57 protein-coding genes, 1 tRNA gene and 2 pseudogenes (1 of these 60 running past the window's edge) are annotated in these 54,392 nt (G+C 63.7%); 28 read left to right on the forward strand and 32 right to left on the reverse strand.

Annotation, left to right across the window (positions count from 1 at the left end; genetic code table 11):
* Window positions 1-101: 101 nt before the first annotated feature.
* Window positions 102-656, forward strand: a pseudogene (locus tag IVA74_RS01725) (TenA family protein); the annotation flags it as partial.
* 500 nt (window positions 657-1,156) lie between these two features.
* Here the strand turns inward: IVA74_RS01725 and IVA74_RS01730 are convergent.
* From IVA74_RS01730 to IVA74_RS01750, 5 genes are all read right to left on the reverse strand, one after another.
* Window positions 1,157-1,756, reverse strand: coding sequence for a mobile mystery protein B (locus IVA74_RS01730; RefSeq protein WP_247339282.1), 600 nt, complete (start codon window positions 1,754-1,756; stop codon window positions 1,157-1,159).
* Window positions 1,753-2,220, reverse strand: coding sequence for a mobile mystery protein A (locus tag IVA74_RS01735; RefSeq protein ID WP_247339284.1), 468 nt, complete (start codon window positions 2,218-2,220; stop codon window positions 1,753-1,755). The genes IVA74_RS01730 and IVA74_RS01735 overlap by 4 nt, the downstream gene beginning before the upstream one ends.
* Window positions 2,221-2,427: 207 nt before the next feature.
* Entirely contained in the window at window positions 2,428-3,366 is a 939-nt protein-coding gene (locus IVA74_RS01740) for an AEC family transporter (protein WP_247339286.1), read from the reverse strand.
* Between the two features lie 6 nt (window positions 3,367-3,372).
* Entirely contained in the window at window positions 3,373-4,296 is a 924-nt protein-coding gene (locus tag IVA74_RS01745) for a CoA ester lyase (protein ID WP_247339287.1), read from the reverse strand.
* 2 nt (window positions 4,297-4,298) lie between these two features.
* The gene (locus IVA74_RS01750; RefSeq protein ID WP_247339289.1) at window positions 4,299-5,465 is read right to left on the reverse strand and encodes a CaiB/BaiF CoA-transferase family protein; all 1,167 of its coding nucleotides are present in this window, start codon (window positions 5,463-5,465) and stop codon (window positions 4,299-4,301) included.
* A 304-nt stretch (window positions 5,466-5,769) separates the two neighbouring features.
* Between IVA74_RS01750 and IVA74_RS01755 the strand changes: the two genes are divergently transcribed.
* Both IVA74_RS01755 and IVA74_RS01760 read left to right on the forward strand, forming a co-directional pair.
* On the forward strand, window positions 5,770-6,144 hold the full coding sequence (locus IVA74_RS01755) for a hypothetical protein (RefSeq protein WP_247339290.1): 375 nt from the start codon (window positions 5,770-5,772) through the stop codon (window positions 6,142-6,144).
* A gap of 457 nt (window positions 6,145-6,601) precedes the next feature.
* Window positions 6,602-7,279, forward strand: coding sequence for a ParA family protein (locus IVA74_RS01760; protein ID WP_007596685.1), 678 nt, complete (start codon window positions 6,602-6,604; stop codon window positions 7,277-7,279).
* Between the two features lie 76 nt (window positions 7,280-7,355).
* Here the strand turns inward: IVA74_RS01760 and IVA74_RS01765 are convergent, their stop codons facing one another.
* From IVA74_RS01765 to trxB, 5 genes are all read right to left on the reverse strand, one after another.
* Window positions 7,356-7,535, reverse strand: coding sequence for a hypothetical protein (locus IVA74_RS01765; RefSeq protein WP_027565323.1), 180 nt, complete (start codon window positions 7,533-7,535; stop codon window positions 7,356-7,358).
* 98 nt (window positions 7,536-7,633) lie between these two features.
* Complete coding sequence (locus tag IVA74_RS01770) at window positions 7,634-7,780, reverse strand: hypothetical protein (protein WP_247339292.1); 147 nt, start codon at window positions 7,778-7,780, stop codon at window positions 7,634-7,636.
* Between the two features lie 175 nt (window positions 7,781-7,955).
* Window positions 7,956-8,864 carry a 4-hydroxy-tetrahydrodipicolinate synthase gene (locus IVA74_RS01775; protein ID WP_247339293.1) on the reverse strand — a complete coding sequence of 303 codons (909 nt, stop codon included), beginning with the start codon at window positions 8,862-8,864 and terminating at the stop codon, window positions 7,956-7,958.
* A 463-nt stretch (window positions 8,865-9,327) separates the two neighbouring features.
* Window positions 9,328-10,251 (reverse strand): LysR family transcriptional regulator, encoded by a 924-nt coding sequence (locus IVA74_RS01780; protein ID WP_247320655.1) that lies wholly within the window; start codon window positions 10,249-10,251, stop codon window positions 9,328-9,330.
* A gap of 5 nt (window positions 10,252-10,256) precedes the next feature.
* On the reverse strand, window positions 10,257-11,222 hold the full coding sequence (trxB, locus tag IVA74_RS01785) for a thioredoxin-disulfide reductase (protein WP_247339294.1): 966 nt from the start codon (window positions 11,220-11,222) through the stop codon (window positions 10,257-10,259).
* 265 nt (window positions 11,223-11,487) lie between these two features.
* Here trxB and IVA74_RS01790 point away from each other — a divergent pair, with 265 nt between their 5' ends.
* Window positions 11,488-11,967, forward strand: a complete 480-nt coding sequence (locus IVA74_RS01790) for an Lrp/AsnC family transcriptional regulator (RefSeq protein WP_247339296.1) — start codon at window positions 11,488-11,490, stop codon at window positions 11,965-11,967.
* Window positions 11,968-12,134: 167 nt separating this feature from the next.
* On the opposite strand, the gene greA is transcribed toward IVA74_RS01790, so the two are convergent.
* The 3 genes from greA to IVA74_RS01805 form a co-directional block, all read right to left on the reverse strand.
* Window positions 12,135-12,608: a transcription elongation factor GreA gene (gene greA, locus IVA74_RS01795; protein ID WP_247339301.1), complete on the reverse strand. Its 474-nt coding sequence runs from the start codon at window positions 12,606-12,608 to the stop codon at window positions 12,135-12,137.
* 212 nt (window positions 12,609-12,820) lie between these two features.
* Window positions 12,821-16,285, reverse strand: coding sequence for a carbamoyl-phosphate synthase large subunit (gene carB / locus IVA74_RS01800; protein WP_247339302.1), 3,465 nt, complete (start codon window positions 16,283-16,285; stop codon window positions 12,821-12,823).
* 143 nt (window positions 16,286-16,428) lie between these two features.
* Entirely contained in the window at window positions 16,429-17,598 is a 1,170-nt protein-coding gene (locus tag IVA74_RS01805; RefSeq protein WP_247339305.1) for an MFS transporter, read from the reverse strand.
* A 111-nt stretch (window positions 17,599-17,709) separates the two neighbouring features.
* Here IVA74_RS01805 and IVA74_RS01810 point away from each other — a divergent pair, with 111 nt between their 5' ends.
* The gene (locus IVA74_RS01810) at window positions 17,710-18,081 is read left to right on the forward strand and encodes a helix-turn-helix transcriptional regulator (protein WP_247339307.1); all 372 of its coding nucleotides are present in this window, start codon (window positions 17,710-17,712) and stop codon (window positions 18,079-18,081) included.
* Window positions 18,082-18,311: 230 nt separating this feature from the next.
* Here IVA74_RS01810 and IVA74_RS01815 read toward each other — a convergent pair whose 3' ends face one another.
* Window positions 18,312-19,013: a class I SAM-dependent methyltransferase gene (locus IVA74_RS01815; RefSeq protein WP_247339309.1), complete on the reverse strand. Its 702-nt coding sequence runs from the start codon at window positions 19,011-19,013 to the stop codon at window positions 18,312-18,314.
* Between the two features lie 113 nt (window positions 19,014-19,126).
* Between IVA74_RS01815 and IVA74_RS01820 the strand changes: the two genes are divergently transcribed.
* Window positions 19,127-19,651, forward strand: a complete 525-nt coding sequence (locus tag IVA74_RS01820; protein WP_247339310.1) for a DNA starvation/stationary phase protection protein — start codon at window positions 19,127-19,129, stop codon at window positions 19,649-19,651.
* Window positions 19,652-19,775: 124 nt separating this feature from the next.
* On the opposite strand, the gene IVA74_RS01825 is transcribed toward IVA74_RS01820, so the two are convergent.
* Together IVA74_RS01825 and carA are read right to left on the reverse strand one after the other, a co-directional pair.
* Complete coding sequence (locus IVA74_RS01825; protein ID WP_247339312.1) at window positions 19,776-20,297, reverse strand: cupin domain-containing protein; 522 nt, start codon at window positions 20,295-20,297, stop codon at window positions 19,776-19,778.
* A 122-nt stretch (window positions 20,298-20,419) separates the two neighbouring features.
* Entirely contained in the window at window positions 20,420-21,610 is a 1,191-nt protein-coding gene (carA, locus tag IVA74_RS01830) for a glutamine-hydrolyzing carbamoyl-phosphate synthase small subunit (RefSeq protein WP_247339313.1), read from the reverse strand.
* A 147-nt stretch (window positions 21,611-21,757) separates the two neighbouring features.
* Between carA and IVA74_RS01835 the strand changes: the two genes are divergently transcribed.
* The 4 genes from IVA74_RS01835 (at window position 21,758) to IVA74_RS01850 (ending at window position 25,799) form a co-directional block, all read left to right on the forward strand.
* Complete coding sequence (locus tag IVA74_RS01835; RefSeq protein ID WP_247339314.1) at window positions 21,758-22,486, forward strand: alpha/beta hydrolase; 729 nt, start codon at window positions 21,758-21,760, stop codon at window positions 22,484-22,486.
* A 33-nt stretch (window positions 22,487-22,519) separates the two neighbouring features.
* Entirely contained in the window at window positions 22,520-22,975 is a 456-nt protein-coding gene (locus tag IVA74_RS01840; protein WP_247339316.1) for a GatB/YqeY domain-containing protein, read from the forward strand.
* 63 nt (window positions 22,976-23,038) lie between these two features.
* Complete coding sequence (locus tag IVA74_RS01845; RefSeq protein ID WP_247339318.1) at window positions 23,039-24,178, forward strand: epoxide hydrolase family protein; 1,140 nt, start codon at window positions 23,039-23,041, stop codon at window positions 24,176-24,178.
* 10 nt (window positions 24,179-24,188) lie between these two features.
* Window positions 24,189-25,799, forward strand: coding sequence for an acyl-CoA synthetase (locus IVA74_RS01850; RefSeq protein ID WP_247339320.1), 1,611 nt, complete (start codon window positions 24,189-24,191; stop codon window positions 25,797-25,799).
* Between the two features lie 14 nt (window positions 25,800-25,813).
* Here IVA74_RS01850 and IVA74_RS40895 read toward each other — a convergent pair whose 3' ends face one another.
* Window positions 25,814-25,942 carry a hypothetical protein gene (locus IVA74_RS40895; RefSeq protein WP_256467614.1) on the reverse strand — a complete coding sequence of 43 codons (129 nt, stop codon included), beginning with the start codon at window positions 25,940-25,942 and terminating at the stop codon, window positions 25,814-25,816.
* Between IVA74_RS40895 and IVA74_RS01855 the strand changes: the two are divergent.
* Window positions 25,917-26,139, forward strand: a pseudogene (locus tag IVA74_RS01855) (hypothetical protein); the annotation flags it as partial. The gene IVA74_RS40895 and the pseudogene IVA74_RS01855 sit on opposite strands and share 26 nt — an antisense overlap.
* Window positions 26,140-26,193: 54 nt before the next feature.
* Here the strand turns inward: IVA74_RS01855 and IVA74_RS01860 are convergent.
* The gene (locus IVA74_RS01860; protein ID WP_247339321.1) at window positions 26,194-27,000 is read right to left on the reverse strand and encodes a transglutaminase family protein; all 807 of its coding nucleotides are present in this window, start codon (window positions 26,998-27,000) and stop codon (window positions 26,194-26,196) included.
* Window positions 27,001-27,282: 282 nt separating this feature from the next.
* Between IVA74_RS01860 and IVA74_RS41090 the strand changes: the two genes are divergently transcribed.
* Window positions 27,283-27,579 (forward strand): hypothetical protein, encoded by a 297-nt coding sequence (locus IVA74_RS41090; RefSeq protein ID WP_346730916.1) that lies wholly within the window; start codon window positions 27,283-27,285, stop codon window positions 27,577-27,579.
* Window positions 27,580-27,597: 18 nt separating this feature from the next.
* Here the strand turns inward: IVA74_RS41090 and IVA74_RS01870 are convergent, their stop codons facing one another.
* From IVA74_RS01870 to IVA74_RS01880, 3 genes are read right to left on the reverse strand one after another with little or no spacing between them, the layout of a single operon-like run.
* A complete protein-coding gene (locus tag IVA74_RS01870; RefSeq protein WP_247339322.1) occupies window positions 27,598-28,110 on the reverse strand; it encodes an SRPBCC family protein in 513 nt (170 codons plus the stop codon).
* Complete coding sequence (locus IVA74_RS01875) at window positions 28,107-28,577, reverse strand: SRPBCC family protein (RefSeq protein ID WP_247339323.1); 471 nt, start codon at window positions 28,575-28,577, stop codon at window positions 28,107-28,109. The genes IVA74_RS01870 and IVA74_RS01875 overlap by 4 nt, the downstream gene beginning before the upstream one ends.
* Entirely contained in the window at window positions 28,570-28,884 is a 315-nt protein-coding gene (locus IVA74_RS01880; protein WP_247339426.1) for a helix-turn-helix domain-containing protein, read from the reverse strand. Before IVA74_RS01880 ends, IVA74_RS01875 begins: the two co-directional genes overlap by 8 nt.
* Before the next feature lie 137 nt (window positions 28,885-29,021).
* On the opposite strand from IVA74_RS01880, the gene IVA74_RS01885 reads away from it, so the two are divergent.
* Genes IVA74_RS01885 through IVA74_RS01895 form a run of 3 tightly spaced genes read left to right on the forward strand, consistent with a single transcriptional unit; the run spans window position 29,022 to window position 31,678 of the window.
* Window positions 29,022-30,467, forward strand: a complete 1,446-nt coding sequence (locus IVA74_RS01885) for a hypothetical protein (protein ID WP_247339324.1) — start codon at window positions 29,022-29,024, stop codon at window positions 30,465-30,467.
* A gap of 29 nt (window positions 30,468-30,496) precedes the next feature.
* Window positions 30,497-31,012: a hypothetical protein gene (locus tag IVA74_RS01890; protein WP_346730917.1), complete on the forward strand. Its 516-nt coding sequence runs from the start codon at window positions 30,497-30,499 to the stop codon at window positions 31,010-31,012.
* A 48-nt stretch (window positions 31,013-31,060) separates the two neighbouring features.
* The gene (locus tag IVA74_RS01895; protein WP_247339329.1) at window positions 31,061-31,678 is read left to right on the forward strand and encodes a LysE family translocator; all 618 of its coding nucleotides are present in this window, start codon (window positions 31,061-31,063) and stop codon (window positions 31,676-31,678) included.
* An 81-nt stretch (window positions 31,679-31,759) separates the two neighbouring features.
* Here IVA74_RS01895 and IVA74_RS01900 read toward each other — a convergent pair whose 3' ends face one another.
* On the reverse strand, window positions 31,760-32,566 hold the full coding sequence (locus IVA74_RS01900; protein WP_247339331.1) for an N-formylglutamate amidohydrolase: 807 nt from the start codon (window positions 32,564-32,566) through the stop codon (window positions 31,760-31,762).
* 92 nt (window positions 32,567-32,658) lie between these two features.
* Here IVA74_RS01900 and IVA74_RS01905 point away from each other — a divergent pair, with 92 nt between their 5' ends.
* Together IVA74_RS01905 and IVA74_RS01910 are read left to right on the forward strand one after the other, a co-directional pair.
* Window positions 32,659-33,570, forward strand: coding sequence for a transglutaminase family protein (locus IVA74_RS01905; protein ID WP_247339334.1), 912 nt, complete (start codon window positions 32,659-32,661; stop codon window positions 33,568-33,570).
* 45 nt (window positions 33,571-33,615) lie between these two features.
* Entirely contained in the window at window positions 33,616-34,014 is a 399-nt protein-coding gene (locus IVA74_RS01910) for a gamma-glutamylcyclotransferase family protein (RefSeq protein WP_247339335.1), read from the forward strand.
* On the opposite strand, the gene IVA74_RS01915 is transcribed toward IVA74_RS01910, so the two are convergent.
* The 3 genes from IVA74_RS01915 to IVA74_RS01925 all read right to left on the reverse strand — a co-directional run bounded on the left by IVA74_RS01915 (window position 34,011) and on the right by IVA74_RS01925 (window position 35,241).
* Window positions 34,011-34,574 (reverse strand): chlorite dismutase family protein, encoded by a 564-nt coding sequence (locus IVA74_RS01915; protein WP_247339338.1) that lies wholly within the window; start codon window positions 34,572-34,574, stop codon window positions 34,011-34,013. The genes IVA74_RS01910 and IVA74_RS01915 overlap by 4 nt on opposite strands.
* Window positions 34,575-34,658: 84 nt before the next feature.
* Window positions 34,659-34,958 carry a BrnA antitoxin family protein gene (locus IVA74_RS01920; protein ID WP_247339428.1) on the reverse strand — a complete coding sequence of 100 codons (300 nt, stop codon included), beginning with the start codon at window positions 34,956-34,958 and terminating at the stop codon, window positions 34,659-34,661.
* Window positions 34,915-35,241, reverse strand: a complete 327-nt coding sequence (locus IVA74_RS01925; RefSeq protein WP_247339340.1) for a BrnT family toxin — start codon at window positions 35,239-35,241, stop codon at window positions 34,915-34,917. The genes IVA74_RS01920 and IVA74_RS01925 overlap by 44 nt, the downstream gene beginning before the upstream one ends.
* Before the next feature lie 332 nt (window positions 35,242-35,573).
* Between IVA74_RS01925 and dnaG the strand changes: the two genes are divergently transcribed.
* Together dnaG and rpoD are read left to right on the forward strand one after the other, a co-directional pair.
* Window positions 35,574-37,616, forward strand: a complete 2,043-nt coding sequence (dnaG, locus tag IVA74_RS01930; RefSeq protein WP_247339342.1) for a DNA primase — start codon at window positions 35,574-35,576, stop codon at window positions 37,614-37,616.
* A 378-nt stretch (window positions 37,617-37,994) separates the two neighbouring features.
* Complete coding sequence (rpoD, locus tag IVA74_RS01935; protein ID WP_247339343.1) at window positions 37,995-40,145, forward strand: RNA polymerase sigma factor RpoD; 2,151 nt, start codon at window positions 37,995-37,997, stop codon at window positions 40,143-40,145.
* Between the two features lie 107 nt (window positions 40,146-40,252).
* Here the strand turns inward: rpoD and IVA74_RS01940 are convergent, their stop codons facing one another.
* Window positions 40,253-40,489, reverse strand: coding sequence for a hypothetical protein (locus IVA74_RS01940; protein ID WP_007596614.1), 237 nt, complete (start codon window positions 40,487-40,489; stop codon window positions 40,253-40,255).
* Between the two features lie 584 nt (window positions 40,490-41,073).
* Between IVA74_RS01940 and IVA74_RS01945 the strand changes: the two genes are divergently transcribed.
* Window positions 41,074-41,880: a lytic murein transglycosylase gene (locus IVA74_RS01945; protein ID WP_247339347.1), complete on the forward strand. Its 807-nt coding sequence runs from the start codon at window positions 41,074-41,076 to the stop codon at window positions 41,878-41,880.
* 63 nt (window positions 41,881-41,943) lie between these two features.
* On the opposite strand, the gene IVA74_RS01950 is transcribed toward IVA74_RS01945, so the two are convergent.
* Window positions 41,944-42,774, reverse strand: coding sequence for an SDR family oxidoreductase (locus tag IVA74_RS01950; RefSeq protein ID WP_247339348.1), 831 nt, complete (start codon window positions 42,772-42,774; stop codon window positions 41,944-41,946).
* Between the two features lie 131 nt (window positions 42,775-42,905).
* Between IVA74_RS01950 and IVA74_RS01955 the strand changes: the two genes are divergently transcribed.
* The 4 genes from IVA74_RS01955 (at window position 42,906) to IVA74_RS01970 (ending at window position 46,423) form a co-directional block, all read left to right on the forward strand.
* A complete protein-coding gene (locus IVA74_RS01955; RefSeq protein ID WP_247339349.1) occupies window positions 42,906-43,280 on the forward strand; it encodes a response regulator in 375 nt (124 codons plus the stop codon).
* A 55-nt stretch (window positions 43,281-43,335) separates the two neighbouring features.
* The gene (locus tag IVA74_RS01960; protein WP_247339350.1) at window positions 43,336-43,947 is read left to right on the forward strand and encodes a LysE family translocator; all 612 of its coding nucleotides are present in this window, start codon (window positions 43,336-43,338) and stop codon (window positions 43,945-43,947) included.
* A 588-nt stretch (window positions 43,948-44,535) separates the two neighbouring features.
* Complete coding sequence (locus IVA74_RS01965) at window positions 44,536-45,747, forward strand: GGDEF domain-containing protein (protein WP_247339351.1); 1,212 nt, start codon at window positions 44,536-44,538, stop codon at window positions 45,745-45,747.
* Between the two features lie 37 nt (window positions 45,748-45,784).
* The gene (locus IVA74_RS01970) at window positions 45,785-46,423 is read left to right on the forward strand and encodes a peptidoglycan recognition family protein (protein ID WP_247339352.1); all 639 of its coding nucleotides are present in this window, start codon (window positions 45,785-45,787) and stop codon (window positions 46,421-46,423) included.
* Window positions 46,424-46,427: 4 nt separating this feature from the next.
* Here IVA74_RS01970 and IVA74_RS01975 read toward each other — a convergent pair whose 3' ends face one another.
* The 3 genes from IVA74_RS01975 to IVA74_RS01985 form a co-directional block, all read right to left on the reverse strand.
* On the reverse strand, window positions 46,428-46,769 hold the full coding sequence (locus IVA74_RS01975; protein WP_247339353.1) for a hypothetical protein: 342 nt from the start codon (window positions 46,767-46,769) through the stop codon (window positions 46,428-46,430).
* A gap of 188 nt (window positions 46,770-46,957) precedes the next feature.
* The gene (gene rpoH, locus IVA74_RS01980; protein ID WP_247339355.1) at window positions 46,958-47,857 is read right to left on the reverse strand and encodes an RNA polymerase sigma factor RpoH; all 900 of its coding nucleotides are present in this window, start codon (window positions 47,855-47,857) and stop codon (window positions 46,958-46,960) included.
* Between the two features lie 219 nt (window positions 47,858-48,076).
* Window positions 48,077-49,084: an RluA family pseudouridine synthase gene (locus IVA74_RS01985; protein WP_247339356.1), complete on the reverse strand. Its 1,008-nt coding sequence runs from the start codon at window positions 49,082-49,084 to the stop codon at window positions 48,077-48,079.
* Here IVA74_RS01985 and IVA74_RS01990 point away from each other — a divergent pair.
* Both IVA74_RS01990 and IVA74_RS01995 read left to right on the forward strand, forming a co-directional pair.
* Entirely contained in the window at window positions 49,083-49,427 is a 345-nt protein-coding gene (locus tag IVA74_RS01990) for a hypothetical protein (RefSeq protein ID WP_247339358.1), read from the forward strand. The genes IVA74_RS01985 and IVA74_RS01990 overlap by 2 nt on opposite strands.
* Before the next feature lie 57 nt (window positions 49,428-49,484).
* Window positions 49,485-49,559, forward strand: a tRNA-Glu gene (locus IVA74_RS01995).
* Between the two features lie 94 nt (window positions 49,560-49,653).
* Here IVA74_RS01995 and IVA74_RS02000 read toward each other — a convergent pair.
* Window positions 49,654-50,679, reverse strand: a complete 1,026-nt coding sequence (locus IVA74_RS02000) for an alpha/beta fold hydrolase (protein ID WP_247339359.1) — start codon at window positions 50,677-50,679, stop codon at window positions 49,654-49,656.
* A 251-nt stretch (window positions 50,680-50,930) separates the two neighbouring features.
* Window positions 50,931-51,632: an SEC-C metal-binding domain-containing protein gene (locus tag IVA74_RS02005; RefSeq protein ID WP_247339360.1), complete on the reverse strand. Its 702-nt coding sequence runs from the start codon at window positions 51,630-51,632 to the stop codon at window positions 50,931-50,933.
* A 774-nt stretch (window positions 51,633-52,406) separates the two neighbouring features.
* Between IVA74_RS02005 and IVA74_RS02010 the strand changes: the two genes are divergently transcribed.
* Together IVA74_RS02010 and IVA74_RS02015 are read left to right on the forward strand one after the other, a co-directional pair.
* Window positions 52,407-53,897, forward strand: coding sequence for an amidohydrolase family protein (locus IVA74_RS02010; RefSeq protein ID WP_247339361.1), 1,491 nt, complete (start codon window positions 52,407-52,409; stop codon window positions 53,895-53,897).
* Window positions 53,898-53,900: 3 nt separating this feature from the next.
* Window positions 53,901-54,392, forward strand: the 5' portion of a protein-coding gene (locus tag IVA74_RS02015; RefSeq protein ID WP_247339362.1) for a GTP-binding protein. 480 nt of this gene lie beyond the right edge of the window; only the first 492 of its 972 coding nucleotides appear in the window; the start codon lies at window positions 53,901-53,903; the stop codon falls past the right edge of the window.

Consider the following 54,392-nt stretch of genomic DNA (forward strand, 5'->3'; position numbering starts at 1 on the left):
GATAATCTGTTCTTCCGTAAACCTGGCTCGCTTCATCTGTCCGTCCTTCAGAAGGCCGGACTCTAACTTCAACCGGAGGAAATCGGCAGGGGCAGGTCAACCTCGTTCAGGACTACCTGTTCCTCATCGAGTTTGCTCGCGCCTACGCGCTCGCGGTCTACAAGTCGCCCAGACTTGCCGACATGCGTGAAGCAGCGGCCGGCCTTTCGGCCATCCTTGATGTCGAGATGAACCTGCATGTGAAGCTCTGTGCCGATTGGGGTCTGTCCCCGACCGACCTTGAACAGGCGCCTCCGGCGGCCGAGATGCTGGCCTATACACGCTACGTGCTCGACGCGGGAATGCGCGGCGACCTGCTGGCTCTCAAGGTGGCGCTTGCCCCCTGCGTGATCGGGTACGCGGAGATCGCAACGCGGCTCGCCTCGCGTCCCGATGCGGATGCTGCGACGAACGCCTACCGCGTTTGGATCGCCGAGTACGCCGGCGTGCCGTACCAGGAGGTCGCTGGCAAAGCGCGGGCGCATATGGAGCATCTCGCCGATCTCTACGCCACACCGGCCCGCGAGGCAGAACTGATTGCGATCTTCAAGGAAGCCACCCGCCTCGAGGCAGACTTCTGGGAGATGGCCTGGCGCGCGGGCCAGCGTGTTCAATAGCCCTTTGGGCAGTCATCAGGCTCATCACCTGAAGGTTATACAATGACGATGACAGTGCTGCTCGATCTGTCGGGCCGAGCTTCCGTCACGATTCCTGAAAGCCTAGCCGAAACCACGTCTGTCGGCTGTCCCCGCTAGACCGCATTCATCATTTCGCGCAGTCTTTTCGCACAGCAACATGTCAGCGGAGGTCCTCCGTGGAACATCGCGGCGTCAGCTTCTCGATCGCTAGAATGCGCTATTTGTCCGGTTGGCAATGGACCGTCGGAAAGGGCCGAACCGTGTCGGTCGGTGTCTGCGCGACGAGGGGGGATGCGATCCGCCAGACCCGGACTTTCATTGACGCGATTGTGGACTGGGCTGCCTAAGCGGATCACTCACCGCCCGACCGGTAACGTCACCGTCGCCAGCAGCGCCACCGCCCCGGACACCGGGTTGACCAGCCGCTGGCATTGAACTGCACAAAGCACGATGAGGATTCATCCCAATCACATCGCGCTTTAGAGATCACCTCGCGGACCAACGAACTTCATCAAAGGACCAATGTCATCCTGGTCGGCAGCCTTGAGAGCCGCGATGTAAGCGGTACGCCGCTCATTCATCTTTTGAAGATCATGTCCGCCTGCCCAATCGATTGGTTTTGCCTTGTAGACGCGGTTCAGAACAGCATCCGCCATGATACGGGCGTGCCTGCCGTTACCATTCGGAAACGGATGAATCTTTGCGAGACGATGGTGCAATCGAATTGCAGCTTCGGAAGGCGAGTAGGTTTTGTTGTCAGCCCAAAACTGGGCGTCATCCATGAGGGTTCGAAGCGCTACAGGGATATGGATGGGATCGATGCCGATGTTTTTCCCCGTCTTTCGGAACGTTCCCGCCCAGTCCCAGACGTCGCCGAACAAGCGTTTGTGCAAAATGATGGCGAAGTCGTCGGTCAGAACGTGAGCTCTCTGGCGACCAAGCCAACGCAAGCCGGACTCGATGTTGGCCTGTTCCAATTGATCGAGTTCGCCTTGCGTTGTGATGTGTTTATGCTTCAGCCCGCCAAGCTCGTTTGGGTCGAGCGGCGTCGCTCCCTCGGGATACCAGAGATCGATCATTGATCGCTCCAGAAATTCGAAGGCATTTCCAGCGCGATCTCACGGGTGAGACGTTCGACTTCCTGAGCAATTTTGTCGTCCGGCAGTTTCTGGTTTTCGAGGGCCATGTGCTTGCTGGCCGTGCCGACGATTGCCATGGCCTTTTTTCGAGCCTGAGCCGTAATGAGATCCTCGACCTGTCCTGAGGCCGGAATGATCGCGTAGACGAAGCGGCACCCCATCGCCTCTGCTGTGGCTTGCATTGATTTCAGGGTGATGCCGCCCGTGAGTTCCGCACGTTCTGCCGTGGTGACGCGTGCGCGGGTGACGCCCATTTTCTTTGCGACGTCGGCCCCCGACATACCCAGCGCGCTGCGGACCGTGCGCAGCCAGCCTTCCGGCGGTGCTTTCAGACTGGCAGCGCTTGCGGCGGCCGTGTCGACGATGTTGCGGTACTGCTGCTGAACGATGGTTTTGACGCTCATTTGGCAAGTCATCCGTATACATAGAGGTTCATTTCGAATACTTATATGTATTCAAATAGGAGAACTCCGAATAGTTATATATATCCAAAATGTAAACTTATGAATACATATAAGTATTCGATTGGTGATGATTTTCCGACCCCAGAAGGAGGCCTATTTTCCGGGTATCCCGGCTGAAGTCGCCAGGAGGGCCTCGTAAGTGCTACCTCACCCCGCCACCACCCACACCACCACCGGCAACGTCACCGCCGCCAGCAGCGTCCCCAGCGCCACCGCGCCCGACACCGGGTTCACCAGCCGCTGATACTGGACTGCAAAAATATACGCGTTGGCGCCGGTCGGCATCGCCGCGAACAGCACGACCACGCCGGCCGCGAGCGGCGGCAGGTCGAGCAGCTTTGCGAATACGAACGCGGCGGCCGGCATCGCCAGCAGCTTGAGTGCGCTCATGGCGAGAATGCCGAGCTTCTCGCCCTTGACCTCGAACCGGAACAGATTGATGCCGAGCGCGATCAGCGCGGCCGGCGATCCCGCCTGCGCCAGCAGCTCGACGGTCCTGTCCACGACGGGATGAAGACCGAGGCCGGTCAAGCGCCAGAGCAGGCCGAGGCCGATCGCGAGCATGATCGGGTTGCGGGAGAGATCCAGCAGCACCGGCACGATCAGCGACGCGGCCGAGGCGGTCTGCTTGCGGTCGACCAGCTCCATCTGCAGCGTGCCGCAGAGCCAGAGCAGCGGCGTGTTCACCGACAGGATCAGCGCCATCGGGCCCGCGGCCTCGTTACCCAGCGCTGAGAGCGTCAGGGGAATGCCGAGCATCACGATGTTGCCGTAGACCGAGCCGATCGCGAACACGACCCCGTCCTCGCGATCCTCGCGCCGCTTCCGCAGCAGCGCCGAGAGCGCCAGCGCCGCGATCCAGGTGAGCGCGAGCGCGCCGTAATAGGCGCCCCACATCCGCCACGGGCTGACGCCGGAAAATTCCGACACCACGATGGTGCGGAACAGCAGCGCGGGGATGGCGATGCTGAAGGCGAATTCGGAGATGCCCTTGTGCGCGGTCTCGGAGACGAAGCGAAACAGCACCGCGGCATAGCCGGCCGCGATCAGCGCAAACACCGGCGCGACGATCAACATCGTGGCCATGCGGCGCTACGACCCCATCTCGATGATCCTGCGCGCCATCCGCACATTGGCATAGTCGATCATCTTGCCGTCGAGTGTCACCGCTCCCTGGCCCTGCGCCTCGGCCTGCTCCATGGCCTCGACGACCCGCCGCGCGTGCGCCAGTTCGGTGTCGGACGGGACGAACGCCCGCAGCGTCGGTTCGATCTGGTCGGGATGGATCACCTGCTTGCCGTCAAAACCCATCGCCGCGGCCTTGAGCGCGCTGCTTTCAGTCAATCTGGCATCCCGGAACGCGCCGCACGGACCGTCGATGGCGCGCAGGCCGAACGCGCGCGAGGCCACCAGCAGGCGCATCATCGGATAGGCGAACAGATCGAGCGGGGCGGAGGCATAGCCGCTCTGGGCGGAGCCTACGTGCCGGTAGCCGTCCGGCGACGCGCCGATTTCCGAGGAGCGGGCGCCGATCGAGGCGGCGAAATCCCCGACACCGAGATGAAGGGCGGCGACGCTTTGGTGCGAAGCGGCGAGCGCGTCGACATTGACGACACCCAGCGCGGTCTCGATCAGCAGTTCAAGCGTCACAGGCGAAGGGCGACCGGGCGCTGCCGTGCGCAGCTGATCGGCAATGGCGGCGATGTCGCTCGCGCGCTCCGCCTTCGGCACGATCACCGAATTCAGCCTGGGGAGCGCAGCGAGCTCGCGGATTTCCTGCGCGATGAAGGCGCTGTCGACGGCGTTGATCCTGACAGCGACGATCTTGTTGCCCCAATCCAGGGAGGACAGCGACCGCGCAGCTTCCTCCAGCGCCGCACTCTTCTCGGACGGCGGCACGGCGTCCTCGAGGTCCATGAACACCGCATCCGCGGCCGAGGCAGCTGCCTTGGCGACGAGACGGGAGCGATGCGCGGGAACGGCCAGATAGACCCGCGTCGGCCGCTGAGGGGCCATCGTCATGTCTCCTTTGCGAGACCGAGTTCGCTGAGGATGGATTGGTTGTGCTGCCCGAGGCCAGGCACCGGATCCATCCGGGGCGACAGACCTGGAATGGTGAGAGCCGGCAGGAAGCTCATCACCGGTCCGCACGGTGAGCCAACCGTTTGCACCCGGGAGCGGGAGCGGAGCTGCTCGTGCTCCAGGAAAGCCTCGACCGAATTCAGGTGCGCGTTGGCGATCGAGGCCTCGTCGAGCAGCCGCAGCACCTCTTCACTGGTCATCGCTGCAAAACGCTGCTCGATATGTGTTTGCAGATCGTCCCTGTTCTGCATGCGCAGCGGATTGGTGCGGAAGCGGGGGTGGTCGGCAAATGCCGCATCGCCAAGGACAATGGCGCACAGCGATCGCCATTCCCGGTCGTTTTGGATGCCGAAGAAGATCGTGTTGCCGTCTCCGACGCGGAAAGGGCCATACGGCGCTATCGTTGCATGCTTTGCCCCGGTTCGCGGCAGAGGCCGGCCCGCACTCTGGGTGTAGAAGGCGGGATAGCTCATCCAGTCCGTGATGGAATCGAACAGCGAGGCCTGGAAGGCGGTGCCCTTGCCGGTCCGCTCGCGGCGATACAGCGCCATCAGCACGCCGTTGAGGATGTACATGCCGGTGGCGATGTCGACCACCGAAAGTCCGACCTTCGCAGGCTCCGCCTCGGTGCCGTTGATGGCGAGGACGCCGGCCTCGCACTGGACCAGGAGATCGTAAGCCTTCTTGTTGCTGTAGGGTCCGCCCGCACCATAGCCCGAAACGTCGCAGGCGATGATCCGGGGAAATTTCCGCACGAGCGATGCGGCATCGAGGCCCAGCCGCTCCGCCGCGCCGGGCGCCAGGTTCTGAATGAAGACGTCGGCCTGCGGCAGCAAGGCGTCGAGCACCTTCTGGCCGTCCGGACTTTTGATGTCGATGGCGAGGCTCTCCTTCGACCTGTTGGTCCAGACGAACTGGCTCGACATCCCGTTCATCACGTGATCGTAGTCGCGGCAGAAATCGCCGTCGCCCGGCCGCTCGATCTTGATGACCCGCGCGCCCCAGTCCGCAAGATGCCGGCTGGCCAGAGGAGCCGCAATCGCCTGCTCGAGCGAGACGACCGTCACGCCCGACAGCGGCAGGTCCGCCTCATTTCGCTCCATGCAATCCGCTCCCGCTTTCGACCAGCGCAGGAGCAAGCCGACCACCCCACGCACATGCTGTGATGATGACATGATGCCCCTGTTTTGCCCGACAAGTCAAACTGCATTTCGCTAAATCCTAAGATTTGAAATGCCAGCAATCGCCGTGACTTGGCTACTGTGCATGGGGTTGTTTTCGCGTTTTTGTTCGCGAGGCCATCCTGTTGCCGAGACCGCACACGTCCCGGCTTTCGCATCTCCGCTCGGTTGCCAACGAACGCCCATTCACCCACTATTCCGTCCGACTCGACATTTTGGGGGATCAATGCCGGCGTTCCGCTTTAAGACATCCATGATGAAATACATGGCTGCGGCGATCTCGGGGATCGCCCTGGCCGTCCTGATCCACCCGGGTGCAGGCTTTGCCTACTCCCAGGAGGAGCAGCAGGCCTGCACGCCGGATGCGATGCGGCTGTGCGGCGACTTCGTTCCGAACGTCGACGCCATCACCGCCTGCATGATCCAGAAGAAGTCGCAGCTCTCGCCGCAGTGCCGGGCGTTCTTCCGGCCTGGACGGGAGCCCGGCATGGCGGCCGCGCCCCGCGCCGGCAAGCCGACCAGCATCGCGCCCAAAGCCGCGAAGAAGACCACCAAGCCGGCGCCGAAGGTGGCCAAGAAGAAGAAATCCAGCGAAAGCTGAGGGCGCGGCACCGCGTTCCCTTTTTGAAACGCGATCATGCCCGGGCAAAGCGCTCACTGCGTTTGAAGTCCCGGGCATTTGCGTTTCCGGTCCCTCGTTCGACGGCCTTGAGTCAAAATGGCCGGGTCATCAGCCCCACACCAGCCATCGGACTCCTTTTGTTCGCCTCCGCTTGCGGACGCTTGCGGCCACGCGGGATGTAAACGAGTCGCGAAATGGTTGCGCGGCGAGGTTGCATTCCGCATTTTCCCGCCCGCCTGCTCAAAAAACGTACGATTGCTGGGGTGAAGGGCGGTCCGCTGCAGTTGGTCGCTGTCCGTCGCACGCAGCAGTGTGACTCAAAAGCCAACGTGCTTTGTTATTTCATGGCTCCAGCATAACTTACGATAAATTTTTCTTTCCCGAATCACCGCGGTGATTCATTTTCGCTGCCTGGGGTCAATCTGGAGGCAGAGGTATGAACGTTATTGTTTTTGCATCGCGTAAAGGTGGCTCGGGCAAGAGTACCCTGGCCGCGCATCTCGCCGCGCAGATCAAGGCGACCAAGCCGATCCTGCTCGTCGATGCGGATCCGCAAGGCTCGCTCACGCTGTGGCACAAGCTGCGTGGCACCAACGAGCCGCCGATCAAGTCCGCGGTGAACTCGGTCAGCGGCATCGTCTCCGCTGCCAAGCGCGACGGTTATGAATGGGTGTTGATCGACACGCCGCCGAACCTGTCGGCCGTCGTCGACGACGCCATCCGCAATGCCACCATGGTCGTGATTCCCGCCCGTCCCGGCGTGTTCGACGTCAACGCGGTGCAGGAAACGATCCAGATGTGCCGTGCGGCCCGCAAGCCCTACGCGGTCGTGCTCAACGGTGCGCCGGCGCGCCGCGACGAGTCCGAAAGCCCGATCGTCACCATCGCCCGCGAGGCGCTGGCAAAATTCCGGGCCCCGGTGTGGGGCGGCCAGATCACCAACCGTTCGGATTTGCTGATGGCGCTGAGCCACGGCGAAGGCGCGCGGGAATATCAGGCCGAGAGCCGTGCGGCTCAGGAAATCGCAAGGCTGTGGGCGGCGATCGAACGTTCGGTGAAGGCTATTCGCGGCACGGCGTCGGCTTCCGGCGCAATGCACAAGCAGGCGGCGTAATTTCCATAAATCATTCCCCGGACGAAAAACGCGCGGATCTCCGCGCGTTTTGCGTTTCCGGAGATCACTATGAAAGCTAGGCCACCATCAGCATGTAGAATACGATCACCGGCGACAGGGTGAGGATCACCGACCAGATGCCGGCGGCCCAGAGAATGTCCTCGGTGGTAAAACCCTGCTGTCCCGCGTCGTAATGCGACGCCACTTCGTTATGACTATTCACAAACGCCCCCGCGATTTCTTCGCTTATGGGCATGAACGATAGGCGGGATGCTTTAAGATTCCGGGTCGCAATCTCGCGCGCATTCGAACACAAGTCTAACCCACGGATTAACCATCCGGACGTGCTCCGTGTCAGGCGAGCCAGACCCGAAACACCAGCACCGGCATCAGGCCGAGCATCACCGCCCAGAAGCCGAACGACGACACCACCAGAATTCCGCGCAACAGATCGGCGGACGCGAATATATCTGCCGCCGGCGGGCGGATGCGTTGCCCCATGGTTATTCCCCCTTTTGAAGACTGTGAATGAAAACGATAGGCGCGTTTGCGTAAACGAGCCGTGGATGCGCCATGCGGCAGCAGCGAAGGCCGTTGGCGCGTGGTTAACCACGGTGCGTCTTCCCTTCTCCCGCAAGGGAGAAGGGCGAGCGTGCGTGGATCGAAAGAGGAAGCTCTACGCCGCGACTTGCATCCGTCGCTCGATCTCGCGGTCGAGCTGGGCGGCGAGTTCGCTGCCGACTTCGACCATCGGCAGGCGCACTTCGGGGCTGTCGACGAGGCCCGTGCGCCACAGCCAATACTTTGCCGGCGCGGGACTGGGTTCAGTGAACAACAGGCGCGTCAGTTCCGCGACCTCCTGCCAGCGCGCCAGCGCCGCATCGTGGTTGCCGCGCTTCAGCTCGGCATACACAGCCGCAAACGTCGCGGTCTCGAGATGGGCTGACAGCACGATGCCGCCGTCGGCGCCGTCGCGGAGTGCCTCGAAATAGTTCGCGTCCTCGCCGGTCAGCACGCGAAAGTTCTTGGGACGGTCGCGCAGCAGCGCGATGGATTGCTCGCGGCTCGCGCCGCAATCCTTCAGGCCGATGATGTTCGGATGCTCGGCAAGCCGCAGCAGCGTCTGGTTGGTGATGTTGACCGAGGTGCGATAGGGGATGTTGTAGAGCGCGAGCGGCCAGGCGGCGTGATCGGCGAGCGCCTCGAAATGCGCCAGCACGCCGCGTTGCGACGGCCGCACATAATAGGGGCTCGCGATCAGATAGCCGTCGATCGGCCAGTCCGCGGTTTCATCGAGGCGGTCCTTCAGCCGCGCCGTGTCAGCGCCTGATAGTCCGAGGCAGATCGGAAGCCTGCTGGGGCCGGTGGTCATCTCGTCGCGCACGATGGCGACGAGGCGTTCAAGCTCGGCGTCGCGCAGCGTCATGCCTTCGCCGGAGGTCGCCCCCAGGATGAAGCCGTCAACGGCCTGTCCGCTGTAATGCCGTGTCAGCCGCCGCAGCGACCTTTCGTCGAGAGCGCCGTCGCGAAACGGCGTCACCAGCGGCAGCCACAGCCCGTGCAAATGTTCCTGTAGTCCGGTCATGTTCCATCTCCTTCTCGGGAAAAAACCTGAGACGAGGGCACATGAAAAAACCCCGTCCAGGCGGCGGGGTTTTCGGGGTTTGGCGCGCGATGACGAAGCTTGTTTAGCGCGCGCAAAAATCCGAGGTCCCCCGATAGGGGCCTTTTTTCGAGACGGCTGCCTCGAACGAAATTGCGCACGACTTCGTGATCATTTGCAAATGATGCGGGGTGCGCATGGAACTGTCAACACTCGCGGAACGCGAAAGCCGTAGAGGTCAAAAAAAAGCCGGGCTCGAACGAGCCCGGCTTAAGGTATTGGCCACGTGAGGCCGACACAATCACCTTCCAAGAGGGATTACTGAACTCCCGCGCCACTGGAGGAGGGGGACAAATGCGCAACGCGAAGGCTCAGCGTGCAAACAGTATGAGCTTGACGAGCGGCCTGCAGCAACAGCCGAGGCCGCATGTCAGTCATGCGGAAATTAGGACGGCCAGCGCTGCGCCTTGCTCACCACGAAGTCGCGGAACACCTGCACACGCGCGACCGTCTTCAGCTCTTCCGGATAGACAAAATACGTATCGAGCTGGATCGAATCCGATTCGCCGAACAGCTGCACGAGGCGGCTCTGTTCTTCGATCAGATAGTCCGGCAGCGCCGCGATGCCGAGGCCTTGCTGACAGGCGCGGACGAGGCCGAGGATGTTGTTGACCCTGAAATAGGCTTCGCGCGGACCCGAGCCGTTGCGTCCCGCTTCGACCAGCCAGTTGCGGTTCTGAAGATGCGGCGCGAAGGTGCCGTCGGAGAGCGTGATGATGCGGTGGGAATCGAGCTCCTCCAGCGTGCGCGGCGTGCCGAAGCGCTTGATGTAATCAGGCGAGCAATAGGCGTGGAAGCCCATCGCGAAAAGCTTGCGCTGAATGAGGTCCGGCTGCGTCGGCTTGCGGGTGCGGATCGCGACGTCGGCCTCGCGCATCGAGAGGTCGAGCTCTTCGTCGGTGACGATCAGCGAGATCCGGATTTCCGGATAGAGCGCAGTGAATTCGCCGAGCCGCGGGATCAGCCAGTTGATGCCGACGCCGGGCGTGGTGGTGATCTTGAGATCACCGCTCGGCCGCTCGCGGCTGTCGGTCAGTTTGGCGCGCGCCGCCTGCAGCTGCATGAACACGTCATGCGCGGTGCGGAACAGGAGGTCGCCCTGTTCGGTGAGGATCAGGCCGCGGGCGTGGCGGTGGAACAGCGAGACCGAGAGCTCCTGCTCGAGCGCCGAGACCTGGCGTGACACCGCCGATTGCGACAGGCCGAGCTGCTCGCCGGCATGGGTGAAGCTTCCCGCTTCCGCCGCCGCGTGAAACACCTTCAGCTTGTCCCAGTCCATATCCGTGAATCCGTCGCGTGTTCGTGCCATGATCTTTATTCCGCTGCCGCGCGCTCGCTGGCGCGCAGGGCCAAGAAACGTTCGGCTTCGAGAGCCGCCATGCAGCCGAGGCCGGCCGCTGTGACCGCTTGACGATAAGTCTCGTCGGCGACGTCGCCGGCGGCGAACAGGCCGGGCACCGAGGTGGCGGTCGAGTTCGGGGCGACCTCGACATAGCCCGATGGCTTGAGCTTGACCTGGTCTTTCACCAGCTCGGTCGCCGGCGCATGCCCGATAGCGATGAAGACACCGTCGGCCTTGTGCTCGGTGAGCGCGCCGGACTTGACGTTCTTGAGACGGACATGAGTGACCTTGCCCGGATTGCCTTCGCCGCAGATCTCGTCGATGGCGTTGTCCCAGACCACCTTGATCTTGGGATGCTTGAACAGGCGGTCCTGCAGGATGCGCTCGGCGCGGAAATGGTCGCGGCGGTGAACCACAGTCACCTGCGAGGCGAAATTGGTCAGGAACAGCGCTTCCTCGACGGCGGTGTTGCCGCCGCCGACCACGACCACTTCCTTGCCGCGGTAGAAGAAGCCGTCGCAGGTGGCGCAGGCCGAGACGCCAAAGCCCTTGAAGTTTTCTTCGGAGGAGATGCCGAGCCAGCGCGCCTGGGCGCCGGTGGCCAGGATCACGGTCTCGGCGAGATAGACGTCGCCGCTATCGCAGGTGAGGCGGAACGGCCGCTGCGTGGTGTCGAGCTTGATCACCAGATCGGTTTTGATCTGGGTGCCCACATGCAGCGCCTGCTTCTCCATCTGCTCCATCAGCCAGGGGCCCTGGATCACGTCGGCGAAGCCCGGATAGTTCTCGACATCGGTCGTGATGGTGAGCTGGCCGCCCGGCTGGATGCCCTGGATCAGAATCGGCTCGAGCATTGCGCGCGCGGCGTAGATCGCCGCCGTGTAGCCGGCGGGGCCGGAGCCGATGATGACGACCTTTGCATGGACAGCGGCGGACATTTCGACAGATGCCTTTCACGGGGGATTGCAGCGCGGGCGCGGAACGTGCCGGGAGGCCTCGCGGAGGCGCTGAAATATCAGAGCTAATCTAAGCCTTCTGGTGAGCTATGCAAGAATTGCATTCCCTGTCGGCGGATTTTTCCAACAAGGAACAAAAGTCGATTGCGCTGCACGCGCAATAAAATTGCGCTGGTCGGGCCGTCTGCGCTATGAGGATTGCGATAAACGCACCAATAGCGCCGCAAAGGCCAGGAGTTCCAATCACGTGTCGCGGAACCTAGACGAGATCGACCTGAAAATTCTCACCGAGATTCAGGCCGACGGTCGAATCACGAATGTCGAGCTGGCCAGGCGCGTCGGCATCTCGCCACCGCCCTGCCTGCGCCGCGTCCGGGCCTTGGAGGAGGAGGGGTATATCCACGGCTATCGCGGGCTCCTGGACGCGCGAAAGCTCGGCTTCGACGTCACGGTGTTTGCCGCAGTGCACCTCTCCAGCCAGGCCGAGGCTGATTTGCGCGCCTTCGAGGAGTTCGTCCGTGCCGAGCCGCTGGTGCGCGAGTGCTGGATGCTGTCGGGCGAAGTCGATTTCATCCTGAAATGCGTCGCACCCGACATGGCCACCTTCCAGGATTTCGTCACCCATTTGACCGCCGCCCCGCACGTCCGCAACGTGCGGACCTCGCTCGTGCTGCATAACTCGAAATACGAGGCGGCCGTGCCGCTCGACGTGAGGGGAAGAAGGTAGCTCGCGCGATCTCGTGCCCCGGACGCAGCGCAGCAGCGCAAGAACGCTGCAGCGCGTCAGGGACACGAAAGAGAGGGCGCGAGCCCATCACATTCCCAGCAACATGCAGAAACAAAAAAAGCCGCGCAGTCCGCGGCCTTTTTCAAATCACGCGCAACGGCAAATCGCTACCGCCACTCCACCTTGGTGATCTCATACGCCTTGGAGCCGCCGGGTGCGTTGACCTCGACGGTGGCGCCCTTCTTCTTGCCGATCAGCGCGCGTGCGAGCGGTGAGGTGATCGAGATGCGGCCCTTCTTGGCGTCGGCCTCGACCTCGCCGACGAGCTGCCACACGTTCTTTTTCTCAGTGTCCTCATCGACCAGCGTCACGGTGGCGCCGAACTTGATGGTGTCGCCGGACAGCTTGGAAATGTCGATGATGTCGGCGCGCGCGAGCTTGTCCTCGAGCTCGGCGATGCGGCCTTCATTGTGGGACTGCTCTTCCTTCGCGGCGTGATATTCCGCGTTCTCCGAAAGGTCGCCGTGCGAGCGCGCCTCCGCGATATGCTCGATGATGCGCGGACGGTCCTCCGACTGGCGCTTCTTCAATTCTTCCCCGAGCGCGGCAAAGCCGCTCGCTGTCATCGGTACCTTTTCCATCTCTTCTCTCGTCCTTCGGTCGCGCGCGCCCCGAAATGTCAGCGCGCACGCAACTTGATTCGTCAGTCTATCCGGAGGCTCAACGCGCTCGCCGCCGGACGTTGATATGGGCGTGGCGCCGGAACTGAACAACCAAATGGCCGGACAGTTCCTCCGGTCATTGTGGCTTCATCGCCAGTCACTTAGCGGAAAGTGGGCCTTTCCGCTCGCGATCAGGTTTCCGAAAAGTAGCTCTGCAGGGTCCGAACCTCAAGGTCCCCGCCCAGATAGGCGTGGATGCCCTGCGCGGCCGCCACGGCCCCGGAAAGAGTGGTGTAATATGGCACTTTATGCAAGAGGGCCGCGCGCCGCAGAGAACGGCTGTCGGCGAGCGCCTGCGGGCCTTCGGTGGTGTTGAAGACGAGCTGGACGTCGCCATTGGTGATGGCGTCGACGATGTGCGGCCGGCCCTCCAGCACTTTGTTCACCCTCTCGGTCGGGATGCCCTGGTCGGTCAGGAAGCGCGCCGTGCCCGATGTCGCCAGCACCTTGAAGCCGAGCGAATGCAGCTCGCGAACGGCCTCGGCGATGCGCGTCTTGTCGCTCTCGCGAACCGAGACGAACACCGTGCCCTTGCGCGGCACCCGCGTGCCGCCGCCGAGCTGACTCTTGGCGAACGCCACCGCGAAGGAGCGGTCGATACCCATGACCTCGCCGGTCGAGCGCATCTCCGGACCCAACACGGTGTCGACGCCGGGGAAGCGGGCGAACGGAAACACCGATTCCTTGACGCCGACATGCTTGAAGTCCGCCTTCTTCAACTTGAAGTCAGCGAGCTTTTCACCGGCCATGACGCGCGCCGCGATCTTCGCAACCGGCGTGCCGACCACCTTGGCGACGAAAGGCACCGTGCGCGAGGCGCGCGGGTTGACTTCGAGCACGTAGATATCGCCGTCCTTGATGGCGTATTGCACGTTCATCAGGCCGACGACGTCGAGGCCCAGCGCGAGCTCGCGGGTCTGCCGCTCCAGCTCCTCGATCATCTTGGCATCGAGCGAATGCGGCGGCAGCGAGCAGGCGCTGTCGCCGGAATGGATGCCGGCTTCCTCGATGTGCTCCATGATGCCGACGATGAAGGTGTCCTTGCCGTCGCAGAGGCAATCGACATCGATCTCGGTTGCGTCGGAGAGATAGCGGTCAAACAGCAGCGGGTTCTTGCCGAGCACAGTGTTGATCTGCCCCGTCTTGTCGTTCGGGTAGCGCGCCTTGACGTCAGACGGCACCAGCTCCGGCAGCGTGCCGAGCAGGTAATCGTTGAGCTGGTTCTCCTCGCGGATAATCTGCATCGCGCGGCCGCCGAGCACGTAGGACGGGCGCACCACCAGCGGCAGTCCGAGATCGGTGCAGACGAGCCTCGCCTGCTCGACCGAATAGGCGATGCCGTTCTTCGGCTGCTTCAGCCGCAGCTTGTCGAGCACCCGCTTGAAGCGGTCGCGGTCCTCAGCCAGGTCGATAGCGTCGGGCGAGGTGCCGAGGATCGGCACTTCGGCGGCTTCCAGCGCGCGCGCCAGCTTGAGCGGGGTCTGGCCGCCGAACTGCACGATCACGCCATGCAGCGTGCCGTTGGTGCGCTCCTTCGCGATGATCTCCAGCACGTCCTCGGCGGTGAGCGGCTCGAAATAGAGCCGGTCGGCGGTGTCGTAGTCGGTCGACACCGTCTCCGGGTTGCAATTGACCATGATGGATTCGTATCCGGCGTCATGCAGCGCGAAGCAGGCATGGCAGCAGCAATAGTCGAACTCGATGCCCTGGCCGATGCGGTTCGGCCCGCCGCCCAGGATGATGACCTTCTTCTTGTCGGACGGCGCGCTCTCGTCCGCAGGCGCACCCGCGAACGGCGCCTCATAGGTCGAGTACATGTAGGCGGTGGGCGAAGCGAACTCGGCCGCGCAGGTGTCGATGCGCTTGTAGACCGGGCGGACGCCGAGCGCGTGGCGCTTCGCCGTCACCTCCGCCTCGGTCGTCTCCGCGATCATCGCAAGCCGGGCATCGGAGAAGCCCATGGCCTTGAGCGTGCGCATGCCGAACGCGTTGCCCGGCAGGCCGCTCTTGCGGACCTTCGCTTCCATGTCGACGATGCCGCGCATCTCGCTGAGGAACCACGGATCGATCTTGCAGGAATTGAAGATCTCCTCGTCCGACCAGCCGAGCCGCATCGCCTGGGCGACCTGGAGCAGCCGGTTCGGTGTCGGCGTGCCGAGCGCGGCGCGGATCGCGTTCTTGTCGTCGTCGCGGCCGAGACCTTCGATCTCGATCTCGTCGAGGCCGGTGAGACCGGTCTCGAGCCCGCGCAAGGCCTTCTGAAGGCTTTCCTGGAAGGTGCGGCCGATCGCCATGACTTCGCCGACCGACTTCATCGACGTCGTCAGCGTGGTGGAGGCGCCGGGGAATTTCTCGAAGGCGAAACGCGGCACCTTGGTGACGACATAGTCGATCGTCGGCTCGAACGAGGCCGGCGTGGCGCCGCCGGTGATGTCGTTGGAGATTTCGTCGAGCGTGTAGCCGACCGCAAGCTTGGCGGCGACCTTTGCGATCGGAAAGCCGGTGGCTTTCGAAGCCAGAGCGGAGGAACGCGACACGCGCGGGTTCATCTCGATGACGACCATGCGGCCGTCTTCGGGATTGACGCCGAACTGCACGTTGGAGCCGCCGGTCTCGACGCCGATCTCGCGCAGCACCGCCAGCGAGGCGTCGCGCATGATCTGGTATTCCTTGTCGGTCAGCGTCAGCGCCGGCGCCACCGTGATGGAATCGCCGGTGTGCACGCCCATCGGATCGAGGTTCTCGATCGAGCAGACGATGATGCAATTGTCTTTCTTGTCGCGCACCACCTCCATCTCGTACTCTTTCCAGCCGAGCACGGATTCTTCGATCAGCACTTCGTTGGTGGGAGACGCATCCAGGCCGCGCTCGATGATGTCGAGGAACTCTTCCTTGTTGTAGGCAATGCCGCCGCCGGTGCCGCCCATGGTAAAGGAGGGGCGGATGATCGCGGGCAGGCCGATCTCGGACAGCGCCATCAGCGCCTGGCCGAGCGCATGTTCCTGATAGCGCTTGCGGCGGTCGCTTTCGCCGAGGGTCCACTGCTGCTCGAGCTCTGCGAGCGCCGCGCCCGAGGCCTTGGCGCGTTCGGCTTGGTACTTGTCGCGGAAGGACTTCTTCAGGGCGGAGGCGTTGGCGAGCCGCGACTTCGGCGTCTCAAGCCCGATCTTGGTCATGGCCTCGCGGAACAGCTGGCGGTCCTCGGCCTTGTCGATCGCGTCCGCAGTGGCGCCGATCATCTCGACGTCGAACTTTTCGAGCGTGCCCTGCCGGCGCAGCGACAGCGCGCAGTTCAGCGCGGTCTGTCCGCCCATGGTCGGCAGCAGCGCGAAGCCGCCGGGGATGGCGTGACGTTCCTTCTCGATGATCTTTGCAACGATCTCCGGCGTGATCGGCTCGATATAGGTCGCATCCGCCAATTCCGGATCGGTCATGATGGTGGCCGGGTTGGAATTGACGAGGACGATGCGGTAGCCCTCTTCCTTCAGCGTCTTCACCGCCTGCGTGCCCGAATAGTCGAACTCGCAGGCCTGTCCGATCACGATGGGACCGGCGCCGATGATCAGGATGGTGGTGATGTCTGTACGTTTGGGCATCAACTCTCGCCGAAGTGGAATTTGGGCACAAAAAAAGGGCGCGCTTGCTGCGCGTCCCTTTGGCCGAGAGCGCGGTGGTCTCCCCTGCGCGCGGGTGGGTCTTAGACCAGTTTTCGGGGCGGCGAAACCCCGAAAAACGCCCATCAACCGGCAATTTTGACCGGTTTTGGCCGGGCCTGCCAGCCACGGGCGAGGTGCACCAGAAGGGCAGCCGAAACGCTCAATCCGCCGACCCAGCCGAGATCAGCCGGGCTCCACGCAGCAAGTACGGCGCCTCCGAAGGCTCCGCCGATCGCGAAGCCGAGATACATGGCCGAGGCGTTGAGGGAGAGCGCAATCATCGAGGCCTTGGGGTCGATCCGGATGATGCTGGCGACCTGGGCCGGATAGAACGCCCAGCCCGAAAGCCCCTGGAGGAAGATCGGGCCCAGGATCGCGTAATGCGCCTGGCCGGGGAGGAATTTCAGCACCAGCGAATGCAGGAAAAGCGCGCTGGCCATGCCGGTCAGGCCGAGCGCCGCGGTGACGATGGTGCCCAGCCGGTCGGCCAACAGGCCGCCGAGCATGTTCCCGATCGCGGCGGCCGCGCCGAACACCAGGAGCGCGAGGCTGATGCGCGAGGCGTCGAAGCCCAGCGCGCGCAGCGGGACCGCGAAATAGGTGAACATTGTGAAGCCGCCGAGCGCCCATAAAATCGTGATCACGAGTGCGATCAGGACATTGCTGTGACGCGCCACCGCCAGCCGCTCGCTGAGCGAGGCCGTGTTGCGCGGCAGGCCGCGGGGTAGGCCGAGCAGGAGGCCGGCGAGCGCGACGGCGCCGATCAGGGCGACCATGGCAAAGGTCGCACGCCATCCGAAGAGGCTGCCGACGAGATTGCCGAGGGGAACGCCGATGACGGTCGCAACCGTGAGTCCCGACGTGACCAGCGCCACCGCGCGGCCGCGCCGCTCCGGCGAGGCGACGGCCACGGATACGGCCAGCGCGGTCGGCATGCACAGCCCGGAGCCCAGCGCCATCAGCATGCGCGAGGCCAGCAGCAGGCCGTAATTGGACGCCACCGTCGCCGCGAGGTTTCCGGCGATGAAGGTCGATAGCGCCAGGGCCAGCACGGTGCGGCGGTCGATATTGTTCAGCGTCACCGCCAGGATTGGCGAGCCCACGGCATAGGTGAGGGCGTAGGTGGTGACCAATTGGCCGGCGGCGGAGACGGAAATTGACAGGTCGGTTGCGATCGCCGGCAAAAGTCCTGCAATGACAAAGCCTTCCGTGCCGATCGCAAAGGCCGCCAGGGCCAACCAGAATACGCTCATCGGAAAATCCCCATGTTCAATGTTTATTGAACTATCAATTGGACCGGTGCATGAGTCAATTGGTTCAAGAACTATTGAACATCGAGGCCATTTCGCTATGATCGTCAGACCATGAGCCGCACGCCTCCCCACCCCACCCGCGAGCAGATCGAGCTACCGATGGTTCTGGATTGCCTGAGCGATCCGATCCGATTGGCGATCGTCTACCAGCTCGCCCAGCAGCAAGGTGTCAGTAGCGAATTGTGCTGCGGCGACTTCAATGCGCTCGGCGGCAAGTCGAATCTCGCCTATCACTTCGCGAAGCTGCGGGAATCCGGTCTGATGCAGACGCGCGTGGCGGGCACCAACCGCTTCATGCGGCTGCGACGCGAGGATCTGGATGCCCGTTTCCCCGGTCTGCTCGATGCGGTGGTGAAATCGGCAGCGAAGGATGCCGACCGGCTTCAGCTGCTGTCGGAGTGCGAAGCGCCTGCTGCGGGTTGAAGTTGAGACGATTGCGCGCCAACGCCCGATTTCGCCCTTCGGGCTTCGTCGAGGCAGCCTTCGCTACGAAAGGGCTCGCCTGGCCGAAGCTGGCGAAGGCTGGAGACCCGGCCTGGATTTGAACCAGGATGAAGAGCGATGCACTGCTCTCGCGTAGACGCTTCCGCCACCGGGCCGTGGCGATCATTGCCGATCGGGGTGCGACAAGCCACCCCAGGCAATCGTTATGCTTAACGGACCAAAGGCGGCCGCGCGATGAAGGTCATCCGCCAGCGATTGTGGCCGATATTGCCGTTGGCGCGCTGGACCGCGAAGCCGGCGGCCTTGAGCCTGGCGGTGATCTCGTCCTCGCTATAGCGCTGCAGCCCGATGCGCGTACGCAGATGACGGTAATCTGACAGCGCGGTGCTGATCAGCCCGATCAGCGCATCTTTCAAAAAGCCGTGGCGCAGGCCGAAGCTGAGCAGCGCTGTGACGTCCCTGAACATGCCGACGTCGGGCTGGAGGATGTCGCCGAGCACCAGCTTGCCGGAGGGCTTCAAAATACGTCGGAAGTTGAGGAGCGCGGCATCGAGCTCGTCCGGCGTCATGTATTGCGCGACCGAGTTCATCACGGCGAGATCGATCGACTGCTCCTGCATGTTGCGGACATCGTCGAGCGAGCGGACGCGGATCTTCGTGTTCGGGGCAAACCGCGCGATCAACCGGCCGCGAACGCCGGGCGCAGGCTCGGCGAGGATCAACTTGCCGCAGGCCGCCGCCACTTGGCTCGCGGACAGCGCCTCGCCGCAGGCATAGTCGAGCACGGTCGCCTCGGGCGAGGAGATATAGCCGATGATGTCCCGTGCGATGATCTGGAAGTGCAAGTCGCGATGCAACTTGCTGACATAGATCGTATGCGTCGAGTCGTAATAATCGATCCAATCGTCCATGGTATCTGAGGGCCCCGGCCAAACGGTTCCGCCAAAGGAACCGGCGCTGCCCGCCTGCGTTAGGGGTGCGACGGCGCGCCGTCAATGTCCGCGTCCTAACAGGAAGGTTTCCCGTGAGCAAAGCCCCTACCAAGGTCTCGCCCGACCTCGATACCCCCACCGATCTGTCGCCTCAGGCGGTCAAGAAGGTTTCGGAGGCGCTCAACGTGCTTCTGGCCGATGCGTTCGCGCTGTATCTGAAGACCAAGAACTTCCACTGGCACATCAGCGGCCGGCATTTCCGCGACTATCATTTGCTGCTCGACGAACAGTCCGACCAGATCTTCGCCACCACGGACCAACTCGCTGAACGGGTCCGCAAGATCGGCGGCACCACGCTGAAGTCGATCGGCCAGGTCGCGAAACTCCAGACCATCAAGGACAACAACGAGGACTACGTCCCGCCGCGCGAGATGTTGCGTGAATTGATGCAGGACAATAAGCACGTCGCGAGCGCGATGCGAAAAGCGCACGAGGTGTGCGACGAGGCCGGCGACGTCGCCAGCGCCAGCATCCTCGAGAACTTCATCGACGAGACCGAGCGCCGCACCTGGTTCCTGTTCGAAGCCACACGTCAGGAAGGCGCCAACGAGGCGTAGGGCACGCTGTGGCAGGGTGGGCAAAGGCGCGCTCTTCGCGCGCCGTGCCCCACCATCCATCTGCAGTTCAAGTCATTTGGTGGGCACGCTTGGCTTTGCCCACCCTGCGGCACCGCCGTTGCGACTACCGCCACAACCGCATCAACGCGCCATTCTTGCCCGTCACCGGATCGGCCGGCGGCAGCGCGACGTTTGGAACCGTCTTCAGCGCTTTCGCGTGATTCTCCGGCGTTGCCCGGGTGATCTCCATCTTCGCACCCGGCGGATAGGCGCCGATCACGCAGAAATCCTCGCTCGCCTTGATGCATTGATGCCCGGTGCCGGCAGGGAGAATCGCGACGTCCCCGGCCTTGATCTCCAGCTCCTGACCGTGGTCGCCACCGAAGCGGACCCGCGCGCTCCCGCGCGCAACGCCGAGCACCTCATGCACCGTCGCGTGATAGTGCAGATAGTCGAAGACCCCATTGCGCCACGTCCCGCCCCAGCCGTTCGCTTCGAACAAACTTTCGATCGTCTCTTCCGGCTGTCTGGAATCGAACTTCACCGCGCCCTGGTAGACCAGGAACGGGAGGATGTTGTTCGGCACGAGCCCGTCGTCCTCGAACACGATGGCGAGCGGCTCGGCATTATCGCGGACGGCGGGCATGGCGGGGCTCCTGCGTGAGCGTAGCAGGGATCAACGAGGGAAATTAGGTGGCGTTCCTCAATGACAGAAGCCCGGGAGAAGGCCCGGGCTCGATGTCATCAAAGTGGTCGCAAGAGCGCGCCTTACGCGCTCTTGTTCTGCCGCATCAGGTCCGCGAAACGCTGGAACAGATAGTGCGAATCGCGCGGACCCGGTGAGGCCTCGGGGTGGTATTGCACCGAGAACACCGGTTTGCCGTCGAGCTGGATACCGCAATTGGAGCCGTCGAACAGCGAGATGTGAGTCTGGGTCGCGCCCGTCGGCAGGGTGCTCTCGTCCACGGCAAAGCCGTGGTTCATCGAGGTGATCTCGACCTTGCCAGTGGTCTCGTCCTTCACGGGGTGATTGGCGCCGTGATGGCCCTGATGCATCTTCCTCGTCTTGGCGCCGACCGCGAGGCCGAGCATCTGGTGACCGAGACAAATTCCGAACGTCGGCGTGCCCGACTTGATCACGTCCTGGATCACAGGCACGGCATATTTGCCGGTCGCGGCCGGATCGCCCGGACCGTTCGACAGGAACACGCCGTCCGGCTTCATCGCAAGAATATCTTCGGATGAGGTCGTTGCCGGCACCACCGTCACCTTGCAGCCGACGCCGGCGAGCAGGCGCAAAATGTTGCGCTTGACGCCGTAGTCGATGGCGACGACGTTGAACTCAGGCTTGTCCTGCCGGCCAAAGCCCTTCTCCCACAGCCACGGCGTCTCGTCCCAGGTGAAGCGCTGGCCGGAGGTGACCATCGGCACGAGGTCCATGCCCTCGAGGCCCGGCCATTCGCGCGCTTCTTCCTTCAGGCCATGCAGATCGAACTCGCCGTCCCTGGCGTGCGCGATCACGGCGTTGGGCATGCCCTTGCTGCGGATCAGCGCGGTCAGTGCACGGGTGTCGATGCCGGAGAGGCCGATGATGCCGCGCGCCTTCAGCCACTGGTCGAGATGCTTGGTGGCGCGGTAGTTCGAGGGATCGGTGATCGCGGTGCGCAAGATCACGCCGCGCGCGCCGGGCGTCGCGGCCATGTTCACCGTCTCGATGTCGTCGTCGTTGGTGCCGACGTTGCCGATATGCGGGAAGGTGAAGGTGATGAGCTGGCCGGCATAGGAGGGATCGGTGAGGATCTCCTCGTAGCCGGTCATCGCGGTGTTGAAGCAGACCTCGCCGACGGCTTGGCCTTCGGCCCCGAGACCAAAGCCTTCGAGCACCGTGCCGTCGGCAAGCACCAACAGCGCGGTCGGTTTGTGGTCCGGCCAGGCGGTATCGTTTTCGGATTGTGTCATAAGCCCGGTTCATAGTCCCCGCGGGCGCTGCCGTCAAAGCGGAGAAGCGCGGATTCACATGCGTTTTTGCATATTTGACAGCTCGCCTCGGGCCCTTCAGCTTGAGCGGCACAATTTCCGGCAATTGTTGGGGCTTGAGAGGCAATAATGGACCAGACGACCCCGATTGTGCTGGTTCCGGGATTGGCGTCCTCGGCCCGGATCTATGCCCCGGTGATCCCCTCGCTCTGGCGGTTCGGCCCGGTGATGGTCGCCAACCATATCCGTGACGACAGCATGGCCGCGATCGCCCGTCGGGTGCTGAGCGAGGCGCCGCCGCGCTTCGCGCTCGCCGGCCATTCGATGGGCGGCTACGTCGCGCTCGAGATCATGCGCCAGGCGCCCGAGCGGGTGGCTAGGCTCGCGCTGATCAACACCCAGGCCCGGCCGGACACGGAGGAGGCGACCGCGCGCCGCCGCGGCCTGATGGAGCGGGCCAAGCGCGGCGAGCTGCGTGCGGCTCGCGAGGAGATGTTTCCCGAACTGGTGCATCCCTCGCGCCGCGACGATGCCGGCATTCGTCAGCTCGTGCATGAACAGGGCGAGGATGTCGGCGTCGAAGGCTATCTGCGGCAGCAGACCGCGATCATCGCGCGGGTGGATTCACGGCCGACGCTTGCGACGATCAAATGCCCGACGCTGGTGCTGACGGGCGATGCCGACAACACCATCCCCAACGCGTTCTCGAAAGAGATGGCGGAGGGCATTGCTGGCGCAAAGCTCGTGGTCCTGTCGAATTGCGGACATCTGCCGCAGCCGGAGCAGCCTGAGGCAACGGTGCGAGCGCTGGTCGAATGGCTGGGAACCCCGGTTGTCTCAGGGCTGCGAACGGCCTAGATCAGGCGTCGGATATTCTAGGGGAGCACGATCATGCTGCGCGATGACATCAACAATGCGGTCAAGGAGGCCATGAAGGCCAAGGAAGAGCGCAAGCTGTCCACGCTGCGCATGGTCAACTCGACCATCAAGAACGCCGACATCGAGGCGCGCGGCAACGGCAAGCCGCCGCTGTCGGACGCAGACCTGCTCGGCGTTTTTCAGAAGATGATCAAGCAGCGCCAGGAATCGGTCGAGCTCTACGAGAAGGGCGGCCGTGCCGAACTCGCCGCGCAGGAGCGCGAGGAGATCGCGGTGATCTCGGCCTATCTGCCGAAGCAGATGTCGGACGACGACGTGAAGAAAGCGATCTCGGACGCGATCGCCGAGACCGGCGCGGCCGGCATGAAGGACATGGGCAAGGTGATCGCCGTGTTGAAGACGAAGTACGCCGGCCAGATGGATTTCGGCAAGGCCAGCGGTCTGGTGAAGGCCGCGCTGACGGGCTGAGCCGTCATTCCGGGATCGCGCTTCGCGCGCCCGGAATGACGAAAGAAACTCGGGAGGCAACCGATGACCGGCGCCATAAAACCCTTTCGCATCGCCATCAGCGACGACATCCTCACCGACCTCAAGTTGCGCCTCGCGCGCACGCGCTGGCCGGAGGCGGAGCTGGTCGACGACTGGAGCCAGGGCGCGCCGCTGAAATGGATCCGGGAGATCTGCACCTATTGGGCCAACGAGTATGATTGGCGCGCGCGCGAAGCAAAGCTCAACCGCTTCGAGCAATCCACCACCGAGATCGACGGGCTCGACATCCATTTCCTGCATGTGCGATCGAAGGAGCCGGCGGCGCTGCCGCTGATCATCACCCATGGCTGGCCCGGCTCGATCGTCGAATTCCAGAAGGTGATCGCGCCGCTGGTCGATCCCGCCGCGCATGGCGGCAATCCCGCCGATGCCTTCCATGTTATCTGTCCATCGCTCCCGGGTTTTGGCTTCTCCGCGAAGCCGAAGGCCACCGGCTGGGGCGTTGATCGCATCGCCGCGACCTGGGCCAAGCTGATGGACCGGCTCGGTTACGCGCGCTATGGCGCGCAAGGCGGCGACTGGGGCTCGGCGGTGACGACCTCGCTTGGCATGCAGGACGGCGACCATTGCGCCGGCATTCACATCACGCTCGCCTTCAACGCAGCGCCGAAGGTCGATGGCGAACCGACACCGAAGGAGAAGCGGGCGCTCGCCGGCCTCAAGCATTACGTCGATCTCGACTCCGGCTATTCGAAGCAGCAATCGACGCGGCCGCAGACCCTCGGCTACGGCTTGACGGATTCGCCGAGCGGGCAGGCGGCCTGGATTCTGGAAAAATTCTGGGCCTGGACCGATTGCAACGGCCATCCCGAAAACATCTTCACCCGGGACGAGCTGCTCGACAACGTCATGCTCTATTGGGCGACGGAGACGGCGACCTCATCGGCGCGGCTCTATTGGGAAAGTTTTGGCAAGCGCCGCACCACGCCGGTCGTCAAGGTGCCGACCGGCGTCGCTGTCTTCCCCAGGGAGATCATCACGCCGGTGCGGCGCTGGATGGAGCCGAACTTCCACAACATCACGCATTGGAGCGAGATGGAGAAGGGCGGGCATTTCGCTGCGTTCGAGCAGCCGGAGCTGTACGTCGGCGAGGTCCGCAAGTTCTTCGCGACCGTGAGGTAGGATCAAGTTCATGCTCACTGAAGCCGCAACCTACGACGAGCTCTATCGCAACTTCCGCTGGGACGTCCCGGCGCGCTTCAACATGGCGGAGGCCTGCTGCGATCGCCATGCCGACGGCACCGGCCGCCTCGCGCTGGTCTATGCCGACGAGAACGGCGCCATCACGCGCACCTCCTTCGACGAGGTCGCGGAGATGTCGCGTCGCTTCGCCAATGTGCTGAAGGCGGATGGTCTTGCTCGCGGCGACCGCGTCGCGGTGTTCCTGTCGCAATCGCTGGAGCTGCCGATCGCGCACATGGCGGCATTCCGTTCGGCGATGATCTCGATCCCGCTGTTCGCACTGTTCGGCGAGGACGCGCTGGAGTTCCGGCTTTCGAATTCACAGGCCAAGGCGATCGTCACGGACGAGGGCGGCTGGGAGAAGCTTTCGAAGATTCGCGACCGCCTGCCGGACCTGAAGAACGTCTATGTCGTCGGCGAGCGCGCAGCCGCGGGCACGAAATCGTTCTGGGATTCGATCAAGGCCGCATCGCCTGACTTCGCACTGGTGGACACGTCTGCGGATGATCCCGCGCTGATCATCTATACCTCGGGCACGACAGGCAATCCGAAGGGCGCGCTGCATGCGCATCGCGTGGTGCTCGGCCATCTCCCCAATGTCGAGATGTGCCACAACTTCCTGCCGCGCGCCGGCGATCTCATGTGGACGCCGGCGGACTGGGCCTGGATCGGTGGACTCGTCAACGGCCTGTTCGCGTTCTGGTATCACGGCATCCCCCTTGTCGGTCACCGCGCGCGAAAATTCGAGCCGCAGGCGGCGATGCAGATGATGGCCGATCTCGGTGTCCGCAACGTCTTCCTGCCGCCGACTGCGCTAAAACTGATGCGGCAGGCCGGCGTGACGCATTCCGGTGTCAAGCTGCGCAGCATCTTCACCGGCGGTGAATCCCTCGGCGGCGAGCTGCTCGGCTGGGTGCGCGAGACTTTTGGCATCGACGCGCATGAGGTGTTTGGCCAGACAGAATGCAATCTCGTGATCGGCAGCAACGCGAATCTGTTTCCGATCCGCCCCGGTTCGATGGGCAAGGCGACGCCGGGTTTCGATGTTCGCATCGTCAACGACACAGGCGAGGAGCAGCCGAGGGGACAGCGCGGCATCATCGGCGTGCGCCAGCCGTGCCCGTGCACGATGATCGAGTACTGGCGCAATCCGGACGCGACGGCGAAGAAATATGCCGGCGAGTTCCTGCTCACCGGCGATCTCGGCATCCAGGATGAGGACGGTTACTTCTGGTACGTCAGCCGCGAGGACGACGTTATCACGACCGCCGGCTATCGTGTCGGCCCGTCCGAGATCGAGCACACGCTGATGAAGCACCGGGCGGTGGCGATGGCAGCGGTGGTCGGCATTCCCGATCCGATCCGCACCGAATCGATCAAGGCCTGGATCGTGCTGCGCCCGGGCTTTGCCGCCGGCGATGCGCTCGCGCGCGAGATCCAGGAGTTCGTCAAGGTGCAGCTCGCCGCCCACGAATACCCGCGCTTCGTGGAGTTCGCGGAGACACTGCCGATGACGGCGACCGGAAAGGTGCTGCGGCGCGAACTGCGGGCGCTCGGGTAGAGCACGTCGTCATCTTATCGCGACGGCGCCGACAGCGCTGACCGCAGCATCGCTGCGAGGTCTCGTCCCCGGAACGGCTTGGTCAGGATGAAGGCGTTGCCGACCCCGTCGGGCGCCTTGACCGGATTTTGGGCCGCCGTCATCGTGATGCTGCTGATCGTCTCGGCGCTGCCGTATTTCTTGGGCCCCGGCGGTGACGCTGCCCGTGCGCGGGCAGGCGAACTGGCATCTTTATCGGAGGATCGTGGTGCCGGTGGCGGAACAGGAGCCGGACGCAACGGCAGCGAGCTATTCGCCCGTTGCTAGGCGGCGAGCGCCGGATGAGGGCGGTTCGAGTTAATCTCGGCCAATGATGCAAATTCATCGGCGCTGAGGGCGGCGCTGCTGCCGGTCATCAGGCAACCTCGTCGGTCCATACCTTGAAATTGAGCAGGGTATTCGGACCGAATGTCTGGGTGATCGGGACGTCCGCGGCGTCGCGTCCTTGTGCGATCAGCACGCGGCCGATCCGCGGCGTATTGTTGCGCGGATCGAACATGTGCCAGCTTCCACCGAGATAAGCCTCGAACCAGCCGGCGAAATCTCCCACGGCCCAGGGCTTCGGCGTGCCGATGTCGCTGAGATAGCCGGTGCAGTAGCGCGCCGGGATGTTCATGCAGCGGCAGAACGTGATGGCAAGATGCGCATAGTCGCGGCACACACCCTTGCCTTCGTCGTAGGCTTCCCGCGCCGACTTGGTTGGGCGCGCGTGTTCATAGCCGAAAGCGATGTGACGGTGAACGAAATCGCAGATCGCCTGGACCCGCGCCCAGCCAGGCGGCGTGTGCTCGAACAATTTCCATGCGATATCCGACAGGCGATCGGTCTCGCAGTAGCGACTGCCGAGCAGATAGACCAGCGTGTCGGCCGGCAGCGCTTCGACGGCGTGCTGAGACGCGTTCGGAAACACCGGGTCGGGCAGGCCGCTATCACTCACGACGCCGTCGCCGGCAAGGCGAAAGGCGCCGGCCGGCGCCACGATGCGGCTGCACCAATTGCCGAAGAGGTCACGATAGGGACTGATCGCCACCGAGGGTCTGGTGGTCAGCAGGTCGGGCACGATGACATCGGAGGCGCGCGTGAAGTGCGTGCCCAACACTATGAGCATAGGCGTGGGCTGCGGGAATTCGTACAGCATCTCAAACCCGACGCGGAGCTTCATACGTTTTTCCCTTGGCTAAGCTCCCAACATGGCTACGGAGCGGTCGCGCACAAGGCTTTCGACGGCTTATTCGATCGAAAGCGGCCTTTGGCGCTCCAAAAGCGCGGCGCGGGCGAGAAAGCGATAGCTAATTGCAGCGATTGCGCGCACGGTGCGGGAATGTCGGAAAGGCCTGTCTTCTCTGCGCATACGCAGCGCCACGACTATTCGCGCGCGACGTGAAGCGCCTCACTCCCTCGCACCGGTAAAGTCGACTCGTCGCCGACGTCATAACAGCGGTCGTTGCGCATACTGCCCATTCCAGCGGGTGAGCTGGACGCGGCAGGCTCATGCCGCGGACGCCTGAAGGTTCCACCGCGATTCGATCATGAGATCGAACGCCAACCGAAAGCACCCCTGATGCAAACGTTCTCCCCACGGCACGTCAAGACAGAAGAAGCGCTTCGGCTCGGCGTAGAGTCGGGCTGGTACGCGATCAAGGTCAGCGGGACCTTTGTCTCGGGACCGCACGACTCGGAAGCGGATTGCAATCGCAAGATCGACGAGATCAATCCGCCGGCGGTGAAGAAGAAGCGATGAGGGCGCAGAGCCCGCCCGCTACGGTGTCTTGATCCCCATCGCCTTCAACGCTTCCAGCATCTGCACCGGCGGCGCCGTCTTGATCTGCGGCGCCTTGCCCGTTTCCAGCAGGCTCTTCAGCCCCGACAGGATTGCGGGCCAGCCGGTGCGGCCGCCGGAGAGGATGTCGTCGCTGAGCGGACGGTCGTGGCCTTCGCTCATCGTCAGCCGAACCGCCTCGCCGACCGGTTCGATCTCGTAGGTGACCAGGGTCGGTCCGAGCTTTTCGAGCAGCTCGGGCCAATTGACGTTGAAGGTGACCGAGAGCTTTCGCGGCGGATCGTATGCGAGCACCTCGCCGCTGATGTGCAGGGCGCCATCGGGCGTGCGAACGATGAACGCGCCGCCAAGTCGCGGCTCGACCTCCACGGCATTGCCGAAGAAGTACTGCATGCTGAACTCGGCCGAAGTCAGTGCTTCCCACACCTTTTCCGGCGTCGAGGCAATGTAGATGGTGTAGACGGTGAGCGGCTTGAATTGGTCAAGGTTCATTTTGCATCGAATCCCTTGTTGAGGGCTGCGCGCGGAATGGCGAGCACTTTGCCTCCTTCCAGCAGGCTCTTGAGCCCGGACAGGATCGCCGGCCAGCCATTGGAGACGGCCCCGAGATACTTCCCGCCTTCGATGAATCCGTCATGCAGCACGGTCAAACGGACGAGCGAGCCGAACGGCTCGAGCGTGAACACGACGCGGGATATCGGCTCACCGCGCAGCTCCTCGTACTTCTGGTGCTTAAAGCTGTAGGACAGTCGCCGCGGCGGATCAGCCTCGAGGATCTCGCCGGAATCGGTGGTCTCGCCCTCCAGCAGGAGCGCGAAGGGAGAACCGACCTTCCAGTCCGACTGGACTTCGGCGCCGAACCAGTATCGCCTCGTGAATTCGCTCGACGTCAGAGCCTCCCACAGTGTCTCCGGAGTGGTCTCGATGTAGGTGACATAGACGAATTGCGGCTTACTCATCGCGCTTCTCCAACTGGCGTTTCAACTCGCTCAGCGCGGCGAGCTTGCCGCGCTCGAATTTTTTGATCCAGCGTTCGCCGATCTGATGGATCGGCACCGGATTGAGGTAGTGTAGCTTCTCGCGGCCATGCCTGATGGTCGTGACCAGATTGGCCTCTTCCAGAATCACAAGGTGCTTGGTCACGGCCTGGCGCGTCATCGCGAGGTCTTCGCAGAGCTCGTTCAGCGTCTGGCCGTTCCTGGCGTGAAGCCTGTCGAGCAGCGACCGTCGTGACGCATCGGCGAGCGCTTTGAAGACGTCATCCATGGCGGGGATAATAGGCAACCAAACAGTTGCATGTCAAGATGGTGTCTTTGGCGCGCACAATGGTGTCTTTGGCGCGCACAAATGGCTGTGCTAGAATCAAATCTCAGCCAACGTAGATTGGTTCCGGGAGGACTTCGATGTTCCGTTGCGTCTTGACTGCCGCAGGCCTCGTCCTTTTCGCCTGCAGCACCGCGGCACATGCGCAGAAGCAGACCATCGGCGCGCCGCCCGAAGCTTCCAACATGAAGCTGGTCGGTGCGAGCGACCTCCAGGCGCGTAGCGCCTATCAGCCGACCATCCATCACCAGGGCGACCGCTGGATCGCCTATATCGGCCATCACGGCGGCACCGACGATGTGCCCGCTCCCGTCAATCCGATGACCGGGCAGGCCGAACCGAACGGCACCTCGATCGTCGACGTCACCGATCCCGCGCGCCCGAAATATTTGCGGCACCTGCCGGGACAGGAGGGCAAGTATGAATCCGGCGGCGCGCAAATGGTGCGCATCTGCGACGGCAAGTCGTTGCCGAAGGGCGATCCCAACGCCGTCTACATGCTGCGCACCTTCGGCAGCCAGGCGCATGAGATCTGGAACGTCGCCGATCCCGCAAGCCCGGTGCTCGTCACGCGCATCGACGGCCTGAAGGACACGCACAAGAGCTGGTGGGAGTGCGACACCGGCATTGCCTTCCTCGTCTCGGGCGCGCCGGACTGGCGCACGCGGCGCATGACGCAGGTCTATGATCTCAGCGATCCCGCGCATCCGCAGAAGATCAGGGATTTTGGCTTGCCCGGTCAGGAGCCCGGTTCGACCGGCGCGGTGCCCACCGAATTGCACGGGCCGATTTCGACGGGGCCGCAGGGCAATCGCGTCTATTTCGGCTACGGCACCAACAAGGGCGGCATCCTGCAGATCGTCGATCGCGACAAGCTTTTGAACGGCCCGAAGGAGCCGACGCCGGACAATCTGCGCTATCCCGAGATTTCGCGCATGCCGATGTCGGCCTTCAACGGCGCGCATACCACGTTTCCGATGCTCGACATGCCGGTCGCGGAATTTGCCGAGGACAAGGACGGCAAGACCCGCGACATCGTCATGATCGTGGACGAGGCGATTTTGAACGAATGCGGCGAGGCGCGGCAGATGGTGTGGTTCGCCGACGTCACCACCGAGACGCGGCCGATGATGATCTCGAGCTACACCGTGCCGGAGGCGAGCGGACAGTTCTGCCGGCGCGGCGGGCGCTTCGGCTCGCATTCGGCGAACGAGAGCATGGCGCCGGTCTATTACAAGAAGATGGCCTTCATCGCCTTCTTCAATGCCGGGGTGCGCGCGCTCGACATCCGCGATCCCTATCATCCAAAGGAAGTCGGTTACTTCGTTCCGTCGATCACGAGCGCGACCGACAAACGCTGCATTCCGATCGAGGGCGGCGAACGCTGCAAGGTCGCGATCCAGACCAACAATGTCGAGACCGATGATCGTGGCTACGTCTACATCGTCGATCGTGCCAATACCGGCCTGCACATTCTCGAACTGACCGGACCGGCGCGCGCGGCCGCCGGTCTGCCGAAGACCTGACGATGCGGCGCGGGGCGGCGATCGCAGCTGTGGTGTTTGCGCTCGGCGCGTCCGGTGTCGGGGCCTATCAGCTCGCGCCGGCACCGGCCGAAGAGACAGCGCGCTGGCGCGAGATCGCCTGGCCGTTCCCGCGCGACGGCTGGTCCGCCGGCCGCGCGTTTCGTTGCGATGGCGCCTGCGCCGGCGCTGAGCTGTACCTGCGCGCGAAACGCGGCTTCTGCAATTGCGACCGCGGTGTCGCTGACGACGACGAGGTGGATCGTGTCGCCGATATCGATCTGATCAGTCCGCGCTTTGCGGCCGTCGCGCCGGGTGAGGAAGTGGGCATCGGAGCGATGCACGGGCGTGCCAGGCGCTATGATCTGGATATGCCCGACGGCGCTCGTCATGCCGCAATCGGCATCGCCGTCTCGCGGCGCTGCGATCTTTTCGTTGCAGCGACGCAGGGACGTGGGGAAGCAGGCGTGATGCAGCGCGCGGCACTCGCGTTCCTCGAAACCCAGGAGATCAAGACGTGGGTGATGGCGGCGCTGGACGGAAAGTGAGTGCCATGCATTAATGCCGCAAACTGCCCTCAGCGAGTCCTCCCCACGATGTCTATGCAAGCCTATTTCGCCTTCGTCGCCGCCTGCATTGCGCTGGCGCTGCTGCCGGGTCCCATCGTCACCCTCGTCATCGCCAATGGCCTGCGCCACGGCACGCGTGCGGCGCTGACCAATGTCGCCGGCGCGCAAGTAGGCCTCGCCATCGTCATCGGCATCGTCGCGGTCGGTCTGACCTCGCTGATGGCGACCATGGGCTACTGGTTCGACTGGGTTCGCTTTGCCGGTGCCGCCTATCTGATCTGGCTCGGTGTCAAGCTGATCTGGGCGCCGGTCGAGGGCGTCAATGTCGACCAGCCGCCGGCGCCGCCGCGCGGCGGGTTCTTCCTGCAAGGTTTCCTGGTGCTGTTGTCGAACCCAAAGGTGCTGATCTTCTTCGGCGCCTTCATTCCTCAGTTCATGGACATGAACCGCGACCACTTCCCGCAGGTCGCGCTGTTGGGGGCGACTTTCATGGTCACCGCTGCGATGACGGATGCGCTCTACGCCATCGCGGCCGGGCGCGCCCGGAAATTCTTCTCGGCCCGCCGCACGCGGCTGATGTCGCGCGTCTCCGGCGGCTTCATGATCGGCGGCGGCATCTGGCTGGCGCTGACCAGGGCGAAATAGCTCCATCGGGCCGGTTGGCCCTGAACCCTTTGCGGCGGCGATACGCATCTCGATCGGCGAGGATATCGTTGCGACGCGGGGCTAATCGACCAGCCGCTCCGCCCTCAGCTCCACCTCGATCTCCGCAAAAATCCTTGCCAGCCGCTCGGCCCATTGTTGCTGGCCGGATTGGTCGGCAATGAGGTCCTGGCGGATCTCGATGCCGGTGTTGACGAGGCCGCGGGCCTCGCCGTGAACAGGGATGGTGTAGTCGGTGAGGTCGCTCACTGCATAGGGCTCGTTGTCGCCGACGACGAGATCGCTCTGGCTGCGCAGGTGCCTGAGCAGCAGATGCGGCAGCATGGTGTCGCGATTATACAGCGCGCCGATGTGCCAGGGACGGGCGACGCCGGCATAGACCGGCGTGAAGCTGTGCAGCGACACCAGCACCGTCGGCCGCTTGTCGTGCAGGCGGCGGTCGATCGCGGCATCGATACGGTGATGATAGGGCTCAAAAATCTCGCGGTGCCTCGCGGCGCGCTCGCCCTCGGAGATGCCTTCGTTGCGCGGAATCGCGGTCGCTTCGGAAATGACGGGGATCGAGCTGACGGCGGCTGGCGGGCGGTTGCAATCGATCACCAGCCGCGAATAGCGCTGCGCGATCAGATGTGCGTCGAGCATTTTTGCCAGCCGATCGGCGACGCCGGCGATGCCGATGTCCCAGGCGATGTGCCGCGTCAGCTCGGCCTCAGTGACGCCGAGGTCGCCGAGCGCGCGCGGCAAAATCCGTCCGTAGTGATCCGAAGTGAGCAAAAACGGCGATGTCGCTTGCGCATTCACCTCATGCACTGGCGGAATGTCACCCCCGCCGAGGAGTTGATCGGTCGTGTTGATTGTGTCTAAAGCCATCCAGATTGCCTATGGAAAAAGCAGTCACCCCGAAAAATCGGACGGGAATCGCTATAGATTGGTCCGCCTGACATCACCATGATTGCCTGACGATGCCGCTGCTGACGATTCATCACAAGACCAAATATCGCTACAAGCGCCCGGTGGCGTTCGGCGAGCACAGGATCATGCTGCGTCCGCGCGACGGGCACGATCTGCGCGTGCTCGATTCTCAGCTCGAGATTTCGCCGGAGCCGATGTCGCTGCGCTGGATCCACGACGTGTTCGGCAATTCGGTCGCGATCGCCGATTTCGACGAGCGCACGGATTGCCTGACCTTCGATTGGTCCGTCACCGTCGAACACAATCCGGTGGAGGAGTTCGCGCTGACGGCGGACGATGCGGCCTACTTCTACCCGTTCGTCTATGGCGACGAGGAATATCCCGATCTGGTCCAGTACACGACGCCGCACTATGCCGATCCCGATGGCGAGCTCTCGGAATGGGCGCGCGGCTTTCTCGACGAGGACGCGCCGACGCCGACCTTCAAGATCCTGAGCGGCATGACGCACGCCATCCGCAAGCAGTTCAAGTACCGCAACCGCCACGAGCCCGGCACCCAGCATCCGCTCGACACCTTGCAGTCCGGCACCGGCACCTGTCGCGATTATGCGCTGTTCATGATCGAGGCGCTGCGCCGGCTCGGCATCGCCGCGCGCTTCGTTTCCGGCTACATCTTCGTGCCTGAAAACATCGCGCAACGTCATGTCGGCGGCGGCTCGACGCATGCTTGGGTGCAGGTCTATCTGCCGACCGCGGGCTGGATCGAGTTCGATCCGACCAACGGCATCGTCGGCACCCGCGACCTCATCCGCGTTGCGGTCGCCCGCGACCCGCGCCAGGCGATCCCGCTGCACGGCACCTATATCGGCTCGCAGGACGTCTTCGACGTCATGGAAGTGAACATCAGGGTGGTGTCGGACGAACAGTGCAGCGGCCGGGAGCTGAAGGCGGAGGTTTCGTAGGTCTACTGCGATTTGCACGCTGCTGATTGACGGTTATAGAAGGCCATGACCTCCGATCGTCTTTTCGTTTACGGCACGCTGATGCGCGGCTTCGACCATCCGATGGCGCGGCTGCTTGCGGGCCACGCGGATTTCCTGAGTGAAGCGACCTGCCGCGGCCGGCTCATCCTGGTGAAGCATTATCCTGGGCTGTTGCTGTCGGATGCGGCCTCGGACGTCGTCCACGGCGAGCTTTTTCGCCTTCACGTGCCCGACGAGCTGTTGAGCGAGCTCGACATGTACGAGGCCTGCGGCGAGGGCTTTCCGGAGCCGACCGAATATCTGCGCAAGCTGGTCGAGGTGACAGGCGCGGACGGCGCGACTGCACCGGCCTGGACCTACATCTACAACTGGCCGGCCACCGATCTGCCGCGCATCGAGACCGGCCGCTTCCTCGGCCACTAAGCCGACAGCACTTCCTTCACCGCGCGCACGTCCACCTCGCGCTCGACATAGGTCCACTCCTCGGTTCGCCTGAGCATCGCGACCAGCTCCTCGAACAGCGAGGCGTGCGCGGGCGCGAATTCGAACCAGGTCAGGAAATCGAACGGCCCGCCGAGGTCGCGGCTATGATAGAGCTGGCGCGCAATCGCAGGCAGGAAGCGCAGGCTGCTCGCGATGTGGTGCGATTTGTCTTCGAAGATCCTGCGGCGCTCTTCCTGGGTCAACTCCCACCAGGCCTGCGACTTGCGGATCGGGATCAGCGCCGCGCTGGTTGCTTCCAGGCGGCCGAGGCCGGCCTGCACGGACGTGAGCTGCTGCTGTTCGGCGCGCTCGGTGTAGCGCAGCGTGCTCGCGACGCCGACCAGCCGCCAGGCATTGCGCGAGGGCACCAGCGGCAACGAGATGGCCTCGCTATCGGTGACCGACAGCGCCGGCATGAAGGCGAGGGGCTCGCCCGTCACGGGCGAAATCGAGGTGATGCGCCATCCCCCGCTCTGGCCGCCTCGAAAGGTCCTGAACATGTCTCATGGAAGCGTGGAACCGGGTCGGGTTCAAGTGGCTCGTCATTATCTCTACGGGATTTATCTCTACGGGATTTGCCCGGATCAGGCCCGCTTCTTCGGCTTCGACTTCTGTTCCATGTAGGAGCGCAGCACCGCATTCATGCGCCGCTGATAGCCCTCGCCATCGCGCTTGAAGAAGTCGAGCACATCCTCGTCGACGCGGATGGAGATGGCCTTTTTTTTCGGCGGTATCACCAGCACGGCATCCGACCAATCGATGTCAATCGGCGCTGCGTCGGGATCATTGGCGACGGCCTTGGCGATGTCCTCGTCGGTCAGTGCGTCGACGCGGGCCCAGTCAGTCTTGCCCTTCCTTGGGTAGTCCCTTGAAACGGTTATAATATTTCTTTCGTTCGTCTTCGCGCGCGCGCCGGACCGAGATGAACCGGCAGACCGCCCCGCGGATCGCGCAGACTGCCGCGACTTCCCGCCCGGCGACGTAACCGAAGATTTGGTACCTGACTTCGTCATTGCGATCCGACCGGCGGATGAAGGTGTAGCCGTCGAGAATTCCGCGCGCGTCCTCGAAGTCGATTCCGTGAATCCGCAGGTTGGACGCGCGCTTCTTCGGATCCCATCCAAAGTCGCGAACGCCTGCGAACAGCAGCTGCAAGTCTTCCGTCATGGCAAATCATCCAAATGACACCGCATCTTGCCGCGCATGAGGTTTGCTATGACGTCTGAAGCCGTAGCCGCGACTTCATCGTTTTCTGTATATACAAACGTAATCGTCGGATGTCAACGATTTCGGATTCCACTGGAAAAGCCAAAATCTGTTTGCTCGTCGAGAGCAGTCTAGGGTTCCGGGTGGGCATTCCTTTGCGTGAGAGATTTTCTGCCCTGTGCATAGGTCGAATAACCTGCATAACCCGGAGAAACCTGACTTCTAGCCCTGTCGCACCTATATCCCTGATCCTTCACCCTGACTCATGCTGATTCGCGCTAGACCCAGAGCCCATGCGCTTCACGCCCCAATTCCTCGACGAGCTGCGTGCCCGGCTTTCGGTCTCCGAAGTCGTGGGCAAGCGCGTCAAGCTGAAGAAGGCGGGGCGGGAGTGGAAGGGGTTGTCGCCGTTCCAGCAGGAGAAGTCGCCGTCGTTTTTCGTCAACGACCAGAAGGGTTTTTACCACGACTTCTCCTCCGGCAAGCACGGCGACATCATCAGCTTCGTGATGGAGACCGACGGCCTGCCGTTTGCCGAGGCCGTGGAGCGGCTCGCCAACATGGCGGGCCTGCCGCTGCCGGCGGTGACGCCCGATGCTGCCAGGCACGAGCAGCGGCGGAAGTCGCTGCATGACGTGATGGATCTCGCGGCAAAGTTCTATGCCGAGACGCTGGCCTCACGTGTCGGCGCCAAGGGGCGCGGCTATCTCGCCGACCGTGCGATCTCGCCCGCGACGCAATTGCAGTTTCGGCTGGGCTATGCGTCACCCGATCGCTTTGCGCTGAAGGAGCATCTCGGCAAGCTCGGCGTCTCCGTCGACGACATGGTCGAGGCAGGCATGCTGGTGGCCGGTGAAGACATCCCGGTGCCCTATGACCGCTTCCGCGATCGCGTGATGTTTCCGATCACGGATCTGCGCGGCCGCGTCATCGCCTTCGGCGGGCGCGCGCTGGAGAAGGACATTCCGGCCAAATACCTGAACTCGCCGGAGACGCCGCTCTTCCACAAGGGCGACAATCTCTACAACCACCAGACGGCGCGCAAAGCCACCCATGACGGCAGCGCCCTGGTCGTGGTCGAAGGCTATGTCGACGTCATCGCCATGGTTACTGCGGGCTTTGCCGGCAGCGTGGCGCCGCTCGGCACCGCGCTCACGGAAAACCAGCTCGCGCTGCTCTGGAAAATGGCGGACGAGCCGATCCTCTGCTTCGACGGCGACCGCGCCGGCCAGAAGGCGGCTTATCGTGCGGCGGATCTTGCCTTGCCATTCCTCGCACCGGGCAAGAGCCTGCGGTTCGCGCTGCTGCCGGAAGGGCAGGACCCCGACGATCTCGTGCGCTCCGGCGGCCGCGGCGCCATCGAGGAGGTGATCGCGGCGGCGCGTCCGCTCGCCGAGATGATCTGGTCGCGCGAGCTCGAAGGCGGCAATTTCGCAACGCCCGAGCGCCGCGCCGCGCTGGAAGCGCGCATCAAGGATCTCTCCAACGGCATCCGCGACGAGGTGGTGCGACGCTATTATCGGCAGGATCTTGCCGAGCGGCTCCAGCGCGCCTTTGCCCCCGACGGCGGACGCGGCGGCTTTGGCGGCCGTGGCAATTTCCGCCCCGGCCCCGGCGGTCGCCAGTTCCAGCCCCGCGGTGGCGGAAGCGCGAATCGATTCGGCGGCCAGGGATTTGGTGGCCAAGGACTTGGCGGCCAAGGATTTGGTGGAGGCCGCCGAGGCCCGCCCGGTCCCATCCAGCTGCCCTCCGGGCCCTACCAGGCGGCGAGCGCCCAGCTGGCGGCAAGCCCGATCATGCGCAGCCAGCGCAGCGCCATCTCGCGCCGGGAAGCCCTGATCCTGCAGAGCCTGATCAACCACCCCTGGCTGCTGCACGACCATCTCGAAGAGGTCGCGGCCCTGGAATTCGCCCATCCCGAGGCCCATAAGCTCAGGGCCGGCATCATCGCCGCCTTTGCCAACGACCATCACCACTCGCCGGACCCCGGCGAGCAGGCCGAAAAGATGCGCGGCGACCTCGAGAAGGGCGGATTTTCGCAGGTTATTCAAAAGGTTGATGGCAGCATCACGACCGCGGCGGTGTGGGGCGCCCGCGAGGGCGCCGCACGGGACGACGTTCTCTCCACCTGGCATCAGCTGGTTGCCTTGCATCGGCAGTGGCATTCACTACTTAGAGAGCTGAAAGACGCCGAGCTGGCCTTGGGAGAGGATTCCAGCGAGGCCAGTATGGCGTGGCTGCGTGACGTCAAGGCTCGGATAGGCGAAGTCGACGGCACCGAAGCCCTGATCGAGGGTTTTGGCGAGCTGTCGGGCCGGTTCCAGAAGAGCGTGTGATGAAAGAATCATGCGGACGGCCGCGGCCGGGACCGCTAAAAGACTCGCCAAATCCGAGGTTTGGCGGCAAAAACAGGGTTAATCGAGGCTTAACGGTCTTGTAGCACTTTGGCCACCAGGCGGCCGCAGGCAGAACAGACGCGTCAGGAATGAATCCGCGCAATTGCTGTTGGCACTACACCTGCATCCGCTGCGACAAAGAGGCTCTACGAAGCGTTAGGCAAATCCGGCGAGAGATAAGGTCGGGGGTGGCGAAAAGAGGTTCGCGCCGCCCTTTCCGTGTCGAGATCTGACGAAGCGAGAGCAGCGAGCAACAGGTTCAAGTGATTTCACGCGGGCGCGGCGAACGTCTGTGTGAAACGCGTTTAGGAGCAATGGATGGCCACCAAGGCAAAGACGCTGCAGGCGAAGGACAAGGAAAAAGACGACAAGGCAGCGGACGCGCCGGAGAAGGACTCCCAGGACGCGCCCTCGCCGTTGCTCGATCTGTCCGACGCGGCCGTGAAGAAGATGATCAAGCAGGCCAAGAAGCGCGGCTTCGTGACTTTCGATCAGCTCAACGAAGTTTTGCCGTCCGACCAGACCTCGCCCGAGCAGATCGAGGACATCATGTCGATGCTCTCGGACATGGGCATCAATGTCACCGAAGCCGACGATAGCGAAGGCGAGGAGGACAAGGACGAGGGCGGCGAGGACGAGACCGACAACGAGCTCGTCGAAGTCACCCAGAAGGCCGTCACCGAGGTCAAGAAGAGCGAGCCGGGCGAGCGCACCGACGATCCCGTGCGCATGTATCTGCGCGAGATGGGCACCGTCGAGCTGCTCTCGCGCGAAGGCGAAATCGCGATTGCGAAGCGCATCGAGGCTGGCCGCGAGGCGATGATCGCAGGCCTCTGCGAAAGCCCGCTGACCTTCCAGGCCATCATCATCTGGCGCGACGAGCTCAACGAAGGAAAGATTTTCCTTCGTGACATCATCGATCTCGAAGCGACCTATGCCGGGCCCGAAGCCAAGGCCGGCATGAACACTGCGATGATCGCCGGTCCCAGCGGCGAGACCGGTGAAGCTTCGGCCGAAGGCGGCCAGGTCACTGGCGCCGCGCCCGCGCATGTCGCCCCGCCCGCCGCACCGCCGTCGCCGACCCCGTTCCGCGCCGCGCCTGCGCCCGGCAATGCCGGCGAAGCCGCGAAGGATCCTGCGGAGTCCGCCGCCGAAGCCGATATGGACGAGGACGACGAGTTCGAGAACCAGATGTCGCTTGCGGCGATCGAGGCCGAGCTCAAGCCGAAGGTCGTCGAGATCTTCGACAAGATCGCCGATAGCTACAAGAAGCTGCGCAAGCTTCAGGAACAGGACATCCAGAACCAGCTCGAGAGCACCTCGCACGGGCCCTCGCTGTCACCGCACCAGGAGCGCAAATACCGCAAGCTCAAAGACGAGATCATCGTCGAGGTGAAGTCGCTGCGCCTGAACCAGGCGCGTATCGACAGTCTGGTCGAGCAGCTCTACGACATCAACAAGCGCCTCGTCTCGCATGAGGGTCGCCTGATGCGCCTTGCCGACAGCCACGGCGTCGGGCGCGAAGACTTCCTGCGCAACTACACCGGCTCGGAGCTCGATCCGCGCTGGCTCAATCGTGTCTCGAAGCTGTCGGCCAAGGGCTGGAAGAATTTCGTCCATCACGAGAAGGACCGGATCAAGGACCTCCGCCACGAGGTGCATCAGCTCGCGGCGCTGACCGGCCTCGAGATCATCGAGTTCCGCAAGATCGTGCACTCGGTGCAGAAGGGCGAGCGCGAAGCACGCCAGGCCAAGAAGGAGATGGTGGAAGCCAACCTCCGTCTCGTGATCTCGATCGCCAAGAAGTACACCAACCGCGGCCTGCAGTTCCTCGACCTGATTCAGGAAGGCAACATCGGCCTGATGAAGGCCGTCGACAAGTTCGAGTACCGCCGCGGCTACAAGTTCTCGACCTACGCGACGTGGTGGATCCGGCAGGCGATCACCCGCTCGATCGCCGACCAGGCGCGCACCATCCGCATTCCCGTGCACATGATCGAGACGATCAACAAGATCGTGCGCACCTCGCGCCAGATGCTCAACGAGATCGGCCGCGAGCCGACCCCGGAAGAGCTGGCCGAGAAGCTCGGCATGCCCTTGGAGAAGGTCCGCAAGGTCCTCAAGATCGCCAAGGAGCCGCTCTCGCTCGAAACCCCCGTCGGTGACGAAGAGGATTCACACCTCGGCGATTTCATCGAGGACAAGAACGCGATCCTCCCGATCGATGCCGCGATCCAGTCGAACCTGCGCGAGACCACCACGCGCGTGCTCGCCTCGCTCACCCCGCGCGAAGAACGCGTGCTGCGCATGCGCTTCGGCATCGGCATGAACACCGACCACACGCTGGAAGAAGTCGGCCAGCAGTTCTCGGTGACCCGCGAACGTATTCGTCAGATCGAAGCGAAGGCGCTGCGCAAGCTGAAGCATCCGAGCAGGTCAAGGAAGCTGCGGAGCTTTTTGGATAACTAGTTCAGGCGTGCCTGGACTCGATCCGGGCATCCATCCAAACGAAAACGGCGGGCTGAGGCCCGCCATTTTTGTTTGTGCCGATGCTCTAGGTGTCGCGCGAGCGGAGCCTATTTCTTCTTCGCCCCGACCCGCTCGAGGTTCTTGATCTCCAGCGCCGGGCGGCCGGATTTTTCGGCGATCTCGCGGTCCTGCTCCATGATGAAGGCGCGTGCGGGCTCGTCGCCGTCGAGGCCGCCCAGCAATTCGGCGGGCACGCGCCGGTTGGAGCGTTGAGAGCCGTCTTCATAGAAGACGTTGAAAAAGGCGAATTCGCCTTTGGGATTGGTTCCAGGTTTTTTGGCCATGGCGGCTTGTCGTCGATCAGGACGCCGCAGTCAAATGGTGAATTGCCCGTATTCACGCGGAGCGGGGTGCCGCGCACGGATGAATTCGTTTTGCCGGCGGGGCGCCGGGCGCCCTCTTGCCGTCTGCCGAGACCCTTCCTCAATAAACGGCGGGCCGCTAAGCCCGCCGTTTATTTTTGGTCTTCAGTGTCGCCCGGGGCTGGCGGGGCGACAACCTAGAATAGAAGGTTATAGGCTGCGCCATGCGATGGCAAGGCAAATCAGGGCGGCGTCGATGTCGCAGCCGGCGGATCAGACATGCGTCGGATTTCGACGTTCATGAGTTCCCAAACGAACTGCTTCGATGAGCAAATGAGTTTGTTCATCTATGCGCTGCCGCAACGCAGCTAGCGTTGTGTGCACTATGTAGAAAGCGCGTTGGCCTGCGCGTCTTCCCGTCGATGCGCAGACGTGGCGAGCGCATTTCATTTGTCGCAGCCAAGATGCGATCGGGTTCTGGCGAGGTTTGCCGCTTTGACGCGAATCCGGTTCCCGGGCATGATCGCGTGCCGCTTTCGCGTTCATTCTTCAAAGGATTTTCCGGTATGTCGAGACCCGCTTTGGCCATCGCCTTCATTGCCTGTCTGGCCAGCGGATCGGCCCACGCCGCGCGCTGCGGCGGCGACTTCAACAGCTTTGTCGCCAGCATGACCGCGGAAGCGCAAGGCGCCGGCGTCTCGGCGGGCGTGACCAGCGCGGCGCTCAGCGGGGTGGCCCAGGATGGCGCGGTGCTCGCCTTCGACCGGCGCCAGCGCTACACCTTCAACAAGAGTTTCGAGCAGTATGTCTCGACCCGGGTCGGCCCCGGCCGCATCAATGGCGGCAAGGCGATGTTGCAGCGCCATGCCGCGCTGCTCTCGCGCATCGAGCAGCAATTCGGCGTGCCCCGCTATATCCTGGTCGCGATCTGGGGCTTGGAAAGCGATTTCGGCAAGGGCGACATCGGCAAGCTGCCCGTGATCCGCACGCTGGCGACGCTCGCGCATGACTGCCGCCGCACGGATCTGTTTCAGGGCGAGCTGCTTGCGGCGCTGAAGATCGTGCAGCGCGGCGACCTGCCGCTGCGCGACCTGATCGGCGCCTATGCCGGCGAGATAGGCCAGACCCAATTCCTGCCGTCCTCCTACATCAAATACGGCGTCGATTTCGACGGCGACGGCCACGTCGATCTCCGCCACAGCGTCCCCGACGTGCTCGCGTCGACCGCGAACCTGCTCCACACCAGCGGCTTCAAGATGGGCCAGCCCTACGGCGAAGGCACCGCAAATTTCGAGGCGATGCGCGAATGGAACAGGGCGGTGATCTATCGCAAGACGATCGGGTATTTTGCCGATCGGCTGGCGGGGCAGTGAGGGGCGTGATGTCTCTCCGCCTTCGCCGGGACGACGTTGAAAGTGATGCGGCGGACCACACGGCTAGCTCCCCTTCGCCATCCTCTCCAGCTTGCGCTGCAACGGCGCCCAGTACGTCCCCGGACGGAAGCGCTGCAACAGATCCATGAAGCGGGCGTCGTTGCCGATCAGGATACGCGGCTCGTTTCTCTCGATGCCCTTGATGATGCGCAGCGCGGCGTCCTTCGGCGTGGTCTTTGCCGCGTTCTCGAACCGCTCGATCGATTGCGACCGACGCGCGTTGTCGGTGACGCCGACCCCGGTGCGCGAATTGCGCGCGATGGCGGTGGCGACGCCGCCGGGGTGCACGACCGACAACCTCACAGGGCTGCCCGCCATCGCAAGCTCGTGCCGCACGCTCTCGGAAAAGCCGCGCACCGCGAATTTCGCCGCGGCATAAGCCGACTGTCCCGGCGGCGCGATGATGCCGAAGATCGAGGACAGGTTGACGATGTGGGCCTCGCCCATCGTCTTCAGATGCGGCAGGAAGGCGCGCGTGCCGTGCACCACGCCCCAGAAATTGATGTCGAACAGCCAGTCCATCTGCGCCTGGTCGATCTCCTCGAACGAGCCCATCAGCGCCACGCCGGCATTGTTGACAACGATGCCGAGCGCGGGATGCGTTGTTGCCGCCTCGCTCGCGAACCGCGCGATGTCGTCGGGCTCGCCGACGTCGACGCGGTGCAGGCTGACCTTGCATGCGGCTCCGATCTCGGCCGCGAGCGTCTTCAGCCCGGCCTCGTCGCGATCGGCGAGCGCGAGATCGCAGCCGCGCCGCGCAAGCTCGATCGCCAGCGCGCGGCCGATGCCGCTGGCCGCTCCCGTGATGGCGGCGGCGCCGCGAATCGCAGTCATGAATCCCCAATCAAGCCCCTCGTGCGGAACTATGATTTACATTTTTTCATAATGGAACTGAACCGCATGGCTGTTCCCACCTTAACCTACGTTACTTGATAGAGACAGACAGGCAGCATTGGGAGCCGCCAATGGGACAAGCAAAGCCATTTCGAGCAACCGCACTGATTGTGGAAGACGACCTCATGCAGAGGGAGATGCTCAGTCTTCTTCTCGAAGAAAGCGGCTACGACGTCATTCAATGCGAGAGCGCCGAAGCAGCCGAGCTTGTGCTCGACAAGAGCGCCGGCGCGCTCTGCTTGATGATGACCGACGTCCAGCTTGCCGGCCGCATGAACGGGGTCGAGCTCGCGCACGTCGCCAAGGACCGAAATCCGAAGCTCGACATCGTCGTCACCTCCGGCCGCCCCTTGATGCAGCCCTTGCCGAACGGCGCAAAGTTCTGGGCCAAGCCATGGGCGCCGCTGGACGTGCTCCGCGAGGCCGAGCTCGCGCAGCTGTCCTGACGGCGATCCCGCGGGCCGGCTTTCTTGCCCCGAGATGCGGTGATAAGGTCTGTGCATGACCTTGTCTTTCCTGCTGACCTCGCTGATCGTGGTCGCCTCGCCCGGTACCGGCGTGCTCTACACGCTGGCCGCCGCGCTGACACGCGGCTCGCGCGCGAGCATCGCGGCCGCCTTCGGCTGCACGCTCGGAATCGTGCCGCACATGATTGCCGCGATGCTGGGGCTCGCCGCCGTGCTCCACACCAGCGCGCTCGCCTTCGCCGCGCTGAAATGGTGCGGCGTCGCCTATCTGCTCTATATGTCCTGGCAGGCGCTACGCGAGACCGGCGCGCTGGCGGTCGACGGCCAAATTCGCGAGCGTTCGGTTGGCCGTGTGATCGTGACCGGCTTCCTGATCAACATCCTCAATCCAAAGCTGTCGATCTTTTTCCTCGCCTTCCTGCCGCAGTTCATCGCGGCGGACGAGGGTCATGTGCTGGCGCAGATGCTGGAATTGAGCGGTGCCTTCATGGCGATGACGTTTGCCGTGTTCGTGGTCTACGGCCTCTGCGCAGCCTGGGTGCGCGAGCGCGTCATCTCCCGTCCGCGCGTCATGGCCTGGCTGCGGCGGAGTTTTGCCGCCGGCTTCGCCGCACTTGGGGCCAAGCTCGCGTTCGCCGAGCGGTAGTTTTCTTCACCCCATAAAAAAGCGGGCCTCGCGCCCGCCGCCTTCAATCTCTCGCCTCTGCCGAAGCCCGGGCGGAGCGAACTCCACCCGGGCAAAAAATAAGAAGCCTCGTTACTTCTTCTTCGCTGCCTTCTTGGCCTTCTTCTTTGTCGCCTTCTTCGCCTTCTTCGCTTTCTTAGCCATAGGATCCTCTTCAGGGTTAATGGTGAAACGCGACACGAGGGATGCTCGGCGGAGGGCCAGCCTCGCAACATCCTCGACCACAAGCTCAGCAGATTCGCGCCCATATGCCCCGCGCTGTCACATCCGTGTCATTGCGTTATCCACAGCTCAGATGCATTTCCGGGCGCTTTTGGTTCTTGAATCCGCATCGCGGCGTCGGAGCATCATCGCGGCCGACATGCCTAACGATCCGACAACCGCGCCGGCCGTTCATGAATCCAAAACCAAAGGCATGCTTTTAAAGTTCGCAGTGAGACTCCGTTAAGCGCGACGGCCGCATTGTTGCCCGCAAGAAAACGGGGACGGGGTCATGGACGGACGGCTGCCAGGGACGGAAGGCACGACGCAGCGCGTGCGGCACGCGCCATGCTGAACGTGCCGACACTCTGGACGGTGTTCGTCGTCAACTTTCTGGCGCTCGGCCTGATCTGGGCCTATGTGACGCGCTCTTATCCGAAATTCGCAGCCGCGCGGTTCTGGATGGCATCGTCCTTCATCGGTGCGACCGGCGCGATGACGGCCCTGATCCGCCTGTTCATCGCATCTCCACTGCCACTTCTGCTTGGCGCGGCCGGCGTCATCGCGGCGAGCTGCCTTGCCGCCATGGGCATCCAACGCTTCTATCACCGGCCGGTCTCGTGGCGCATGATGACCGCGGCGGGAGCGCTGAGCCTCGCCGGCGTCGTGTTCTTCATGGTCGGCTTCGAGCACATGCCGCTGCGCATGCTCTGCTACACGCTCGGTCAGGGCCTGCCGCTGGTGCTGTCGCTGCGTCTGTTGCTGGCGCCGCCGGAAGGCCGCGTCAGCCCGGGCGCCCGGTTGTCCGGCATCGTCATCCTCGTCATTATCGCGATCCTCGCGGTCCGCACGGCGGGCAATCTGCTCGGCGGCGATTTCTCGGCGAGCGCCGGCGGCCAGGCTCATGCGGTCATGGTGCTGGGGCTGCTGTTCCTGTCGATGACGCTCAATTTCGGCTTCCTGCTGATGGCGATGGACCGCCTGCGCAACGAGGTGGCCGACCTCGCGCTGCTCGACGATCTCACCGGTGTCGCCAACCGGCGGCATCTGTTGCAGCGGCTGGGTGAAGAATGCGCCCGCTCGGAGCGCAGCAGCGAGCCGTTCTCGCTGCTGGTGATCGATCTCGACGGCTTCAAGACCATCAACGACACCCATGGCCATGCCGCGGGCGATGCCTGCCTGCAGCATTTCACCCTGATGGCGCAAACGCGGCTGCGGCCGGGCGACATGCTCGCCCGCACTGGCGGCGACGAATTCTGCGTCGTGCTGCCGTCGTCGTCCTTGCGCGAGGCGGCCGCGATCGCCCGCCGCGTGCTCGAGGTCTGTCGTCAGGATGCCGTCAGCTGCACCGGGGGCGACATTCCGATCGCGATCTCGATCGGGCTGGCGCAGTGGGATCGCGGCATCGGCCAATTTCCGGACCGCCTGATCGCGCATGCCGACCACGCGCTCTATGCGGCCAAGAAGAACGGCAAAAACGACTTTGCCGTCTACGAGCCGGCGCCGCCGCTCCTGCCTGAGCCGATCGGTCCAGGCGAGGCCTTGCGCAAATTCGCGTAAGGGCGTGCTAATGTCTGGTCCGCATTGGACCCGCACGATGATCTCCCGCCTGCTCGCGGCCGTATTCGCCGCTCTCATTCTGATCGCGCCCGCAGACGCAACCGACGCCGAGCTGGCCAAACTCGCGCGCGCCTCCGGCACGCCCGACATTCCCGGCCTGAAAATCGTGTGGCTGGCGCCATGGGGCGATGTCGGTAACGCAAGACCATGGCGCAACATCATCGTGCACCAGACCGAGGGGCCGGCGGGCTCGGCCCGCGGCGGCGCCGAGGCGCAATCGAAGAATCCCACGCGTCGCGGCGTCACATTGTGGGTCGAAACCGATGGCACGGTCTATTGGGCGGTGGCGGAGAATCTGGTGCCGACCCATGGCGACGGCGCCAACCGCAACGACAACAAGTACATCGACAACAAGCCGACCTATCGCCAGGTGGTGCGCGACAATTCGATCGGCGTCGAGTTCGCCGGCAACTATCCCGACGTCACGACCGGCCCGACCGCGGCGCAGGTCGCCGCGTGGAAGATCCTCGTCCAAATCCTGCGCGCGCGCTACGGCATTCCGCTCGACCACGTCTATGCGCACAACTGGATCGACTACAAGGACGCGCGCTATTGCGAAGGCTGCTGGCTCGCGACGCTGGCGAGGACTTGGGGGAAAGAATTTAGGGGCGAGTGACGAGCTACACCGGCTCCGACATCCATCCAAAGAGCCGCCGCATCAATCCCGGCCGCCGCGGCAATTGCGGCGGCTCATCCGCCGCCAGCACGCGGTTGATGAAGTAATCCAGGAACACCATGTCGTTCGGCTCGGTGACGGTGAATTCTTCCTCGCCGAAGAAGACGCTGTAATTGAAGAAGAACGGGCCCATGATCGGGATCGTCGCGGTCGAGGCGTAGTCCTTCGAGATCACGAACTCCGACGGCTCGAGGCCGTGGTCGCGCATCGCCTGCTCGACCAGCGGCAACTTGCGCATGAACTGGGCGGAAAACCCGCCCACGGTAGATTGCAAAATGATCGACACAGTGCGTGTCCGTTCTCTTGATGCTGTCGGTCCGATGTTTTTGGTCGGCCGACCGGCAGTGCGGGTTCAAGGTGCCTGGCCCCGCGCCTCCAAGAACATGCTGCACCTCACACACAAAAAAGCCGGCGTTGCCGCCGGCTTTCTGTCTCTTGTCGATCCGCCAATCTCTGGCGCCGGAGCAACCTCGCTTAGAGCGCGGCTTCCAGCGCGGCCTGTTCGGCCTTTGCGATCGTGCCCTTGACCGCGGCCTGCACCTTTTCAAAAGCGCGGACCTCGATCTGGCGGACGCGCTCGCGCGACACGCCGAACTCGGCGGCAAGGTCTTCCAGCGTCATCGGTTCATCGGCGAGGCGGCGGGCCTCGAAGATGCGGCGTTCGCGCGGGTTGAGCACGCCCATGGCGCCATTGAGGGCGTCACGGCGGTGATCATATTCCTCGTGCTCGGCCAGCATGGCTTCCTGGTTGGGCGAATTGTCGACCAGCCAGTCCTGCCATTCTCCGGCTTCGCCGTCGTCGCGGATCGGAGCGTTGAGCGACGCGTCGCCACCGAGGCGGCGGTTCATGTCGACCACGTCCTGAGCCGTGACGCCGAGACGCTTGGCAATGATTGCCACCTGGTCGGGGCGCAGATCGCCTTCGTCCAGCGCGGAAATCTTGCTCTTCGCCTTGCGCAGGTTGAAGAACAGCTTCTTCTGGTTCGCGGTGGTGCCCATCTTCACGAGCGACCAGGAACGCAGAATGTACTCTTGTATCGACGCCTTGATCCACCACATGGCGTAGGTGGCGAGACGGAAGCCCTTCTCGGGCTCGAACCGCTTCACCGCCTGCATCAGGCCGACATTGCCTTCCGAGACGACCTCGGAGATCGGCAAGCCGTAGCCACGATAGCCCATGGCGATCTTGGCCACGAGCCGGAGATGGCTGGTGACGAGTTGATGTGCGGCGTCGCGATCATCGTGCTCGCGCCAGCGTTTGGCGAGCATGTATTCCTGCTGGGGTTCCAGCATCGGGAACTTGCGGATTTCGCCGAGGTAACGGGAAAGGCCGGATTCTCCATTAAGGACCGGCAGTGCAGCGGTACGGGCCATAGTTAAGCCCTCCAAAGGTTCAGGCCCCCGATAGCGGCGGGCCAGGCAGACGACCGCTTTGTTAAAGCCGGTCGTAGCTGCGATGTTCCGCGTTGGTCATTTCCAACGCAGACGCAATATACCCCATCGGGGGGCAAAAAGGGAAGGATTGCTGACGTCACGTCCCCGTGTGGCAGCTATAACTTTTTGTAAGGTAAGGGTTTTCTGAAACTGCCTGCGTCATAGCGCCGCTTTCAAGGCTCCCTGGAGGAGAAGCAAATCCTCCGGCAGCGGCGTCTCCCAGTGGAGTAATTCTCCAGTCCTGGGGTGCTCCAATACCAGCAAATAAGCGTGCAGGGCTTGCCGTCCGAGGGCGGCCAGCGCTGCTTGCGACTCGGGGCCGAGCTGGTTCGCCTTGGTCTTGAAGTGCGGGCCGTAGACGCCGTCGCCCAGCAGGGGATGGCCGATATGGGCGAGGTGGACGCGGATCTGGTGAGTGCGCCCGGTCTCGAGCTCGCAGGCGAGCAGGCCCGCGATCGGCTTGCCGTCCCGCCCGGCAAAGCTCTCCAGAAGCTCCCAATGCGTCACGGCCTCGCGGCCGCCCTGGCGCACCGCCATCTTCTCGCGCGCATGCGGATGGCGGTCGATCGGCGCATCAACGGTGCCGCGATGGCGGCCGGGCAGCCCCCACGCGAACGCCATGTAGCCGCGCCGCATCGGCCCGGTGCGGCCGTGATCGGCGAATTGCGCGGTGAGCGAGGCATGCGCGAGGTCGTTCTTGGCGACCACCATCAGCCCCGTGGTGTCCTTGTCCAGCCGGTGCACGATGCCGGGCCGGCGCACGCCACCGATGCCCGACAGCGAGCCTCCGCAATGGGCGATCAGCGCGTTCACCAGCGTGCCGGTCTCGTGGCCCGCCGCGGGGTGCACCACCAGCCCCCTGGGCTTGTTGAGGACGACGATGTCGTTGTCCTCGAACACGATGTCGAGGGCGATATCCTCGCCTTTCGGCTCCGGCGAGACTGCTTCCGGCACGTCGATTGTGATCGTATCGCCGGATGCGACGTGATAAGCGGGGTCGCGGATCGCGGCGTCCTTGAGGCTCACCGCGCCCGCCAGGATCAGGGCTTTCAGTCTCGATCGCGACAGGTCGGCGAGGTGCGCCGCCAGCACGCGGTCGAGCCGGGTCGAGTCCTCGTCGCCGGTGACGACAACCTCCAACCTTTGCGCAGAGCCTGAATTTTCCATGACGACGTCTGATACCGCTGTTCCCGAACCGAGCCCCGAGCAGGCCGCGATTTTCGCGCGGGTGCGGCGGATGATGCTGATCGCGGGGTTGACCACGGCGCTGGCAATCTGCGCCGTGCTGATCGCGGTGGGCTACCGCCTTTTCAAGTCGGAGGGAAGGGCACCCGAGCCGGCAGGTGACGTCACCGCCACCCTGCCGAAGGGCGCCAGAATCGTCTCGACCGGGGTTGCCGGCGACCGCCTCGTGGTCACGCTCGATGTCGGCGGGGTCATCGAGATCCGCGCCTTCGACGCCCACACCTTGAAGCCGGCCGGAAAGCTGAAATTCGCCAATGAGCCGTAAAAGGCCCATTCGGGTCCTTGCGGCGGACAAATTTCGAGGTTATTGGCTAGCGCTCACGCTCCCTTCGTCTAGCGGTTAGGACGCGGCCCTCTCAAGGCTGAAACAGGGGTTCGATTCCCCTAGGGAGCGCCATTCGCGTACGAGACTGGGCAGTCCAAACCCGGCCGTTTTGCCGCCTGAAGCCGCAACGAGCGTACGCAGGAACAAGCTCGGCGCGGGCGCCCTCTCACGCGGTCGTGCCGTCGATCGAGCGGCGGATCACCCGCTGCACTTCCGCATTCGACAGAAACAGATCATGGTTGATGAGGCCCCAGCCTTCCTGCGAGGCATCGACCACGCGCACACCGAGCTGCGCGATGACGGCCTTCTCGGCGGCGCCGACCCTGGTCATTCCACCTGCGATTTGTCCCGACAGCGCGAGGGCGCGATCGTTCGTCGCGGCGATCACGGTGATCTTGCCGGCAAGCGGACCGATGCGGTGGATCGCCGACGAGAACACGTCCATGTCGATATCGGGCGCGGCAAACACCACCGCGCCGATCTTGCCCGTCACCGTGTCGCCGTAGCGCGCATAGAGCTGACGCAGGCTTTCGAGCGCCAGCATGGTTCCCATGCTATGCGCAACGATGTGCACGCGGCCGGCGCCTGGAGCCGACACCAGCGCAGAGAGCACGCGCTCGAAATCGTCGCGGGACCACATCGCGCTGTCGCGGTCATAGGCATAATCGAACAGCCCTGCCTTGGACGGCCAGGCAAACACCATGGTCCGGCCGCGGAACTTGATCCCGTCGGAGAGATGTGCGGCATCGAGCACCGCCGTCTCGAATGTCTGCTTGAAGCCGTGCACATAGATCAGCACGTCGCCGCCGCCGGTCTGCGCAACGAGATCGCCAACGTCGACCGACACCGGTTCGACCCGGTCGAGGCGCCAATCGCCAAGTCCGACCGAGGCGAGAGAAAGTCGGCTCTCGTCCGGCGCCCCCAGCTTCGCCCGCGCGACCGTCATGTTGGTCGCGCGCTCCGGGCCGAACCAGGGTTTCGTGCGAGCGCCGTTCGCGGGCTTGCGTGTGGTGGCGACGAGCAAGGTTGGATCAATGGAGAGCGATGACGCGTCGAAGCGCGCGCCGGTCGCACCCAGGCCGGCGCATCCGCCGAGCGCGAGGGCACTTCCCGCCGACACAAATCCGCCGAGCAGAGCGCGGCGCGAAACAGAATGACCGGAGTCGCGTTGCAGGAGACGTTGGATGATCACACGGAACCTTTGGGAACTTCGCCCACCGTAACGCCGCCCCGCCAATTCCCTGGCTGACAATGGGGGCGAGAAGACGGCGGAGCCGCTTCGCTGTCGGTTGCATGGTCTCTTACCGCTCCGTTGGATCTGATTTTCCTCATCAGTGGTGCGAGCACTCTCGGCCGTTTCGAGGTCGAAGCGCGGCGTCTGGATGGGACTCGCTGACGTCCGGCAGGGAGCGCCATTCCAGCCCGACTGTATTGACGGGCTGATCAGCCGGACTGAAGCCAATCGTCCGCGGTCAGAGCTTCCAGCTCGGCGAAATACGCCTCGTTCGGATCGGACCTCGTGTCGGGGTCGCTGCCCGATTCGGCTCCGTGGATCAGATCGTGCATGTGAGCGGCAAGCACCGAGCCGATCGCATGAATGGCTTCGTGGCGGTCGAGCCCTTCGGACATCAGCCGCTCGGCCGTGCCGCGCACCGGCAGCTCGGTATCGGCAATCTGGCGCTCGACGATGGCGTGAAAGATGGCATGCGCTTGCTCGCGCGGAAAGCGGATCCCGGCGCGCCGGTGGTACGCGACGACGAGATCAATCTGTTCCTGCTCGTCCAGCGCAAGCCACTGATCCGGGTCCGGCTCCACGAATGGATCATACTCCAGCATCGCTTCATCTTCCTGCGGCCACCCGGCAACGTCCGGGGCCTGCGCATCGACTTGGGGCAATCCGGATGACGGCTCGTCCAGCCTTTGCGAGATGAGGCAGCACTTCTTGAACTTCCTGCCGCTGCCGCAGGGGCAGGGATCGTTTCGTCCCACCTTGTTTGAATTCATCATTGCGAACACCAGCGACCGGGTCGACCGTAAAAATGCTCTGCCAAGCGAAGAGACAATATGCGCGCCGGTGGCGAGCCGAGCAACTCCCCGGCCGATCGCGCAGCAGCCCCGCGGCCGCCATTGCGCGGTTGTGATCACGGAACGCTGCCGTCCTGTTCTCCAGGCGCCAACTGCCTGACGGGCAAAACACCCCGATCGCCGTCAACCCCTTCTCACAAAAATATTCCACTTTACCGAAATTCTGATTTGGCGTATCTCTCGCCCATCCCAGCCCAGCAAAGGGGCGGTCGTACGTCGTCACGAACGCGGGCTGGAGTGCGGTGGACGCGGGCGGCGTTAAAGGCGGGCTTGTGCGTGCAGGGCGAGATGAACCTCGTGAGCATGGTACGAACCGCGATAGACGGACGGCGCTCAGGTCTTGCGGACCCTTTGGCGACGCAAGGCAGCCTGCGTACGGCGAAACCGTGTGGTCCTGGCCGTCGTTGCTACGGTCAAGCCTTTGCGAAGGCGTCAGCGCGTCAACCGGCGCGGTACCCTGGATTTCGCGGGGGTGACGGAGGCAAGAAGGAACTCGTCTCCGGGGAGAGCGCGGTATAGGCCGTCAAACCATCGCGCAGGGAAGGCCTGGTCTCGGCTGCCCTGTGTCTCCCCTGTGCATTGCGTGTGCAATCAGTTCGCATAGGGGTTTTTATGGGTGCCAGCCGGCGCCCGGTCTTCCCTGCGCCCTTTCTTTCGAGAGGGGTGAAGCGAGAAGCATAGCTCGGGCAAACCTGCCGCGAGACTGCGAGCGCGTGTCTGCGACGCGCATGTGAATTGACCTCCCTTGCGAGCATGATGCGTCGGCATCGGTGGAGGTGGTCGTACCTTCCGGAATCTGCCTTGATGCGAATTCAGCGTGGAGGGAGTGACGATATGAGCGGCTTGGTGATCTCTGGCGGCCGGGTGGTGGATCCCGCCAGCGGAATGGACGCCATCGGGGATGTGGCGGTGGTGGACGGCAAGGTCGCCGCGGTCGGCTCCTCGCTCGGCGGGGCCGAGCGCGTGATCGACGCGACCGGGCTCGTGGTCGCCCCCGGCTTCATCGATCTGCACGCACATGGCCAGTCGATCCCGGCCGACCGCATGCAGGCGTTCGACGGCGTGACGACGACGCTCGATCTCGAAGCAGGCGTGCTGCCGGTCGGGTCCTGGTATGAGCGCCAGGCGCGGAAGGGACGCGTGCTGAATTATGGCGCCGCCGCCAACTGGGCCTTTGCGCGCATCGGCGCGATGACCGGCTCCAACGCGGAAAGCTCGCTGGAGGCGTTCGGCAACGCCATGCGCGATCGTCGCTGGATCGACAACGTGGCGAGCGATGCGGAGGTCGCCGGCATCCTCGAGCGCCTCGCACGCGGCCTGAACGAGGGCGGCATCGGTATCGGCATCCTCAACGCCTACGCGCCGGGCGCCGGCGTGCAGGAGCTGACCGCGGTCTGCCAGCTCGCGGCTGCGCAGGACGTGCCGACCTTCACCCACGTCGCCTACATGTCGCGCGTCGACCCCGAGAGCGCGGCGGAAGCCTACATTCGCCTGATCGGCTATGCCGGCGCCACCGGCGCGCATATGCACATCTGCCATTTCAACTCGTCGAGCAAGACCGATGTCGAGCGCTGCCGCGTGCTGATCGCGAAAGCGCAGGCGCAGGGCCTGCCCATCACGGTCGAGGCCTATCCGTACGGCACCGGCTCGACCGTGCTGGCGGCTGCCTTCTTCAGCGACCCCGAATTCGTCGAGCGCAACGGCACCGGCTACGATTCCGTGCAGCGGGTCACCGACGGCCATCGCTTTAGCGATCGCGAGGAGCTCTTGAAGGCGCAGGCCGAAGAACCGTCTTCACTGGTGCTGTGGCACATCCTCGACACCGAGAACAACGCGCATCATCGCGACCTCCTCGACATGTCGGTGCTCTATCCCGGCGGCGCGATCGCCTCCGACGCGATGCCGTGGACGACCTCGGACGGCAAGACCTACACCGGCGATGCCTGGCCGCTGCCGGATGACGCCACCTCGCATCCGCGTTCGGCCGGCTGCTTCACGAGATTCATCCGCGAATGGGTGCGCGAGCGCAAGACCGTGTCGCTGCTGGAAGGCGTGCGCAAATGCGCGCTGATCCCGGCGGAGATCCTGTCGCAGAGCACGCCGGCGATGCGCGCCAAGGGCAGGCTTGCGAAGGACGCCGATGCCGACATCGTCGTGTTCGACTACGAGAAGCTCAGCGACCGCGCCACGTTCACGGCGATGAACCGTCCCTCGGAAGGTGTGCGGCATCTGATCGTCAGCGGCCAGCCGCTGATCACAGATGGTGTGCTGGACGTGGCCGCGCGGCCCGGCCGGCCCGTGCGCCGCACCGTTGTCGAGGGCTGACCCATGCCGGTCCCCATTCTTCTGGTGACAGGCTTTTTGGGAGCGGGCAAGACGACTGTCGTCAACCATCTGCTGGCGCATGCGGAGGGGCGGCGGATCGCCGCAATCGTCAACGATTTCGGGGCGATCAACATCGATGCCGAGCTGATCGCCGGCGCGAGCGACGGCGTGGTCAGCCTCGCCAATGGCTGCATCTGCTGCTCGCTCCAAGGCGACCTCCTGCGCACGCTCTCGACGCTGCTGCGGCGTGATCCGAAACCGGAATACATCGTCATCGAGACCAGCGGCGTCGCCGATCCCGCCGACATCGTCCGTAACCTGATGGATCCCGTGATCCTGCGCGAGGCGCCGCTCGAAACGGTGCTCTGCGTGATGGATGCGGCGACACCGCTGGCCGCCCTGGACGATGCGCTTCAGCGTTCGCAATTGCGCGTTGCCGACATCGTGGCGTTGAGCAAGCTGGATCTGGCGGACGAGGGCGCGGGCGGGCGGATG

This window comes from Bradyrhizobium sp. 132 (assembly GCF_023074185.1).
Classification (GTDB): Bacteria; Pseudomonadota; Alphaproteobacteria; order Rhizobiales; family Xanthobacteraceae; genus Bradyrhizobium.

What these genes read in the sequence shown, in the direction of transcription:
- trxB (WP_247339294.1), bottom strand. Translation starts at nt 11,222, where the DNA reads ATGTCCGCCGCTGTCCATGCAAAGGTCGTCATCATCGGCTCCGGCCCC.
- IVA74_RS01880 (WP_247339426.1), bottom strand. Translation starts at nt 28,884, where the DNA reads ATGGATGACGTCTTCAAAGCGCTCGCCGATGCGTCACGACGGTCGCTG.
- IVA74_RS01990 (WP_247339358.1), top strand. Translation starts at nt 49,083, where the DNA reads ATGACGACGTCTGATACCGCTGTTCCCGAACCGAGCCCCGAGCAGGCC.
- IVA74_RS01745 (WP_247339287.1), bottom strand. Translation starts at nt 4,296, where the DNA reads ATGGCCCCTCAGCGGCCGACGCGGGTCTATCTGGCCGTTCCCGCGCAT.
- dnaG (WP_247339342.1), top strand. Translation starts at nt 35,574, where the DNA reads ATGCGCTTCACGCCCCAATTCCTCGACGAGCTGCGTGCCCGGCTTTCG.
- rpoH (WP_247339355.1), bottom strand. Translation starts at nt 47,857, where the DNA reads ATGGCCCGTACCGCTGCACTGCCGGTCCTTAATGGAGAATCCGGCCTT.
- IVA74_RS01845 (WP_247339318.1), top strand. Translation starts at nt 23,039, where the DNA reads ATGACCGGCGCCATAAAACCCTTTCGCATCGCCATCAGCGACGACATC.
- IVA74_RS01755 (WP_247339290.1), top strand. Translation starts at nt 5,770, where the DNA reads ATGCCGGCGTTCCGCTTTAAGACATCCATGATGAAATACATGGCTGCG.
- IVA74_RS01765 (WP_027565323.1), bottom strand. Translation starts at nt 7,535, where the DNA reads ATGCCCATAAGCGAAGAAATCGCGGGGGCGTTTGTGAATAGTCATAAC.
- IVA74_RS01905 (WP_247339334.1), top strand. Translation starts at nt 32,659, where the DNA reads ATGCCGCTGCTGACGATTCATCACAAGACCAAATATCGCTACAAGCGC.
- IVA74_RS01870 (WP_247339322.1), bottom strand. Translation starts at nt 28,110, where the DNA reads ATGAACCTTGACCAATTCAAGCCGCTCACCGTCTACACCATCTACATT.
- IVA74_RS01985 (WP_247339356.1), bottom strand. Translation starts at nt 49,084, where the DNA reads ATGGAAAATTCAGGCTCTGCGCAAAGGTTGGAGGTTGTCGTCACCGGC.
- carA (WP_247339313.1), bottom strand. Translation starts at nt 21,610, where the DNA reads ATGACACAATCCGAAAACGATACCGCCTGGCCGGACCACAAACCGACC.
- IVA74_RS01775 (WP_247339293.1), bottom strand. Translation starts at nt 8,864, where the DNA reads ATGACCGGACTACAGGAACATTTGCACGGGCTGTGGCTGCCGCTGGTG.
- IVA74_RS01750 (WP_247339289.1), bottom strand. Translation starts at nt 5,465, where the DNA reads ATGGAGCGAAATGAGGCGGACCTGCCGCTGTCGGGCGTGACGGTCGTC.
- IVA74_RS01970 (WP_247339352.1), top strand. Translation starts at nt 45,785, where the DNA reads ATGATCTCCCGCCTGCTCGCGGCCGTATTCGCCGCTCTCATTCTGATC.
- IVA74_RS01835 (WP_247339314.1), top strand. Translation starts at nt 21,758, where the DNA reads ATGGACCAGACGACCCCGATTGTGCTGGTTCCGGGATTGGCGTCCTCG.
- IVA74_RS01860 (WP_247339321.1), bottom strand. Translation starts at nt 27,000, where the DNA reads ATGAAGCTCCGCGTCGGGTTTGAGATGCTGTACGAATTCCCGCAGCCC.
- IVA74_RS01840 (WP_247339316.1), top strand. Translation starts at nt 22,520, where the DNA reads ATGCTGCGCGATGACATCAACAATGCGGTCAAGGAGGCCATGAAGGCC.
- greA (WP_247339301.1), bottom strand. Translation starts at nt 12,608, where the DNA reads ATGGAAAAGGTACCGATGACAGCGAGCGGCTTTGCCGCGCTCGGGGAA.
- IVA74_RS01960 (WP_247339350.1), top strand. Translation starts at nt 43,336, where the DNA reads ATGACCTTGTCTTTCCTGCTGACCTCGCTGATCGTGGTCGCCTCGCCC.
- IVA74_RS01950 (WP_247339348.1), bottom strand. Translation starts at nt 42,774, where the DNA reads ATGACTGCGATTCGCGGCGCCGCCGCCATCACGGGAGCGGCCAGCGGC.
- IVA74_RS01885 (WP_247339324.1), top strand. Translation starts at nt 29,022, where the DNA reads ATGTTCCGTTGCGTCTTGACTGCCGCAGGCCTCGTCCTTTTCGCCTGC.
- IVA74_RS02010 (WP_247339361.1), top strand. Translation starts at nt 52,407, where the DNA reads ATGAGCGGCTTGGTGATCTCTGGCGGCCGGGTGGTGGATCCCGCCAGC.
- IVA74_RS01940 (WP_007596614.1), bottom strand. Translation starts at nt 40,489, where the DNA reads ATGGCCAAAAAACCTGGAACCAATCCCAAAGGCGAATTCGCCTTTTTC.
- IVA74_RS01910 (WP_247339335.1), top strand. Translation starts at nt 33,616, where the DNA reads ATGACCTCCGATCGTCTTTTCGTTTACGGCACGCTGATGCGCGGCTTC.
- carB (WP_247339302.1), bottom strand. Translation starts at nt 16,285, where the DNA reads ATGCCCAAACGTACAGACATCACCACCATCCTGATCATCGGCGCCGGT.
- IVA74_RS01900 (WP_247339331.1), bottom strand. Translation starts at nt 32,566, where the DNA reads ATGGCTTTAGACACAATCAACACGACCGATCAACTCCTCGGCGGGGGT.
- IVA74_RS01770 (WP_247339292.1), bottom strand. Translation starts at nt 7,780, where the DNA reads ATGGGGCAACGCATCCGCCCGCCGGCGGCAGATATATTCGCGTCCGCC.
- IVA74_RS01810 (WP_247339307.1), top strand. Translation starts at nt 17,710, where the DNA reads ATGAGCCGCACGCCTCCCCACCCCACCCGCGAGCAGATCGAGCTACCG.
- IVA74_RS01915 (WP_247339338.1), bottom strand. Translation starts at nt 34,574, where the DNA reads ATGTTCAGGACCTTTCGAGGCGGCCAGAGCGGGGGATGGCGCATCACC.
- IVA74_RS01730 (WP_247339282.1), bottom strand. Translation starts at nt 1,756, where the DNA reads ATGATCGATCTCTGGTATCCCGAGGGAGCGACGCCGCTCGACCCAAAC.
- IVA74_RS01895 (WP_247339329.1), top strand. Translation starts at nt 31,061, where the DNA reads ATGTCTATGCAAGCCTATTTCGCCTTCGTCGCCGCCTGCATTGCGCTG.
- IVA74_RS01955 (WP_247339349.1), top strand. Translation starts at nt 42,906, where the DNA reads ATGGGACAAGCAAAGCCATTTCGAGCAACCGCACTGATTGTGGAAGAC.
- IVA74_RS01780 (WP_247320655.1), bottom strand. Translation starts at nt 10,251, where the DNA reads ATGGCACGAACACGCGACGGATTCACGGATATGGACTGGGACAAGCTG.
- IVA74_RS40895 (WP_256467614.1), bottom strand. Translation starts at nt 25,942, where the DNA reads ATGACGGCGGCCCAAAATCCGGTCAAGGCGCCCGACGGGGTCGGCAAC.
- IVA74_RS01825 (WP_247339312.1), bottom strand. Translation starts at nt 20,297, where the DNA reads ATGCCCGCCGTCCGCGATAATGCCGAGCCGCTCGCCATCGTGTTCGAG.
- rpoD (WP_247339343.1), top strand. Translation starts at nt 37,995, where the DNA reads ATGGCCACCAAGGCAAAGACGCTGCAGGCGAAGGACAAGGAAAAAGAC.
- IVA74_RS01740 (WP_247339286.1), bottom strand. Translation starts at nt 3,366, where the DNA reads ATGGCCACGATGTTGATCGTCGCGCCGGTGTTTGCGCTGATCGCGGCC.
- IVA74_RS01850 (WP_247339320.1), top strand. Translation starts at nt 24,189, where the DNA reads ATGCTCACTGAAGCCGCAACCTACGACGAGCTCTATCGCAACTTCCGC.
- IVA74_RS01805 (WP_247339305.1), bottom strand. Translation starts at nt 17,598, where the DNA reads ATGAGCGTATTCTGGTTGGCCCTGGCGGCCTTTGCGATCGGCACGGAA.
- IVA74_RS01875 (WP_247339323.1), bottom strand. Translation starts at nt 28,577, where the DNA reads ATGAGTAAGCCGCAATTCGTCTATGTCACCTACATCGAGACCACTCCG.
- IVA74_RS01815 (WP_247339309.1), bottom strand. Translation starts at nt 19,013, where the DNA reads ATGGACGATTGGATCGATTATTACGACTCGACGCATACGATCTATGTC.
- IVA74_RS01735 (WP_247339284.1), bottom strand. Translation starts at nt 2,220, where the DNA reads ATGAGCGTCAAAACCATCGTTCAGCAGCAGTACCGCAACATCGTCGAC.
- IVA74_RS01760 (WP_007596685.1), top strand. Translation starts at nt 6,602, where the DNA reads ATGAACGTTATTGTTTTTGCATCGCGTAAAGGTGGCTCGGGCAAGAGT.
- IVA74_RS01925 (WP_247339340.1), bottom strand. Translation starts at nt 35,241, where the DNA reads ATGACGGAAGACTTGCAGCTGCTGTTCGCAGGCGTTCGCGACTTTGGA.
- IVA74_RS01945 (WP_247339347.1), top strand. Translation starts at nt 41,074, where the DNA reads ATGTCGAGACCCGCTTTGGCCATCGCCTTCATTGCCTGTCTGGCCAGC.
- IVA74_RS01965 (WP_247339351.1), top strand. Translation starts at nt 44,536, where the DNA reads ATGCTGAACGTGCCGACACTCTGGACGGTGTTCGTCGTCAACTTTCTG.